Consider the following 49,407-nt stretch of genomic DNA (forward strand, 5'->3'; position numbering starts at 1 on the left):
TGGGGGGGGGCGCCGGGGGGCGCGCGGCGGGGCGGGGCGGGGGCGCCGGGGGCGGCGGGGGGGCCGCCGGGCGGGGGGCCCCGCACGACCAGGGTGACCGCCGCGCCGATCTCCGTCAGCCCGGTCGCGATGGCCTTGCCGATCCCGGAGTTCGCGCCGGTGACCAGGGCGGTGCGGCCGCGGAGCGCATCGGCGGGGATAGGCGGCCACGACCCGCGCCGGAGTCGGTGACCGAGGCGGCCGTAACCGAGTAGGACCGAGCGGTCCAGGAGGTCGTCGAACACGTGGTGTGCGCTCATGCCGTCGTCCCGCCTTTCGCTCGCGCCGCTGGACGCTCGCAGCCGATTCACACTGATGCATCGTTTTTGCATCGAATGGATGCTAGCATCGAAAGCCTGAAGCCGGGAACAACCGACCGGCCCACGTCCAACCGGCGGAGGAATCATGCACACCAGTCCATTGCGCGGCCGCCGATGGCTGCGCGCCGCGTCCGCGTCCGCGGTCCTGCTCGCCTGCTGGCCGCTCGCCGCCCGGGCGGCCGCCGCGCCTCCGGCGCCGGTGCCGACGCTGGAGGTGTCCCGGTACACCGGAACCTGGCTGCAGCTCGCGGCGATCCCGCAGCCGTTCAATCTCGCCTGCGCCCGCGACACCCAGGCCGACTACACCCCCACATCGGACGGGCTGACCGTGCGGAACTCCTGCACCACCTGGCTCGGCGCCCGCGACGAGATCACCGGCACCGCGCGCATCACCGATCCGGCCACCAACGCGCAACTGGGGGTGAGCTTCAGCGGCGAATCCGATCCGGCGACCAACTACATCGTCACCGCGCTGGATCCCGACTACCGCTGGTCGGTCGTCGTGAACCCGAGCCGCACAGCCGGGTTCGTGCTCTCCCGCACGCCCGCGCCCGACGCCGGGCAGTGGAGCGCCATCCGCGCGGGCATCGACGCGGCAGGCATGGATCCCTGCCTGTTCCTGACCTCGCCGGTGACTGGCGGGTTCGACAGAATCGAGCCGCTGTGCGCGCGCTGACCGGGGCGACCCGCCGCCGCGTCGCGGTGATCGGCAGCGGAGTGTCCGGCCTCACCGCGGCGTGGGTGCTGGCCCGTGACTGCGAAGTGGTGCTGTACGAGGCGGATTCGCGGCTCGGCGGCCATGCCCACACCCATCGGGTGCCCGCGCGCGCGGACGGCTCCGGCGATCACCTCGGCGTGGACTCGGGGTTCATCGTGCACAACGACCGCACCTACCCGACGCTGCTGCGGTTGTTCGGCGAACTGGGTGTGCGCACACAGGAATCCGATATGTCGATGTCGGTGCGCTGCGACGGCTGCGGCCTGGAGTACGCCGGAGCGAAGGGGCCGCGCGGACTGATCCCGGAACCCGCCGCCCTGCTGCGGCGGCCCTATCTGCGCATGCTCGGTGAGATCACCCGCTTCCACCGGCTGGCGCGGGCCGAATTGGCCGCCGGCGCGGAGGAACCGCGCACCCTGGGCGAGTTCCTCGCGGACTGCGCCTTCACGCCCTACTTCACGGCCCATTTCATGGTGCCGCTGGTGGCGGCGGTCTGGTCCTGTCCGCCACAGCTGGCCTTGCGCTATCCGGCGCGCTATCTGTTCACGTTCCTCGACCATCACGGCATGCTCACCGTGTTCGGATCGCCCACCTGGCGCACCGTCACCGGCGGCTCGGCGAGCTATGTGCGGGCCGTGGCCGCCCGCCTGGACGAGGTGCGCGCCGGGGTTCCGGTCCGCTCGGTGCACCGCGGCGCGCATACGGTCGGGGTGCGCGACGACGCCGACGAGGTGGAGTTCTTCGACGCAGCGGTCATCGCCACCCACCCGGAACAGGCACTGCGCCTGCTGGATTCGCCGACCATCGCCGAGTCGCACATCCTCGGCGGGCTGCCCTATACGGCCAATCGGGTGCTGCTGCACACCGATGATTCGGTGCTGCCCCGGCGGTCCGGTGCGCGCGCCTCCTGGAACTATCGGCTGCCGCACTGCGCCGCGACCCCGGAGCGAGTCCAGGTCAGCTACGACCTGACCCGGCTCCAACGCCTGCCCGACGGTCCGGGCGATCGCCGGTTCCTGGCGACCCTCGGCGACGACGGCCGGGTGGCGCCCGAGACCGTGCTCGCGACCATGGACTACGAACACCCCCAGTACACACCCGAATCCATGACCGCGCGTCGTCGGCTAGCCGAAATCGGGGACCACACCGTGGCTTTCGCCGGAGCGTACCACGGCTGGGGATTCCACGAGGACGGCGCGCTGTCCGGCCTGCGCGCCGCCGAACGGATCGGCGGCCGGTGGCACGCGAGCCCATCGACCTCGGCCGCCGCCGTGCGGGAATCGTCATGACCCGGGCGAGGCTGGTGCGCACCGTCATTCACCACACGCGACTGGAACCGGTGCGGCACACCTTCTCCTATCGCAGTTACAGCTGGCTGGTCGACCTGGACGAACTGCCCGCACTGTCGTGGCCGTGGCGTTGGTTCGCGAGCTTCCGTGCTCGCGACCACCTCGGCGACCCCGATGCGACCCTGCGCGCGAACGTGATCGACTACCTGGCCGCCGCCGGGATCGAACTGGGCGAGGGACGCATCCGCATGCTCGCCAACGCCCGAGTACTCGGATACGTCTTCAATCCCCTCACCGTCTACTGGTGTCACGACACGAACGGCACGCTGCGCTGGGTGATCGCCGAGGTCCACAACACCTACGGCCAGCGGCACCGCTACCTGGTGCCCGCGCAGCCGGAAGCGATGGTGGCCAAGGAGTTCTACGTCTCCCCGTTCACTCCGGCCGCCGGCCGGTACCGGCTGCGGGCTCCGGAACCCACGGATCGGGTCCGGGTGTCGATCACGCTGGAAGGAGCCGACGGCCGCGCCGTCTTCGCCGGGACCGTCAGCGGGCAGGTGGTTCCCGCGAACCGGCGCACCCTGGCCCGGGTGCTGGCAGCGCACCCGCTCGAAACGCTGCGGGTGAGCGCCCTCATCCGCTGGCAAGGCCTGCGGCTGTGGCGCCGGGGCCTGCCCATCACTCCCCGCCCGTCCGTTGTCTCCCGGGAGGTCCTGACATGAGACGATCCTCGTTCGCGCCGCCGCCCACCGTCTCCGGCGCGCACCGAATCGCACCGCCGCCGGTGCCGATCGGGGTGCGATCCGCGCTCGGCCGCTCGGTCGTCCTGGCCCTGTTCGAGCGTGCGGCGCAACGCCTTCGGCTGCGGATCGAGCTGCCCGGCGGCGAATGGTGGGGCGGCGCGCTCGACGATCCCGGTGCGCCCCGGCTGGTGCTCCACGATCCCGACGCCTTCGCCCGGCGGATCGCGGTCTCCGGTCTCATCGGGTTCGGCGAGGCGTACATGGCCGGCGAGTGGAGCGCGCCGGATCTGCCCGCGGTGCTGACCGTGCTGGCCGCCGACATCCGCGCCTTGGTACCCAGGCCGCTGCACGTGTTCCGGCCGCTGCTGCTCCCGCGGCACCCGCGGGCCACCAGGGCGACCGCTGAGGGCGCCCGCAGCAACGCGGCCCACCATTACGACCTGTCCAACGACTTCTTCGCGGCCTTCCTGGACGAGACCCTGACCTATTCGGCGGCGCTGTTCGAACGCCTGGAACCAGCACCGACCTGGGGCGATCTCGCCGCGGCGCAGCATCGCAAGATCGATCGGCTGCTGGACGACGCCGGGGTCGGGCCGGGCAGCACCGTGCTCGAAATCGGCACCGGCTGGGGCGAATTGGCGCTGCGGGCGGCACGCCGGGGCGCGACGGTCCGGTCGCTCACCCTGTCCTCCGAACAGCAGCGTCACGCCCGGCAGCGGATCGCGGCCGCCGGGCTGACCGATCGGGTATCGATCGAGCTGCTCGACTACCGTCGCGTCGACGGACGCTACGACGCCGTCGTCTCGGTGGAGATGATCGAAGCGGTCGGATACGACTACCTGCCCGGCTACCTGGCCACCCTCGAACGGGTACTCGCACCCGGCGGCCGCATCGCCCTGCAGGTCATCACCATGCCCCACGACCGTCTGCGGGCCGCGCGCCGAACGCACACCTGGATCCAGGAGTACATCTTCCCGGGCGGATTCCTGCCCTCGGAAACCCTGCTGGCCCAGCTTCTTTCGGCGCACACCGGGCTGCGGATCACGCATCGCCGCAGTCTGGGCCACCACTACGAACATACGCTGCGACTGTGGCTGGATCGATTCACCGCCACCGCCGACCACATCGCCGAGCTGGGATTCGACGAGGTCTTCCAGCGGATGTGGCGGTTGTACCTGGCCTACTCCGAGGCCGGATTCCGTTCGGACTACCTCGATGTCGTACACCTCGTGCTCTGCGAGCGGGACGGCGGCGCACGATGAATCCGGCCACTCCCACCCGGATCCTCGGCGCGGCGACGGCCGCCTACGGTCTCGCCGTCGCCCTGCGGCCCGAGATCCTGTTGCGGCCCACGGGTTTGGGCACCGGTCTCGAATCGGAGCCGAGAGCCGCGGCACGGCTGATCGCCCTGCGCGACCTGGCCTCGGGCCTGGCGATGGTGGTGACCTCCGATCCGCGGGCGCGGCGCACCGCGATCGCCGTGCGCGTCGCTTCGGACGCGGCCGACACCCTGGTGTTCGCCCATGCCCTGCGCGGACAGCCGGAACGAGTGAAAACGCTGGCGGTGACCAGCGGTTGGGGAGTGCTGTGTGCGGCCGGTGCGCTCCACGAATGGCGTCGTGGCCGTGGGCAGCGCCACCGGATCGCGGCGCACGATGCGGTGCGGACGTGACGTCCGGGCCGGGCGGGACGCAGCCGGGTGCGGTGGCCGAGTTCACCGTGGGCGCGGTCGCGCGGCGGGTGGGTGTTCCCGTGGCGACCCTGCGCAGCTGGAATCGGCGTTACGGCATCGGCCCGCAGCGGCATCGGCCCGGGGAGCACCGGTACTACACCTCGACGGACCTGGCGATGGTCACCCGCATGGTCGAGTTGGTGCGCGCCGGCGCGAGTCCCGGCAGTGCCGCGCGGGCCGCTCGGGCCGTCGCCGAACCCGCCCCACGACGCGGCGACGTCACGTCGGTGCTGGCCGCGGCGGAGAGCATGGAGGTGGCCCGGTTGCTGACGCTGCTGTCGGCCCACGTGGCCCATCACGGGGTGAACGACACCTGGAATCTGTTGTGCCGCCCCGCCTTCGCGGAGATCGTCGATCGTCAGCGCCGCGGCGAGGGCTATATCGAGGTCGAGCACCTGCTGTCCTGGGCGTCCACGACGAGCCTGCACCGTGCGGTTCCGGCGGTGGCGGACGCGGTGGGGGAGCCGCGAATCGTATTGGCCTGCACCGCCGGAGAACAGCATGTGCTGCCGCTCGAAGTCCTGCGCGCGGCCCTGGCCGAGCGCGGAACCGCGGCGCTCCTGCTCGGTGCGTCGGTTCCGCCGGAGGCACTCGAGCGCGCTCTGTCCCGGCGGGACCGCCCGGCCGCGGTGGTGCTGTGGTCGCAATCGCCGGGCACCGCGTCGCTCGAATCGCTCCGGGTGGCCGCCGCCGGGGCCGGGTCGGTGTTCGTCGCCGGGCCGGGCTGGGAACACACCGGCAGCGAGACCGGAGACGCGCGATTGCGCTCGTTGGAGGAGGCGCTCGATGCGCTTATTGCGCCGCGGACGCGCTGAGCAGTTCGACCGCTTCGGTGAGGTCGGCGAGCCGCCGGGCGGATTCGGGCAGGATGAGGGTGTCCCAGCCGGGACCGCCCACATAGACCCTCGCCTGGGCGTCGGCACAGGCGCGGATCGCGGAGGTGAGGGCCGTCGCCTCTTGTTGCGACCACAGCACCACCGTGGCGGGCGCCGGGACGCGGGCCAGCGTGTCGGCCAGGGCCGGGGTCGGGACATCCGGCCCGAGCATGCGCGCCCCCACCTCTCGTTCGGCGAGCGCCGCGCGCAGCACTTCCAATGGCAGGGAATGGGTTTCACCGCCGGTGCAGGCGAGGATCAGCGGCGCGGACATGCGGGCGGTGGCCGGCGGCACGGTCCGGTGCAGGGCCGCGATGATGCCCCACGACAGCAGATGTTCCACATCCACGCAGCCCTCGCCCGCGAGCTGGCGGCCGACGATGTTCGCGAAGGCGGGACGGCACAATCCATCCCAGGTGTCGATCACCCCGTACAGGCGCAGATGCTTCTCGAGCAGATCGCAGACCACATCGGTGTCGAGATCGAAGGCCGCCGATACCAGCGCGGCCGCATCACCGAAGGACAGGGCGGAACCGCGGGCGGTCGCCGCCGCGCCGGCCGGCGTGGATCCGGCGCGGATCAGATCGACCATCCGCGTCAGCAGCGCGATATCGCCTTCGGTGTAGAGCCGGTGGCGGCCGGGTCGATCCTGGGCGGGGCCGATGCCGTAGCGGCGATTCCAGCTGCGCAGGGTCGCGGTCGGGATGCCGAGCCGTTCGGCCGCCGCGCGAACCGAGAAACCGGTCTGTTCGGGGGCGGATATCGGGCGGTGCGACATGCCTTGATTGTGCCTGTTCATGATCGGAAGGAGTGATTACGGTGCGGTGTGTGGTGTTCGGAGCCACCGGTTATATCGGTGGCCGGCTGGTGCCGGAACTGCTCGCGGCCGGGCACAGCGTGCGCGTCCTCGCCCGTGACGTCGGCAAACTCGACGACGTACCCTGGCGGGATCGCGTGGACGTGGCACACGGCGACGTGACCCGCCCCGACGATGTAGGCAGCGCCCTGGCCGGGCAGGACGTCCTCTACTACCTGGTGCATTCCTTGGCGCGCACCGATTTCGAGCATGTCGATCGCGAAGCGGCCCGCACGGTCGCCACCGCGGCGGACCGCGCGGGACTGCGGCGGATCGTCTATCTGGGCGGCATCACGCCCGCCGATCAAGAGCTGTCACGCCATCTCGCGTCGCGCGCCGAGGTCGGCGAGATCCTGGTGCGGGCGGCGACGCCCACGGTGGTGCTGCGGGCCGCCGTCATCATCGGTTCGGGCTCCGCGAGTTTCGAGATGCTGCGCTATCTCACCGAACGCCTGCCGGTCATGGTGACCCCGCGCTGGGTACGCAACCGCATCCAGCCCATCGCGGTGCGCGACGTGCTCTACTACCTGGTCGCCGCCGCGGGTCTACCGGACGACGTGAACGACGCCTTCGACATCGGCGGCCCCGACGTGCTCACCTACCTCGGCATGATGCGCGGCTACGCCGCCGTCGCCGAGCTGCCCCGCCGACTGATCGTGCCGGTCCCGGTCCTCACACCGTGGCTGTCGGCGCAGTGGGTGAACCTGGTGACCCCGGTGCCCCGCGCGATCGCCGTGCCGCTGATGGAATCGCTGGTCAACGACGTGATCTGCGCCGACCACCGGATCGCCACGGTCATCGCCGACCCACCGGGCGGGCCGACACCGTATCGCCGCGCGGTGGCCCTCGCCTTGCAGCGGGTCCGCACTCTGGACGTGCCCACCCGCTGGTCGGACGCGAATCCGCCCCACGCCCCGGCCAATCCACTGCCCACCGACCCCGAATGGTCCGGCGGCTCGATGTATTGCGATGTGCGAGAACAGGAAACGTCCGCCACCCCGGAAGCGGTGTGGTCGGTGCTGGAGGCGATCGGCGGCGCCAACGGCTGGTACTCCTTCCCACCCGCCTGGGCGCTACGCGGCTGGATCGACCGCCTGATGGGCGGCGCCGGCCTACGCCGAGGCCGCCGCGATCCCCACCGGCTCCGCGAAGGCGACGCCCTGGATTGGTGGCGCGTCGAACGCCTCGAACGTGGCCACCGAATCCTGCTCCGCGCGGAAATGCGCGTCCCCGGCCGCGCCTGGCTCGAACTATCGGTCTCCCCGGCCCCCGCAGGCGGCGCGCACTACCACCAGCGCGCCCTGTTCGAACCCCACGGCCTCGCCGGCCACCTCTACTGGCACGCCATCGCCCCGTTCCACGCCCTGATCTTCGGCGGCATGGTCCGCAATATCACCGGCGCGGCACAGCGAACACGATGAGCACCCGATCACCGCACCGGCCGCCGTTTCCCGAGCGGAGGACTACTTCGGTGGGGAAAGGACGGAATTCGACAAGTGACCATGCCGACTAGGTCTGGGCGAGTGCACGATTGGGACATCCGAGTGGCGCGAGGTTTGGATTCGGGCACCTCGATGACCAGGCTGGATGGGTTCCGGTGGTCGTGGAGAAAGGTGTCGGACAGGGGAATCCGTGTCCTGCCTGAGCCATCCAAAGTAAAACATCAGTACGTCAACGGTAGGGCTACGAGCTGGAATCCGAGGGTTACCGGATTCGGATGTAGCTCTCGCACATCGGCCGAGGGTGGGGCGCCCGCGCCAGTGCGAATCCTTGCTCCGCTTTGCTTTCCGCGGCCCTGGATGGTGGACGGTCGATGAGGTCCGGCAGGCTCCGACGCCCAGCCGATGGGTCTTTGGGCCTGTGGGGATAGGCCTCGAGGACTCTGGTGACGGCAGTGCGCGCGGGGCGATGGTAGGAGGGTGGACCGGGGCCGCCGACCTCCGGGGTCCGCGCAGGCCTGCGCACGATGGATCACGACCCCGCCCGGACGTCGGTGACGCAGCCGTGCGAATGCATTCGCAATTGCGGATTTCACTGCGCGGGTCAGTCGGTGCCCGCCCACCCGTGTGGTCCGATGGCCGAGCCGGATCCACCCGGGCCCAGCGGTACGACAAGTAAGGGAACGGATCGAATGGACCACGAACACGGACACAGCACCGCTGTCCTGGATGTCAGCGGGGTGCAGTGGGCGAGCGAGCAGAACGTCGTGTCCGCGGTGCTGGGGCGCCGGCCCGGCGTGCTCGAGGTCGAAGCCAATCCGGTCGCGCAGACCGCGACCGTGGTCTATGACCCCGACCGGACGTCGGTGGCCGAGTTGAGTGACTGGATCCGTGACTGCGGCTACCACTGCGCGGGGCAATCGGTGCCCCATCACCTGTGCGATCCGATGCTCGAACCCGACGGCGCGACGCCGGTCGAACGCACCGCGCCCACCACCGCACCGGCGCTGCCCACCCGTCCCGCCGAGGCCGAGCAGCTGCCGACGCCGGCGCAGGCGATGGGGCACGGCGGGCACGAGGGCATGTCGATGGCGGCGATGGCCGCTGATATGCGCAACAGATTCCTGGTGGCGCTGGTGTTTTCGATCCCGATCATGCTGTGGTCCCCGATGGGGACACAGGTGTTCGGGCGGGAGCTGCCGGTGCCGTTCGGGTTGCGGCAGGACGTATTCGCGCTGCTGTTGAGCCTGCCGGTGATCTTCTACTCGTCGCGCATCTTCTTCGAGGGCGCGCTGCGGGCGCTACGGGCGCGCACGCTGGACATGATGGTGCTGGTCGCGGTCGCGATCGGGGCGGGCTGGGGGTACTCGCTGGTCATCACGCTGACCGGCGGCGGAGACGTGTTCTACGAGGCCGCGACGGTGCTGGCGTCATTCGTGCTGCTCGGGCACTGGTTCGAGATGCGGGCCCGCGGCGGTGCGAACGACGCCATCCGAACCCTGCTCGACCTGGCACCGCCGAAAGCCGTGGTGGTGCGCGAGGACGGCGAGGTCGAGATCCCGACAGCCGAGGTGGTGGTCGGGGATGTGCTGCTGGTGCGACCCGGTGTGAAGATCGCCGTCGACGGTGTCGTCATCGACGGTGACAGCGAAATCGACGAGTCGATGGTCACCGGCGAAAGCCTGCCCGTGCACAAGGCGGTCGGCTCGCCGGTGATCGGGGCGACCATCAACGCCAACGGCACCCTGCGCGTGCGGGCGACCAAGGTCGGCGCGGACACTGCGCTGGCGCAGATCGTGAAACTTGTTCAGCAGGCACAGAATTCGAAGGCGCCAGGGCAGAAGCTGGCCGACCGGGCGGCATTCTGGCTGGTGTTCGTCGCGTTGATCGGCGGCGGGCTGACGTTGGCGGCGTGGCTGGTGTTGTCGGATCGCCCGGTCAGCGCGGCGATTCTGTTCGCGATCACCGTCGTGGTGGTCACCTGCCCGGACGCGCTGGGTTTGGCGACCCCGACCGCGATCATGGTCGGCACCGGGCTCGGCGCGAAACGCGGTGTGCTGTTCAAGAACGCGATCGCACTCGAGACGTCGGCGCGCATCGAGGTGGTGGTGATGGACAAGACCGGCACCCTCACCAAGGGCGAACCCGAGGTCACCGACATCATCATCGCGCCCGGGCACACCGAATCCGAGGTACTGCACCTGGTGGCAGCGGTCGAACGCGAGTCCGAGCACCCGCTGGCCGCCGCGATCGTGCGCCACGCGGCATCGATCGGTGTGAACGACACGACCGCAACGCGATTCGAGAACGTGCCGGGGCACGGCACGATCGCCACCGTCTCCGGGCACAGGGTCGTGGTCGGCAACCGGCGTCTGCTCGACCGTGAGGCGATCGGTGTGGGTGAGCTCTCGGCCGACCGTGACCGGCTGGCCGCCACCGGGCACACCGCCGTGCTGGCCGCGGTCGACGGGACCGCGGTCGCGGTGATCGCGATCGCGGACGCGCCGCGGGAGACCTCGGCCGCCGCGGTCGCGGCGCTGCACGATCTCGGTGTCGAGGTGGTCATGCTGACCGGGGACAATCAGGCCACCGCCGAGCGCATCGCGGCGAACCTGGGGATCGATACCGTCATCGCCGAGGTCCTGCCCGGCGACAAAGCCGCGAAAATCGCTGCGCTGCAACACGATGGCCGCAGCGTCGCCATGGTCGGCGACGGCGTCAACGACGCGCCGGCGCTGGCGCAGGCCGATCTGGGTATCGCCATCGGCGCCGGCACCGACGTGGCGATCGAAACCGCCGATGTGGTGCTGATGCGGTCGGACCCCCTCGATGTGCCCACCGCGCTGCGGATCGGGCGCGGCACGGTGGGCAAGATGCGGCAGAACCTGGCCTGGGCGGTCGGATACAACGCCATCGCGCTGCCGATCGCCGCCGGTGTGTTCGAGCCCGCCTTCGGGCTCACCCTGCGCCCGGAGATCGCGGCACTGTCGATGTCGGGCTCGAGCCTCATCGTCGCTGTCAACGCGGTCTCACTCGAGCGGCTGTACCTGCCCGCACCGGCCGCCCAGCCGAATGCAGTCGACGAGAGTTGATGATCACGTGCGGTTCGTATTTCCAGCCGAGCAGGTAGATCGTGAGCGGGGTGCCGTACACCGGCGAACAAGTGCCGAGGGCCGTGCCGCGAGAACCCGAAGACATCGCGATTACCGACCGAAGTGCCTGCCGTCCCCGCGACCGCGTGCGCAAGGATCGGGATGAGCAACAATGGGTTCGTGCGCGATATGCGCTCCTCCCTGGAGAGACTCAGGACCGACTACGTCGGCGTAAAATGCGTGGTGCAGGTGCCGAGGCGGGGTATTTCGGTGCTCTTGTCGGCTCCATGGTCGATCACACGACTCCAGCCCCGACCGTACAGGGCCAGTAGGTCTTTCCGAACGGTTCGGGTCAACGGTTCGTGGGAGGAGGCTTCGGCGGTGAGTCAGGAAGGTTGCGGACGCGGCGCGCGTCATGGTGCCTCCAGTGGCGGCGGGGATATGCCGAACGCGACCGTGCCGGTCGGCAAAGGCCGCGATCGTCGAATCCGCCGGGCCCGGACTCCTCGCCTGGACGGACGCGATCAGTGATGAGCGTTGCTGGAGTGTGGTCGCGGGTGAAGCCAATCGGTAGGTCGCGGTCTGCTGGCTTGGTGTTGGCGATGCTTGCCGCAGCGCTGCTCATGGCGCCTTTGGTGCACTGCTCGATACCCGGCATCGCCGGCCGGTCCGATGGGCCCGCTTCCCACTCCCACACGACCTCAACCCAGATCACCGAGTTGGTGGCCTCGGCGGTGGATCGTCCCGCACATGCCATCATCGATGCCGGTGATCGCCCGGATGCGCCGCACGCCGTCCATTGCGTCATCACGCACGCGGTACCGGCAGCTGTCGCGAGTGGGGTGCCGTTGCTGCTGCTGTTGAGTGTGCTGGCCGTAGCCGTGGTCGTCGCGGCAGCGGTGTACCAGGCGGGTTCCGGGGGAGTTCGAGGTCCGCCTGTCGCGGGTGTGCCCATCGTCAGCGGCAGAGTTCTGCTGACGCATCTCTGTATCGCTCGACGCTGATCGGTCAGCGCCAGGCCGGCGAGTGATGTCCTTCTGCCGGCCGGTGTTCGCTGTCCGCACGTCTCTGCGCCCTTCGGGGTCTCGATACAGAAAGCGTCAGTCATGGACAACACTGTGTTCGGCATGCGTGCCGATGTTTCTCCGGCGCTGATGGCCGCGCCGGGCCCGGCCCTGCACCCGGACGCGCTGGTCGGCAACACCCCTGTGTTGCGGGTCGGTGCACCGCTGGCACCGGAGGGCAGAGGGTTCTGGGCCAAGCTCGAGGGATGCAACCCGGGCGGGATAAAGGACCGGCCCGCGCTGCACATGGTGCGGCGCGCGAGGCAACGCGGTGATCTGGCACCCGGTGCGCGGATCATCGAATCCACCAGCGGCACCTTGGGTTTGGGCCTTTCACTGGCCGGGTTGGTGTACGGGCATCCGGTCACCGTGGTGACCGATCCGAGTCTGGAGCCGGTCGTGGCGAGGATGCTCGCCGCGTACGGGACGCGGATCGACCTGGTGACCGAGGCGCATGCCAGCGGTGGTTGGCAGCAGGCCCGGAACGAGCGAGTCGTCGAGTTGCTCGACCGTGAGCCCGATGCGTGGTGCCCGGACCAGTACAACAACCCGGACAACGTCGATAGCTACGGATCGCTGGCGCTCGAGCTGATCGAACAGGTCGGGTGGATCGATGTGCTGGTGTGCGCGGTCGGCACCGGCGGTCATTCGGCCGGAGCGGCGAGGGTGCTGCGCCGGTTCAACCCGGACCTGAAGCTGATCGGGGTGGACACCGTGTCATCGACGATCTTCGGACAGCCCGCCGGTCCACGACTGATGCGAGGCCTCGGTTCGAGCATCTACCCACGCAATGTCGATTACGACGCCTTCGACGAAATCCATTGGGTCGCGCCATCGGAAGCGGTGTGGGCGTGCCGCACGCTGGCGGCCACTCATCACGCGAGCGGCGGCTGGAGCGTGGGCGCGGTCGCGCTGGTGGCGGGGTGGGCCGCCCGGATCCACGACCCGGACATCCGGATCGCGGCGGTGTTTCCCGACAGCCCGCAACGCTACTTCGACACCATTTACAACGACACCTATTGCGCGGAGTGGGGTTTGCTCTCCGCCGATCCGCCGACCGAACCGGACACGATCGACCACCCGGCCGAGAAGGTCGTCCGAACCTGGACCCGCTGCGCCACCGTCATCGATCCCGGAGATCTCGCCCGTGACAGGCGGCGGTCGTGGTGACGGTCGTCGCGAAGTTCCGTGGCTTCGATCTCCCCGCCCGGCTGCTGATGGTCAACCAGTTCGGCATCAACCTCGGCTTCTACATGCTGATGCCGTATCTGGCCGGATATCTGGCCGGGCCGCTGGGCTTGGCGGCGTGGGCGGTCGGGCTCGTCCTGGGTGTGCGGAACTTCTCCCAGCAAGGCATGTTCCTGCTGGGCGGCACGCTCGCCGACCGGCTCGGCTACAAACCGCTGATCGTCGGCGGATGCCTGCTGCGCACCGGCGGTTTCGCGCTCCTGGTGTTCGCGACAACTCTGCCGGGGTTGCTGATCGCCTCGGCCGCGACAGGTTTCGCCGGAGCGTTGTTCAACCCGGCGGTGCGGGCCTACCTCGCCGCCGACGCCGGCGAACGACGGGTCGAGGCGTTCGCGTTGTTCAACGTTTTCTACCAGGCGGGCATCCTGGCCGGGCCACTGGTGGGACTTGCCTTGATGGCGTGGGACTTTCGAATCACGGCGGGTTCGGCGGCGGCCGTGTTCGCGGCGTTGACCGTGGCGCAACTATTGGCGCTCCCGGCCCACCGCGCCGAGACGGCCACACCGAGGACGTCGGTGCTCCAGGACTGGCGCACGGTGGCCGCCAATCGTCGATTCGTGGCCTTCGCCGCCGCGATGATCGGCTCCTACGTGCTGTCGTTCCAGGTGTATCTGGCGCTGCCCCTGCAAGCCGGATATATCGACCGGGCACGGGCGCAGGCGATCACCTCGGCGGTGTTCGTGATCTCCGGTGTCGTCGCAGTGGCCGGTCAGCTGCGCATCACCTCATGGTTGCGAACCCGGTGGCCGACCGGGCGCTGCCTGGTCATCGGCATGAGTCTGCTGGCGGCATCGTTCCTGCCCCTGATGATCGTGCCCACACCGCGGCGGTTCGGCACGACCGTCGCGATCGCCGCACTGCTGGCGACGGCGGTGCTGCTGGCGATCGGAACCGCGGCGGTGTTCCCGTTCGAGATGGACACGGTCGTATCCCTGGCCGACGGGCGGCTGGTAGCCACCCATTACGGCTTTTACAGCACCGTGGTGGGCATCGGGATTCTCCTCGGCAACCTCGGCACCGGCGCGCTGGTGGGCGCCGCCCGCGCCGCCGGAGTCGACTGGGCGGTATGGGTCGGGCTCACCACGATCGGCGCGTTCGCCGCGCTGGCCCTGCACCGGCTCGACCGGTCCCAGCCCGGGCAGGCGGCCACCGCGGGCACCGATCATCCGAACACCGCGATCGGCCGTGAACCGCATCAGATCAAACCCCCGGCATCGCGGTAGATGCCATCGGACCCTCATTCCCGAGCGGAGGTGTACTTCGGTTGGGAAAGGACGGAATTCGACCGGTGACGACGGGGACTAGGTCTGGGCGAGTGCGCAATTGGGCCATTCGAGTAGTACGAGGTTTGGATTCGGGCACTTCAGTGACCAGGCTGGATGGGTTCCTGCGGCCGTGGACAAAGATGGCGGACAGCGGAATCCGTGTCCTGCCTGAGCCATCCAAACTGAAACATCACTACGTCAACGGTAGGGTTACGAGCTGGAATCCGAGGGTTGTCGGATTCGGATGTAGCTCTATTAGGAGATCGATGAAGTACACAAAGTTCGTGGCTACCGCATTCGTCGCCGCGGCCGCGACCGGCATTGCCGCGGGCACCGGATACGCCGTTCCGCTCGACCAGGCTCCGGTGGTGGAGCAGGCCGCGTCGCCGCTGCACGGCACCCAGCAGGGCGTCGGATACGACGTCGTGGTGAGCGATGCCAACGACATCGTCACCAAGGTGACCGGCGGGCAGTTCAGCCTGGACGCCACCGGGCAGACGGTTTTCCTGAAGAACCAGGCCGGGGACGTCGTCACCCAGGTGCCGCTGACCGGCACGCTGGCGGGCAAGCGGTACGGGCTGACCGCGGCCATCGACACCACCGGCACCGAGCTGACGCTGACCTCGGTGTCGGCGCCGCTGGCCACCGCCAAGGACATCGACTCGCAGGGTGACTTCTTCGGGCAGCTGCAGCACGCGGCGCTGGGCGGGATCATCGGCGGCATCCTGGGCGCGTTCCTGTTCGGGATCGGCGCGATCCCGGGCGCGATCATCGGGCTGCTGGTCGTCGGCGGGCAGCCGCTGATCGATTCCGGATCGGCCTACTTCAGCGGGCAGCCCTGAAAACGCTGATCCTCGGCGGCACCCGGGAAGCCCGGGAACTCGCCGACATCGCGTCCGGCGAGCGGGGATTCGAGATCGTGTCCTCGCTCGCCGGGCGGGTGCGCGCGCCCGTCCTGCCGGTCGGCGAGGTGCGAGTGGGCGGATTCGGGGGTGTCGAGGGGCTGCGGGAGTGGCTGTCCGGCAACGGCATCGAGGTCGTGGTGGACGCCACCCATCCGTTCGCGGGCGGGATCACCGCCAATGCCGCGGTCGCGGCGGCGTCGCTCGGACTGCCGGTGCTGCATGTGCGGCGGCCGGGCTGGATCGAGCGGTGCGGGGACCGGTGGGTGCGGGTGCCGGATCTGGAGTTGGCGGCGGAAGCCGCCGCGGCGCTGGGTAAACGAGTGTTTCTGACCATCGGCCGCCAGGGTGTGGCCGCCTTCGAGCACTCCGACGAGTGGTTCCTGATCCGGGCGATCGACCCGCCCGAGGGTGCGGTGCCCGCGCGGCACGAATTGCTGCTCGCCCGTGGGCCTTTCAGCGTCGAGGACGAGATCGCACTGCTCGTCGAACGGCGCATCGACGTCCTGGTGACCAAGGACAGCGGGGGCGCGCTCACCGAGGCCAAGCTGACCGCCGCCCGGGAACTGGGCCTGGCGGTCGTGATGATCGACCGGCCGCCGCTGCCCGAAGGTACGCGGCAGGTGGAAACCGTTGCGGCCGCGTGGGATTGGCTGTGCGCCCGGCGCGACGAAGCGTAGCGGGATCGGCCGGGCGCGGATCCGGTCAGGACAGGCGGCTGGTGCGGTCCAACAGCTCCGGCAGGCGGTCGAACCATTCCAGGACGGCACGCTCGTAGCGGATGCCGAAATCCAGTGTGGCCCGCTCGTAGGGCGACATCCGCTGCTCGTCGTGGCCGGACAGGTAGCCCGACAGCCGCTGTTCGTGGATGGTGCGGTTGGCGGCCACGATGCGTTCCAGGCGGGCGGCGTCCACGAACTCCCCGAACGACAGGGTCAGCAGCAGCGGCACCCGGATGGTCTCCGCGCCCGGATCGCGGGCGATCCACTCGGCGAAGGCCTCCCGGCCGGCCTCGGTGATCCGGTACGGCGTGCGGTCGCGGGCGCCCGACGCGCCCTTCTCGACCAGGCCGAGGCCGTGCATGGTGGCCAGCTCGCGGTACACCTGGCTCTGGGTGATGGTCCAGAAGTCGCCGATGCGGTCCTGGGCCAGCGCCACCAGATCCCACCCGGACATCTCGCCCTGGTGCAGGAATCCGAGTAGGGACGCGGCCGTCGAGTTGAGCGGGCGTCGAGCGTGATCTTCTGGCACCGGCACTCCTTCCGCAGCCTACGTTCTACATAGGAATATTACGGGGCCGGGCGTTCAGGCCTCGTAGCGACGCGACGTGAACACGCGCGGCCCGCCCGCCGCCTCGAACACCGTGGTCGTGGACGCGCCCACGATCAGCAGCGTGCGCATGTCCACGACGGCGGGATCCAGCTCGCCCAGCGTCACCACCCGCACCGACTCGGTCGGGCCGCCCACATCGCGGCCGACCACCACCGGCGTCTCCGGCTTACGGTGCTCGAGCACCAGATCCCGCATGGCCGCCACCTGCCAGGTGCGCTGCGACGATGCCGGGTTGTAGACCGCGAACGCCATATCCGCCGAGGCCACCGCCGAAATCCGTTGCGCCACCGTCTCCCACGGCTTGAGGCGATCCGAGAGCGAGATCATGGCGAAATCGTGGCCCAGCGGCGCGCCCAGCCGGCTCGCCACCGCGCTCGCGGCGGTCACGCCGGGCAGCACCCGCACCGGCACCTCGCGCCACTGCGGATCCGCCGACTCCTCGATCACCGCCGCGGCCATGGCGAACACGCCGGGATCCCCGGACGACACCACCACGACCTTCGCGCCCTGCTTGGCCATGTCCAAAGCCATTCCGGCGCGCTCGGATTCGACGCGATTGTCACTGGCGTGCCGCCGCTGACCCGGTCGGACCGGCACGCGGTTCACGTAGGTGGTGTAGCCGACGATGTCGGTCGCCTCGGCCAGTGCGCGCGACACCTCCGGCGTGGTCCAGGCCTCGTCGCCCGGCCCCAGCCCGATGACGACCACTTCGCCGACCGATGCGGGAACTGCTTCCGCGGGAGCCGTGCTCGACGCGCCGGTGGAAGCTGCTTCCGCCACAACTGATTCCGAGCCGTCCCGCGCGGCGGATTCGGTCAGGGTGAGGCGCGTCTGCGGGGTGGGGCCCGGAACCACCGCGATCGCGAAGTACGGGACGCTCGACTCGTCGACGTCGGCGGCGCGCAGCACGCGCTGCCGGTCGGAGCTGGCGCGCTCGACGTAGTAGGCGTCGTCGAGGCGGCCGGAGTCGGCGAGGGCGCGGCGCACACCGGGGTAGGTGCGGCCGAGCTTCATGATCGCGGCGGCGTCGGTCTCGCGCAGGCGGCGGGTCAGCTCCTCGGGCGGCAGCGTGCCCGGCAGCACGGTGAGGACCTGCTTCTCCTCCACCAGCGGGGTGCCCAGGGCCGCGGAGGCGGCGCTGACCGAGGTGACGCCGGGGATGATCTCGGTGTCGAACCGGTCGGCCAGGCGGCGGTGCATGTGCTGGAACGAGCTGTAGAACAGCGGGTCACCGGCGGCGAGCAGCGCGACGGTGCGGCCCGCCGCGAGGTGCTCGGCCAGGCGGGCGGCGGCGGACTCGTAGAACTCGTCGATCGCGCCCTGATAGCCGCCGGGGTGGTCGGTGGTCTCGGTGGTCACCGGGTAGATCAGGTGCTCCTCGAGCTGGCCTTCGCGCATGTAGGGGGCGGCGATGGCGCGCGAGATGCTGCGCCCGTGCCGGGCGCTGTGGAAGGCGATGACGTCGGCCTCGCCGATCACCCGGGCGGCCTTGACCGTCACCAGTTCCGGATCGCCGGGTCCGAGCCCGACACCCCAGAGCTTGCTCATTCTTGTTCGCTCGCAATCGCATTGAGGGCGGCGGCGGTGATGGCACTGCCGCCGCGCCGGCCCCGCACGGTCAGGAATTCGACGCCGCCGTATTCGACCAGCGCCTCCTTGGATTCCGCGGCCCCGATGAACCCGACCGGGATGCCGAGCACCGCGGCGGGGCGGGGCGCGCCCGCGTCGATCATGTCGAGCAGGTGGAACAGCGCGGTCGGCGCATTGCCGACGGCCACCACCGCGCCGTCGAGGCGGTCGCTCCAGAGTTCCAGGGCCGCAGCCGATCTGGTGTTGTCCATGCGCGCGGCCAGGTCCGGGACGCGCGGGTCGTCGAGCAGGCACAGCACGTCGTTGTCGGCGGGCAGCCGCGTGCGGGTGACACCGGACGCGACCATCTTGGCGTCGCACAGGATCGGCGCGCCGGACCGCAGCGCGGCCCGCGCCTTGGCCACCACATCGGTGCTGAATTCCACGTCGCCCGCCAGATCCACTTGCCCGCAGGCGTGGATCATGCGCACCACCACCTGTGACACGTCCGCCGGGAACCGGGCCAGATCGGCCTCGGCCCGGATGGTCGCGAACGAGCGCCGATAGATCTCGGCCCCGTCTTTGAGGTAGCTGGCACGCACGTCGGACATGCGCTCCACCATAGATTTCGCCGCCGGAGCGGCGCTGGGCGGGTAGTGCGCCCGGCCACAGTGGACGGTCCACAGTGCGCGCGGCCGGTGCTTTCCGGCTGGCCGGGTCAGGTGCGGGGGCGTTCGAGCAGGCGGGACATGACGATATTGCTGCGGGTGCGCCCGACGCGGGCGTTCTCACGGATGCGTTCGACGGTGGCCTCGATCTCGGCCATGTCGGTGGCCATCACGTGGACCAGTGCGTCGGCCTCGCCCGCGATAGTCCACACACCGACGACCTGGGGAATCGGTTCGAGACCGCGGCGCAGCTCGGCGGGGGAGATGTTGTCGCGGTAGAAGACCTCGACGTACGCCTCGGTGCGCCAGCCCAGGGCGGCCGGGTTCACCACGGCGGTGAAGCCGGTGATCTGGCCCGCGGCGACCAGCTTGTCGACGCGGCGTTTGACCGCGGGGGCGGACAGGCCGATGACCGCGCCGATGTCCTGGAACGAGGCGCGTGCGTTCTTCAGCAGGTGGGCCAGGATCCGGCGGTCGAGATCGTCCACGGTCACTCCCTTCGCGGGATGCGCGCACGTCCGGCGCAATGATGCACACGCATCGTTCAGACGCAATGAATCGCTGCTCGAGGCGTAATCAACGCAACGATTCGCTATTCCTGACACAACGGTACGCCACTTACCTTCGTGTCAGACCCGTCCGCGCCGCTTCCGAGGGAGTCCCGTTGACGTCCGTAGCCACGCTGCCCGCCCGCGATCCCGCCGCCCGCCGGCCCGTGCCCCGCCGCTACCTCATGTGCCGCCCCGACCACTTCGACGTCACCTATGCCATCAATCCGTGGATGGACACCGCCGACCCGGTGAACCGGACCCGCGCCCTGGCCCAGTGGGAGGCGCTGCGCGTCGCTTACGAGGGGCGCGGGCACCGCGTCGACGTCATCGAACCGGTCGCGGGGCTGCCGGACATGGTGTTCGCCGCCAATGGGGGACTGGCCATCGGGGAGCGGGCGCTCTCGGCCCGCTTCGCCAATCCCGAACGCGCGCAGGAAGGTCCGGCCTACCACGGCTGGATGGCCGCCCAATGCTTCACGAGCGTGGCCCGCGCCCGCGAAACCAACGAGGGCGAAGGCGATTTCGCCATCGCGCCCGACCGCATCCTCGCCGGGACCGGGTTCCGCAGCGCCCGCGGCGCGCACCAGGAGGTGGCGGAGTACTTCGGATTGCCGGTCGTCTCACTGGATCTGGTGGATCCGCGCTTCTACCACCTCGATACCGCGCTCATGGTCCTCGACGACACCATCGCCTACTACCCGGCCGCCTTCAGCGGAACCAGCGCGCGGCTGCTCGCGAGCCTGTACCCCGACGCGATCATCGCCACCGAGGCCGACGCGAATGTGCTGGGCCTCAACGGCGTCTGCGACGGCTACCACGTGTTCCTCAGCGACAGAGCCGTCGACCTGGCCGCGCAATTGCGGGCGCGCGGCTACGAACCGGTCGGGATCGACCTGTCGGAGCTGCTCAAGTCGGGCGGCAGCGTCAAGTGCTGCACCATGGAATGGCACTCGGTCAGAACGGCAGTCGCGTCCGAAACGGACTGACCTGCGGATCGCGCAGCGGATGGGCCAGGATCAGGAAGCGCAGCAGCATGATCGCGCCGCTGATCTGCAACGCCGCCAACGGGATCTCGCCGATGATCGCCGTGCCCAGCGACAGCCAGAAATCCCCGGCGTTCGCGGTGACGATGTCGAACCAGGCGTCCACCATCAGCAGGATGCCGGTGCCGAACGCCGGGAGCAGCAACACCACGCGCCGCTTCCAGCCCAGGTAGGCGGTGGTCGCCATCATCAGCACGAGCACGATGTCGAACCCGATCCAGGCCAGTGGCCAGTTGCGGGCGTGATACTCCGCCGGCAGCGAGAACCCCAGGTACACGATCCACGGGATCAGCCCCAGACAGCCGCCGACCATGAGCGCCAGCCGCACCCGCCGATGCAGCCGGACCAACTCCGGGCGAGGCAGCACCCGCTCTGGCGGCGGCTGCAATCGCCGGATCAGTTCGCGACGCTCCTCATCGGACATCGCCAGGATCTCCTGATCACTGAGCTTCGCGATGGTCATGGCCGCCTCCAGCATCCGATGGTCGTCGCAGCGCGGATAACCCCACTGTGCACCAGCAACCACGCCGCGTGCACCCCGCACCCGTCACCGACCGGTCGGGCCCGTCCGCGCGGCGGTCGGCGATGGAATCGAGTAGTCCGCCACCCAGTATTCCCGCCGATGCGCTACCCGTTCCCGGTGCCGGAGGCACGGGAAAGCGCTGAACCGTCGTCGGTGACTGGAATCAGGGCGTGCCGCTTCGCGACACACGGTGATGGTTCACTGCGAACTTTCAGACAATCTGTGTAACACTACAATTCGTGACTCTCGCGCCGAAGACGGCACTGTGGCAACGAATCACGCGAGCGGCTGTGGCCCGCTACCGTGGTTCAGCTGCCGCATTCAACTCCCGGCCTGCTCACGCGAATCTCTCTCCCGCGCAACACCGTGATCCGGTCGGGCGCGCGTGTCCTCCCGAGCCTTCCTCAGCCCACAGCGCTGGATATCGCGTGAAGGTGAGTGGTGCGTCGAACTTCTGACAGGTAATCGCCCGGCTCTCTAGTTCCGGACCCTCACGGTGCCCGCGTAATCACGCAGCAACACCGGGTACCGGCGCGTCCGAGTGCGGCGATGGCTTCTATGCCCTCGGCGGATCAGTTGCCGACGGGATCGATTTAATGAGTAGGAGAAGGATCATGCATAACGAGCAGACCCCCTTGGCCGGAGCTCTCCGCCACGGCAGCCTCGAATTCGACCGGCATTTGCAGAAGATCCTGAACAATCCGGCCTACTTCGTCACCGAGGCCCAGAGCCAGGAGCAACGCAGGCAGAACGCCTACGACCAGCTGCACAACCTGGTCGCGGAGGTCGGCAGCACCCGCGACATCGCCACCGACCTACCGCGACTGTTCGCCGTCTTCGACTGGTCGGCGGTGCTGGCGACGGATCTGATCCCGCTGATCTCCGGGCACTACAACCTGGCCTCGGGCAGCCTGTCCACCCTCACCGATTCCGATTCGGCCGCACCGTATCTGCAGGATCTCGACAACGGCTCGAGCGTCGGGGTCATGTTGCTGACCGAATACGGGTGCGGGTCCAACATCCAGTTCATGCAGACCCGCGCGACCTGGGACGGCGACGGGTTCGTCATCGACACCCCGAACCCGCGGGCCCGCAAGTTCATGCCCAGCGTCGGCATCCCCGTGGCACGCGTCTGCGTGGTCGGCGCGCGCTTCATCGACGCCGCCGGCGTCGATCACGGCGTGCACCTGTTCGCGGCACGACTACGCGGCCCCGACGGCGCCCCCGCACCCGGTGTGACCATCACCCAGCTCGACCATCAGCCGCTGGTCATCATGGACAACTCCGTCATCGCGTTCGACAAACTGAAGGTCGACCGCGGCGCCTGGCTGAGCAACGACCTCGCCACCATCGACGACCAGGGCGTGCTGACCTGGCGCGACGAGGACAGCCGCAAGCGGTCGTTCGCCTCGGCGATCAGTCAGCTCACGGTCGGTCGCCTCGCGCTCGCGTCCTGCCTCAACGCCACCGCCCGCGCCTCGCTCTACATCGCTCTGCGCTACGCCGCCAAACGGGTGGTGCCGCTGACCCCTTCGGACACCCCGTACATGGTCGAGCTGCCGCACGTGCGCGACACCCTGCTCACCGACCTGGCCGGCACCATCGCCCGGACGCTCTACGGCAACACGGTCAAGACCTCGCTGGCCAACGCCGACCTCACCAGCCGCGACACGGTCGTGGCGGTGATGCTGGCCAAGCACTACATCCAATTGCACGCCCTGGACACGGTGACCCACGCCAGAATTCGGATGGGCGCCCAGGGCATGTTCAGCGCCAATCGCGTGGCCGACTACCTCGGCGTCTGCCACGCGGCCATCACCGGCGAGGGCGATTGCCACGTCCTGGGCTCGGTGGCCGGTCGCGTCCTGGCCAAACACCTGGCCGGAAAGCCGGTACCCGAAGTCGTTCTGCACGATGTCACCGACCAAGCCGACCGCCTGAGCCTGTTCAGCGCTCGCACCTTGACGATCGTGGAGGAAACCCAGCAGTATCTGACGACGCCCGGACTCGAGGGGCGCCTGGCGGTCATTCCCGAGGCGCTCGCCCTCGCCGAGGCCTACTCGGCCGAGGAAGCCTTCCAGGTGCTCCACCGATTCGCCGATCACCCCGAGATCGCCGCCGTGCGTGACGTCTTCGCGCTGAACTACCTCGAGCAGCACGCCGTCTGGTACCTCACCCACGGATTGCTCGACCTCGCCGCGGTCGACACCATCAAACAGCGACTCCGCCTGGCCATCGACACCCTCGCCGAGCACCTCCCGGCCTTGCTGGACGCGTTCGGTTTCGACGATGAAATTCTGGCGGCGCCAGTGCTTTCCGACGATCTGCCCACCGCCTGGGAAACCCGCTGCCACGATCGGTGACGATCCTGACACGGACGCCGGCCGGGCTCACCCGCGAGCCTGGCCGGCGGCTCAGATCGAGCCGCGCGGCCGTAGCCGACCGGGTGGCACGCCGAATCGGTCGCGGCAGGCCTTGGTGAAGACCGACAAGGCGACGAATCCACTGTCGTAAGCGATATCCGCGATCGTACGACCGGCGTTCCGGCGGTCGGCCAGCCGTTTCGCGGCCCGTTCGACGCGGGTCGCGAGCAGGTAGCTGTGCGGTGACGTACCGAAATCGCGCATTGCCCGCTCGAGTTGGCGCCGGGTGATGCCGAGGTGCTCGGCCACCGCATCCACGGTGAGTCGCGGATCATCCGAACATCGTTGAATGTACAGACGCGCATCCCGGGAAATAGCCGCGAACTTCGTGTCCTCCGGGGCTCGGCGTTCGTCGAGGGCGCCGGCGAGCAGGCCCGTCCAATGCGTGCTGATTCGCAGGAACTGGCTGGGCGTCATGGAGTCGCCGTGGCGGGAGAGTTGTTCGGTCAGCGCGAGCACGGAACCCAGCAACGGGTCATGCGTATCGAGCGCCAGAAACGAGCGGCCGCCAGGGGCTTCGGGCAGCCGCAGCGCGTCGGCGGGGATATTGAGGATCCAACCCCGCACCTGGTCGGCATGCGAGAGCACCATGCGCCGTCCCCAATCGACCACACCCATCTGACCGGGTCGCAATGTCACCCGCGTGCCGTGCTGCTCGATGTCGAGGGGTCCGCTCCGGGCGATGAGCAGCCGAGCGCTGCGGTCACCATCGGCATCGATGTCGGCGGTGGTGCGCTCGTACGAAATCCCGGTCGATTCGAAGGCGACATTCTGGAAGTCGCCGAGCCGATAGCTCGCCAGACGTTGAACCCGCAGTGCGCCATGGAAGTTCGGCCAATCGGAGAATTCGACCCGCGCCCCGCCCTGGTTCGCCGACACCTGCTCACGCCAGTATCCAGGCCGGTCATGCTTGGACAACTCCGTTGTAGCGTCGCTCACCACGACGAGCTCGGACACCGGCGACCCCTTCTTCCGTCGCGAATCCGGAAGCGGGTCGTCGCGAATCCGGTGGAACAGAATCTATACGCGCACATAGTCTTTGGCCGAGCCTCCGGTCGATGGCGCAGTCGTCGACGACCGGGAACGCCGCTCGCGGTCGACGAGGCCCGCGGGCGGCGCGTTCGCTCGGCTGCTCGACGCAACCGCGCCCGAGCAGGGCTGACCCGCCCGGGGCTGGTCGGTGCCGGCGGTCTGCTGAAGGGGGGCAGACCTCGGACATCCACCAGCCCCGGGTCCAGTGGATCCGGAATGCGCCGCCGCGGGCAGCGCGAGGGACGCCAGAGGGCCGTGGGGCGGGTCGGCGGGGGAATCGAGTAGTCCGGTACCCGTGCCCGGGCGTCCGGTATCGGTGACCATTCGACAATGTCCGACAACATGTACGGCGGCGCGTCGGTGCAGGTGTACCCGAAAGACGCCACGTTGACCTACCCGCACGCGTGCGTGAGCGGCTTCCTCGACTACGTCGCGAAGTTCAACGGCGTCAACTTCCACGCCAAGGACGACGATGTCCGGGAATGGCGGTACGACCAGGAGTACGACAACTGGCAGGACAGCCTCGGCATGGACTCGGTGCGGGTCTTCTACCACTACGCGCACAGCACCACCATGAGCAATGGCGTGTACCTGACCTCGATGGGCCGCACCTGGGACAACACCATCTACGCCGAATCCGACCGGATGGGATTCGGCGACCAGCGCCTGCGCTACCTGTTCCTGCACGGCTGCGAATCGCTGCGCACCAACTTCGGACACAGCCCCTACCGCACCTGGCACACGCCGAACCGGGGCGCGCGGATGCTGTTCGGATTCGACAGTCTCACCTTCGACACCGATCAGCAGGGGACACGGTTCTTCAAGGAATGGAACGCCGGCAAATCGTTCAGTCAGGCCTGGCAGGACGCGGCGCTGTCGATCTTCCACAACAACCACCGGGTTTCGTCGGCGGCCTGCGGCGCCACCGACCGCGAGGCGCAGGACCGGCTCTGGAACGAGCGGCTGTTCTACGGCGGCGCGGTGCCCGACGATTGGTACTGGTGGCGCTGGGCGGGTCAGTTCCCCCTCGAAGTCGACCTGAGCATTCCCCTTCCGCGCCAACCGATGTCACTGCGCCTGGCCCGCCGAAACGCTGACGCCGACACGGTGTCCGCGCTGAGTGAACGGCACGGGTTGCGTGGCGTACTCGCCGAGCCCGCGTCCCCGGTCACCGAGGAGTCTTGTGCGCGAGCCGAATTCGAACCCCGGCTGGTCATGCATCCCGACGGCAGCTACCAGGCGTTCTATGCCGAGCCGGACCGCAGCGCCGACGGCCGCACGCCGGAGGAGATTCGCGACCTCGCCGACCGGGCGCTGCGAGACCTGGACCTCGGCCACGACCTCGCCCTGGCCGGAATGTCGGCCACCTTCCACGCGGGCGCGAGCCGCGACGGCGATACCGTCGCGGCCGCGGTGGCCGACTACACCCTGCACTACCGTCAGCTCTACGACGGCGTCCCCGCCGTCGCGGGCGGCGACGGCCAGCTCACCCTGACCCTCGACCCGACCGGCCGGCTCTGCTCGATCTCCGACACCACCGTCCCGATCCGGGGAGCCGAGCAGGCCCACCCGCCCACCACGGACGACACCGACGCCTGCACGGCCCTGACCGAGGCGACCGCCGCCCGCGCCGAATGCCTCGGCGGCCGTGCTCGTCTCGCCGTCGTCCCCGACTCCCGCGAGATCGGCTACCGCTACGACCGTGACGACGCGGCCCTGGTCGCCCGCCAGACGATCGAGATCACCGGCGGCCGTTTCCGGATCCGCGACATCGTCGAGGTCGGTGTCTGAGGGGTGCACCGAGCGCCGATCCCACCGGTTCGGCGGGATCGGCTAGCCGGCGGGGATGATGCGGTAGCCGTCGGTGGTGGCGATGACGTCGGTGACCGCGCCCTTCGGGCGGCCACAGCGGCGGTCGCAGCCGGACCAGTGCTGGCGGCCGGCGACCACGACGTCGGCGGCGTCGAGACCCTCGCGGGCGAATTCCGGTGCGTCCGTGGGGAGGACGCGGTCGGAGTCGACGGCCTCGGCGACGTCGGCGCGGACGTCGGTGAGGGACTTGGCGCAGCCGGGCATGCCGGCGCAGGCGCTGACCTGCAGCCACGGGGAGGCGGTGTCGAAGATCAGGCCCATGGGGGCCAAGACTCGGACCACCTGTTCGGCGGGCCATTCGTCGAGGTCGGCGAGGATCAGGCTGCGCCACGGGGTGACGATGATCGGGCATTCGACGGCCGCGAGGAATTCGGCGGTGCGGGCGGGGAGGGAGCCGAGGCGCACGCCCGCGCCGAGGGCCACCCGGCCGTCGGACTGGGTCATCCAGCCGATCGGAATGTCCTGGGGGCCGGGCGGTTCCAGGAGGTCGGAGGAGACGTCGAGGTCGGGGTGGGCGGTGCGGAGGCGGTCGATCAGCCGGGCCGCGCCGTCGGGGATCTCGTGCAGACGCCAGTGGCCGTCGCGCAGGTCGAGGAAGCCGTCGGCGGCGGCGAGCATGAGGTCGACCGCGGCGTCGGCGGGCAGGCGGAGGCCGGAGTCCTTGCCCGCCAACAGGAGTGCGTAGGTGTGCTCGTCGAGCGCGTGCACGCCGATGTCGCCGCCCAGGCCGTTGACATCGCCGCGGCCGTCGTCGAGGGTGAACAGGACCCGGCCGGGCAGGTCGGCGTAGCGCGGCTGTGCGCGCAGTCCTTCGTCGAGAGCGGGGACCAGGGGATGCACATCGGTCCCGCCGCCGACGCGTCCCGACAGCGGCGAAGCGATGATGTTGCGTACCCGCTCGTGGGTGGCGCTGGGCAGTAGTCCCGCCTCGGTGAGCCGTTCGGTGAGCGCGGCCGCGTCGTGGACCTGCCGGAACTGGATGTTCCCGCGCGAGGTGAGCTCGATGTTCCCGTCGCCGAGGTCGGCGGCCGCGGCCGCGAGGGCCTGGAGCTGGATGGGGGAGAGGAGTCCGCCGGGCACCCGGATACGGGCGAGGGGACCGTCGGCTGCTTCGTGCAGGCGCAGCACGCCCGGGCAGGAGTCGGGATCGGTTCGCGTCATGACGCCACCCAGCGTACGGAGGATGCCGAGACCGGGCACCGCCACCCGGGGTCGGGTTCGCCTCCACGTCTATCTACATTTGGAGATATTGCAATCTAACTATGTATTACCGATGTGGAGACCGAAAGCAAAGAAAAGACTCCGGGACGGGGGAGTCCCGGAGTCCGGTTGCCGGATCGGTCGATTCGCCGGGCGGTTCAGCCCGCGCGGCGCGGTTCGATGGCCGCCGGCGCCCCGCGGCGGCGGGCGAAGGCGGGCGTGGTTTCCCAGGTGTCGTTGAGCAGGCTGGGGACGTTGTGGTGGTCGGCGTGGTCGCGGTGCACGGTGGTGCTCATGACCGTGAGACCGAACAGGATGGTCGACGCGCAGATGACCCCGGCGACGATCGCCCACTGCGAATGACCGGAGCCGGCGGCCGTGAGAGCCATGGCCAGCGTTGCGAAGGCAACCAGTACGCAAAAGTATCCCGACCAGGCAGCAAAGCGGTTCCGCCTGACCCATCCTGGAGTGAGTGGCATACCGGCAGCGTACGCGCCGACCAGTCGGTTCCCCAGGGGTGTGAGCCAGGCTTGGCCGCACTGTGATCGGTGCCCGCACGCGGCGGCGCGGGCGCGATATCGGGCCCGCGACGGCGGCGCGATAGCATCGGCGAGCTCGTCGAACGGAAGAAAGCCGGTGCAATTCCGGTGCGGTCGCGCCGCTGTGACAGTCAGACCTTCCCGGCGAGCGCCGAACCGTGCTGGGCGCGTCACCCTAGGAAGGCCGAGACCCTTGATCCTGTTGCTGTCCACCTCCGACACCGATCTGCTGAGCGCGCGCGCCAGCGGCGCCGCCTACCGGCTGGCCAATCCGGCCCGGCTGCTGCCGGAGGATCTGCCGGTCCTGCTGAACGGTGTGTCGGTGGTGATCGTGCGCGTGCTGGGCGGTAAGCGGGCCTGGGAGGAGGGCCTCGAGACGGTGCGCGCCAGCGGAATTCCGGTGGTCGCCCTCGGTGGTGAGATCGCGCCCGACGCCGAGCTGATGGAGTGCTCGACCGTGCCGGGCGGTGTCGCGGCCGACGCCCACAACTACCTGGCCGCGGGCGGCCCGCGAAACCTGCTGCAGCTGCACAACTTCCTGTCCGACACGGTGCTGCTCACCGGCGAGGGGTTCGAGCCGCCGGTGGAGATGCCGAGCTGGGGCGAGCTGGAACGCCACGCCTGCCCGGTCCCGGACGACGCGCCGACCGTGGCCGTGGTCTACTACCGCGCCCAGCACCTGGCCGGGAACACCGCCTACATCGAGGCGCTGTGCACCGCCATCGAGGCCAAGGGCGCTCGCGCACTGCCCATCTACTGCGCCTCGCTGCGCACCGCGGAGCCGGAGCTGCTCGCCACGCTCGGCACCGCCGACGCGCTGGTGGTGACCGTGCTCGCGGCGGGCGGCACCAAACCCGCGACCGCCTCGGCCGGCGGCGATGACGAGGCGTGGGACGTGGGCGCGCTCGCGGACCTGGATGTGCCGATCCTGCAGGGCCTGTGCCTGACCAGCGGTCGCGAGCAGTGGGAGGCCAATGACGACGGCCTGTCGCCGCTGGACGTGGCCACCCAGGTGGCGGTGCCGGAGTTCGACGGCCGCATCATCACGGTCCCGTTCTCGTTCAAGGAGTTCGACGCGGACGGGCTGTCGTCGTATGTGCCCGACGCCGAGCGTTCGGCCCGGGTGGCGGGTATCGCGGTGCGCTACGCGCGGCTGCGCCACATTCCGGCCGAGCGCAAGAAGGTCGCGATCGTGCTGTCGGCGTACCCGACCAAGCACGCCCGCATCGGCAATGCCGTCGGCCTGGACACCCCGGCCAGCGCCATCCGGCTGCTCAGCGAGATGCGCGAGGCCGGTTACGACCTCGGCGCGCCCGGCGAGATCCCCGGCCTGGAGGCCGCCGACGGTGACGCCCTGATCCACGCGCTCATCGCGGCGGGCGGGCAGGACCCGGATTGGCTGAGCCAGGAACAGTTGGAGGGCAACCCGATTCGCATCGGCGCGGACCTCTACACCTGCTGGTTCGAGACCCTGCCCGAGGACCTGCGCGAGGCGGTCGTCGAGGCGTGGGGCCCGCCGCCGGGCGAGTTGTACGTGGACCGCTCCGCCGACCCGAAGGGCGAGATCGTCATCGCCGCCCTGCGTTTCGGCAATGTGGTGCTGATCGTGCAGCCGCCGCGCGGTTTCGGCGAGAACCCCGTCGCCATCTACCACGACCCGGATCTGCCGCCGAGCCACCACTATCTGGCCGCCTACCGCTGGCTGGCCGCCGCGGAGGGCTTCGCCGCCGACGCCGTGGTGCACCTGGGCAAGCACGGCAACCTGGAGTGGCTGCCCGGCAAGACGCTCGGCATGTCCGCCTCCTGTGGCACCGATGCCGCGCTCGGCGATCTGCCGCTGATCTACCCGTTCCTGGTCAACGACCCGGGCGAGGGCACGCAGGCCAAGCGCCGCGCCCATGCCACCCTGGTCGACCACCTGATCCCGCCCATGGCGCGCGCCGAGACCTACGGCGACATCTCGCGGCTCGAGCAGCTGCTCGACGAGCACGCCAATATCTCGGCGCTCGACCCGGCCAAGCTGCCGGCCATCCGCCAGCAGATCTGGACGCTCATGCGCGCGGCCAAGATGGACCACGACCTCGGGCTCACCGAACGCCCGGACGAAGAGATCTTCGACGACATGCTGCTGCATGTCGACGGCTGGCTGTGCGAGATCAAGGATGTGCAGATCCGCGACGGCCTGCACGTGCTCGGCCAGGCCCCGGCGGGGGAGGCCGAGGTGGACCTGGTGCTGGCCATGCTGCGCGCCCGCCAGCTGTGGGGCGGCGAGGTCAATGTGCCGGGTCTGCGAGAGGCGCTGGGGCTCAGCGAATCCGGTGACGAGAAGCGCGACCGGGTGGACGCCTTCGAGCAGCTGGCGCGCGAACTGGTCTCGGGCATGCAGGAAGTCGACTGGGACGCCGAGTCCATCGACGCGGTGACCGAGGGCGTGTTCGGCGGGGAGCTCGCCGCGGCCGCGGGCCTCACCGACGTCGCCGCGCGTCTGGACGAGACGCGCCGGGTGCTGGGCTTCGCCGCCGCCGAGGTGGTGCCGCGACTGCGGCAGACCGGTGTCGAGGTCGCTCGCATCCTGCACGCGCTGAATGGTGGTTTCATCCCGGCCGGACCGAGCGGTTCGCCGCTGCGCGGTCTGATCAACGTGCTGCCCACGGGCCGCAACTTCTACTCCGTCGACCCGAAGGCGGTGCCGTCGCGGCTGGCCTGGGAAACCGGTCAGGCCATGGCGGATTCGCTGCTGGCCCGCTACCTGGCCGACCACGGCGAGTACCCGCGGTCGGTGGGTTTGTCGGTGTGGGGCACTTCGGCCATGCGCACCTCCGGCGATGACATCGCCGAGGTGTTCGCGCTGCTGGGCGTGCGGCCGGTGTGGGATGAGGCCAGCCGCCGCGTCACCCGCCTGGAGGCCATCGAGCTCGAGGAGCTGGGCCGTCCGCGCATCGACGTGACCGTGCGGATCAGCGGCTTCTTCCGCGACGCCTTCCCGCACGTGCTGGCCCTGCTCGACGACGCGGTGCGCCTGGCCGCCGGACTCGACGAGCCCGCCGACCGGAACTACGTGCGCGCCCACGCCCAGGCCGACCTCGCCGAGCACGGCGACGAACGCCGCGCGACCACCCGCATTTTCGGCTCCAAGCCCGGCACCTACGGTGCGGGCCTGCTGCAGCTCATCGACTCCAAGAGCTGGCGCACCGACGACGACCTGGCCCGCGTGTACACCGCGTGGGGCGGCTTCGCCTACGGCCGCGACCTCGATGGCGCGCCCGCCGCCGACGACATGCGGACCGCCTACAAGCGAATCGCGGTGGCGGCCAAGAACACCGACACCCGCGAACACGACATCGCCGACTCCGACGACTACTTCCAGTACCACGGCGGCATGGTGGCCGCGGTGCGCGCGTTCACCGGCTCGAACCCCGAGGCCTACATCGGCGACAGCACCCGCCCGGACGCGGTGCGCACCCGCACCCTGTCGGAGGAGACCACCCGGGTGTTCCGGGCGCGCGTGGTGAACCCGCGCTGGATCGAGGCCATGCGCCGGCACGGCTACAAGGGCGCGTTCGAGATGGCCGCCACCGTCGACTACCTGTTCGGCTACGACGCCACCACTAACGTGGTCGCCGACTGGATGTACGAAAAGCTGGCCGAGTCCTACGTTTTCGACGAGACCAACCGCAAGTTCATGGAGCAGTCCAATCCGTGGGCGCTGCACGGGATCGCGGAACGTTTGCTGGAGGCGGCGGAGCGGAAGCTGTGGGAGCAGCCCGACACCGCCACTCTGGACCGGCTGCGGCAGGTCTACCTGGAGACCGAAGGCGAACTGGAGTAGGCGATTTCGCGTACCCGGACCGGGGTAGCCCGCAGGACAGCAGCGGACAACCCCGGTGCAGGGGGGTTCCCACCGCCGGTTCGTCAGAGGAGTATGAGAATCGGACCCGGCGTCGGGCTCGGGGAAGCGGCGGGGCCTCCGGTGATATGCGAGTCATAGTGCCGGACCGAATAATTCGAAGTGGGGAATCCCCGATTCACTGCGGTCCGTGTGTGTGCGTCCGAGTCGTAGATCACGGCGTCCGATGATGGTACGGACGTTCACTCGGTCATACGGTGAATCGGTCCCTCGACGTAGGGAACCATCATGAGAATCGCCAAGATCGCCGCTACCGCTCTGCTGTCCGTGGCCGCGCTGTGCGTGGCCACGGTGACCGCTCACGGCGAACCCGCTGTCGCGGCACCGGGAATCAGCGGTGCGGACCGGGGTGTCGACTACTCCATCTCGCTGGCCCAGGACCGCAGCGCGGTCACCACCACGCTGGCCTCGGGCCATTTCGAGCTCGCCGGCGGCGCGGTGAACATCATCGCGCCCTCGGGGGAGACCCTCGCGGCGCTGCCGCTGGTCTACCAGGCCGCCGACCGCACCGTCGCCGTCGTCCCCGAGGTGAACGCCGACGCGACCGAATTGACGGTGCGCCCGGCGAATCCGGCCGATGTCGCCGCACCCAACGGTGATGTGGTCGCGTTGCAGAACGTGGCCAATGCCGGATCGATCGTCGCCGGGGCGCTCATCGGCTGTGTGGTCGGGGCCGTAGTCGGTGTCTGGTTCTTCGTGGTCGGCGCCGTGATCGGTTGCGGTGTCGGCGGTTTGATCGGCGCGATCATCGCGAACGATCAGCCGTGATCGACCGATCCGGAAGCAGGTAGCGCGAAACCACGTCGCCGGACCGGTCGGTTCGGCGACGTGGCGTGAATGCGCTTATGCCGGAAGGATCTCGATGCCGATGGTGCCCGCATTGCCGCGGCGCAGCTTGCTTCCCGTGATGGTCAGCCAGCCCAGGATCCCGTACTTGCGCTTGATGAGATCCCGGACGCGGTCGCTGCCCGCATCGTCGAGCACGGTCGCGCGCCCCTTCACGATCTCGCCGTGCGTCTTGCCGCGCACATCGCAGGGTTGCAGCGTCACGTCGGGATTGCGCCGAATGCGCTTGACCTTCCAGCTGTCGGTGACCGTCCACACGTAGAGCCGGCCGCCGTCGAGCGCGGCCCACAGCGGCGTCGCCACCGCGGTGCCGTCCTTCTTGTAGGTGGTCAGGTTGACGTAGCTCGCGGTGCCCACAGGCCCGAACGGGTTGTCCACGCCCGCAGCCTATCCGGTCTGGCCGCCGGACGCTCCCAGGCGCACGAGGTCCCGGGACGCGGCGAAATCGGCGACCAGGTCGGCGAAGGCCGCCCCGTGGGTGAGCGGGAGATAGTGCCCCGAACGCGGCACTACCAGCAGCCGGGCGTCGGGGGCGGTGCGCAGGAAGCGCTGTTCGCCGATCCGGAAGTGGTCGTGGCCGCCGTTGACCAGGCACACCGGACCGGGAAACTCGCTCAGCGCGGCCAGGGGATCGAAGGTGATGAGGGCGGCCATCACATCGGGAATGGCCTCGGTCGCGATGCCGCCGCGCGCGATGTCGGCGGCGACCCGGGGTGGCAGCACCCGGTCGAAGACCTGCTCGCTGAAGGCTTTTCCGCCGTCGGCGCGGGCGGTCAGGGCGCGGTGCATGAGCAGGAACGGGGTCGCGAGGGCCCGGTTGGGAGTCACGCTCGCGCCCGCGACGACCAGTCCTGTCACCCGCTCCGGGTGGGCCGCGGTGGCCGCGATCGAGACCTGGCCGCCCAGCGAATGGCCCACGACCACCGCCTCGCCGCCGAGGTGATCGATCCCCGCGCGCACGGCCTCGATCGCGCCCGGCAGGGTGAATCGTTCGCCGCGGCGGCTGCCGTGTCCGGGCAGGTCGATGGCCAGCACCGGGTGCCGCGGGACGAGGTGCTCGCTGACCTGCCCCCAGCAGGCGGAACTCAATCGAATGCCGTGCACCAGCAGGATCGGTGTCGTTGTCATGGCGTCCTCCCGACTCGAATGCAACGCTACGTTGCGTTGCGATTTCATCATGGTTCGAATCGCAACGCAACGTTGTGTTGTATTTTGGTGGGGTGACGACACCGGAACGGCGAACCGCGGGCGCGCCGCGGCAGGCGGCGGCGATCTTCGCCGCGACCCTGGAACTGCTGGCGGACAAGGGATATGACGGCCTCACCATGGAGGCGGTGGCCGCGCGATCCGGGGTGAACAAGACCACGCTCTACCGGTGGTGGCCCGCCAAGGACGCGCTGCTGGCCGCGGCGCTCACCGACTCCGACCTGCTGAGCTTCCCGATGCCGGACACCGGCAGCCTGCGCGGCGACCTGCTTGACCTGGCCCGGGCCATCGCCGGACTGCTCACCGACCCCTCGACCGCGCCCGTGGCGACAGCGGTACTGGCCGCCGCGCCCCGGCGGCCGCAGCTCGCGGCGGTCGGGTCCGCGTTCTTCGCCGAACGTCTCGGCCGCGAACAGCCGGTGTTCGAGCGGGCGGTGGCGCGCGGCGAACTCGACCCCGGCTGCGATCCCGCGGCCATCATGGATCTGCTGGCCGGGGCCATCTGGTTCCGGCTGCTGCTGCGCGGACAGCCGCTGACACCCGAATATCTGTCCGGCGCGGTCGATCTCGTGGTGGACGGGCTGCCCAGGGCGGGCTGACCGGGCGCGACGTCGGGCCATAGGCGCGTGCTCGCCCGATCCGTACGTTGGGTTCCGACGACCCGAACAGCACGAGGAGGCGCACGATGGCGGCAGTTTCGGTTCCCATGCTCTGGGGTGGCGTGCTACCCGAGACGCTGGATTTCTACCGGGCACTGGGATACACCGTCACCTACGAGATGACCCGGCCCTACACCTACGGAATCGTCGAACGCGATGGCTTCCAGCTGCATTTCGGGCCCACACCGAAGGATCTGTCCGCGGAAGGAGCCCATGTGGGCTGTCTGGTGCTCGTGAACGAGGTCGAGCCGTGGCACGCGGAATTCAAGGCCGCGCTGCGTGCCCGCTACGGCAAGGTGCCCGGGCGCGGCGCCCCGCGCATCACCCGATTCCGCACCGGACAGACCCGATTCACGGTCGTGGACCCGGTCGGCAATACCGTCATCTACATCCAGCGCGACGAACCCGACCCCGAATACGGCGGCTCGACACAGCTCGACGGCCTGGCCCGGGTGCTGGACAACGCACGCATCTTCCGGGATTCGAAGAACGACGACGCCACCGCGGTCCGCGTCCTCGAAACCGGCCTGCGCCGCCACGCCGCCGCACCGCTGGTCGACCGGGCCCGGGCGCTGGCGATGCTCGCCGAAATCGCCGCTGTCGCAGGCGAAGCCGAGCGCGTGGACGAACTTCTGGCCGAGATCGAGGGACTGGGGCTCTCCGAGACCGATCGTGCGACGGTGGCCGGGGACCTGGACGCGATCACCGCCGCCGGGGAGTGATCAGGCGGGCCGGGCGCCGACGACCCGCGGGGCCACGGCCCGTAATCGGCGCCGATCTCGTCGCATGCGGGGAGTCGAGCATGCACAGCTGACGGTGGCTCGTGGCTGCCACGCAGTGCGCCTCGGGAACCGCCGCGCTGCCCTGCTCTTGCCCGGTAATCTGCGAGGGCAGAGTCCTGAGCACAGAACGGTCTCCCGGGGGATGTCTCTCCACGCGAGCCCAGTCGGTCTTGACCTCACGCTCACGTGCCGCAGGTTCCTACCGGCTTCCCCAGGGAGAAGGACCACATGAAGCGCCGTAAGGATCAACAGCAATGGGCATTTGGCGACGGTGAGGGCTACGCGGACTTTCTGCAGAAGGCGCTGACCGACACCGCTGACCGAGATGTCAGCGCCTACTTCGATGCCGAAAGCCCTTGGTATCATGTCGGAGTCGTCCATTACCTATTGAGGGCGACCATCGTGCTGCATCGACACGCCAAGACCAAGCATGTCAAAGAATGGCTGGTGTTCAGCCAGCAATGCCTCGACGTCGCGTGTGCGACCGGCCCCACACTAGCCGACTCCCAAGGCGCCGGGCTTCCACTGCCGAAATGGGCTGAAATCAGCCGCACCTCGATCACCTCCGCTCTACGGAACAATCACCCCAGCATCGACGATGTCCGCCTCGTAACGACCACGGAGGCCCGGCTTCACGCACGAAGTTTTCACTCACGCAACACAATCCAGGTATCAGCACTGATGCGCGAATACCTGCGAACATTCAATCTCTGCATCTGGAACACCCAGTTCGGCATCACCGAAAACCTGAGAAAGCTCAACATCGACATCGAACTCACCCGGTTCGTGCGTGTGTTCATCGAACACGTCATCACGTTGTACCGCAACGCGTCTCCGAGTTCGATGGCAGTAATTCGCGCTTACTCACCCGAGGCATTCCACTGGACACAGATCACCACTGGCATCCAACTGAACTTCATCCTCGCACACGAGTACGCCCACATCGTCCTGCACGGCAACACCGTAGGCCGCGACCCCCAACAAGAAGCCGACGCCGACGCCTTCGCCGCCACACTGCTACTGGGCGAACCGTTCCGCGGTGCCTTCGGCCCCACAGCCGGGGATATTTGGATGGCACTCGACTGGCTCTTCGGTTTTATCGAACTGGAACGCATCGCCGGTGCCGCACTCAACGACTACCCCATCGACTGGGAACAACTCAGCCTCGAACACCGTCGGAACGCTCTGCGGGCACTCATCGCACAAGCCGGCATCACCGGACACGACGGCAACCTCGCCGTCATCGGCTCCGCGCTTCTTCGCGACCTGAAAGCAGAACTGCGAACCAGTCACGAGCAAGGCAGCTTCCACGAGTACGTCACCGACTGGCTCGACGTATTCGGACTGGCGAGCAGACCCCACTTGCCCACCGCCGAATCCCTCAACAAGCGGAGAAAATTCCATGACAAATACGACTACGCACGGCGCCGATGACCGGCAGACCATCACACTCGAACTCGAGATCGACGGAACACCCGGACCGGAAACAGCTCTGTTCGAACACAAGCAGTGGACCGGAGAAGGCCGGTTCGACGCGATCACGATCACCCTCGACAACGAGGAAGGCGGCCACGGATTCGGCGTCTCCGACATTGTGACGATCGCCGTCTCCATCCCGGTCGGCGTCGCAACGACCTTGGTCACCGATGCGGTCCGCACAGCCGTCGGCCGAGTGATCCGCAGCGTCAAAGGACGCACCCGCGCCGGCGACGGCAGCCGTCAAGGCCTCGGTGACGTCATCGACTCCGACCGCAACGACCACCCACAGCACTAACCAGACCAGTTGCCCCAGTCACCGAAGATACAGGCGCGGTTCTGGGGCGCGGTCGGCACTCCCGGCGCTCGAAGTCACGACCTCGCCTGGTCGAGGCGAGATACGGAGGCTCGAAACAGCTCGAGGGCTTGGCCCGCGTGGTCGACAACGCGCATCTTCCGGGGTTCGAAGAACGGCGACGCCACCGCGGTCCGGGTGCTCGAAACCGGTCTGCGCCGCCACGCCGCCACCGCACCGCTGGTCGACCGAGCCCGGGCCTTGGCGATGCTCGCCGAAATCGCCACTGTCGCAGGCGAAGCCGAACGGGTGGCCGAGCTACTGGCCGAGATCGAGGGGTTCGGGCTCTCCGACGCCGATCGTGCGGCGGTCGAGGGAGACCTGGACGCGATAGCCGCCGCCGGGGAGTGATCAGGCGGGCCGGGCGCCGACTATGCGCAGGGCCACGGCCGCGTAGTCCGCGCCGATCTCGTCGGGTGTGCGGCGGTAGTCGCTGTGGTACCAGCGGGAGGTGTCCACGCACAGCGACATGAGCGCCAAGGTCGCGGCGTGGGTGTCGGCGACGTCGAACACGCCCTCGCCGACCCCGCGGGCCACCAGGTCGCGGACCAGGCGGTGGATGGCGAGTTGGAGGTCGGTGACCTCGGCGCGGTGCTCGGGGGTGAGGTCGGTGAGGTGGTGCAGGACCACCCGGACCGAGGCGGCGTGCTCGGCGTGCCAGACCGTCAGGTCGCGCACCACGGCGGCGAGCCGGTCGGCCACGGTGCCCGCACCGGCGGCGGCGGTGGTGGCCACCTGCTCGGTCAGCCGCATCGACGACAGCGAGATGCGGTAGAGGACTTCCTCTTTGGAGCCGAAGTGCACGTACAGTCCGGCCGGGCTCAGACCCGCGCGGGCGGCGATGTCGCGTGTGGTGGTGGCGTGGAAGCCGCGTTCGGCGAAGGCGTCGATGGCGGCCAGGAAGATGCGGCGCTGGCCTTCGGGAAAGCGGCGCTGGGTGAGCTCCTGATGCGCGACCGCGGCGGTGCCACGCGCATCACCTGCCGCTCGGTCGTCGATACCCATCGAACGAGTATCGCCCAGAGCGTGTTTCGACCGCTCACCGGCCGGGGGGACGACCGGGTGATCTCCCGGCGCCGGCGCCTGCCGGGCCGATCGCGAAGGCGCGATGCCGATCATTCGGGAAGTCCGTCGCGCCAGTACAGCTCCAGGGTTGAACCCGGCCGGGTCTGGACGGGCGGGGCTTCTGTTCGAGCCGACACACGCCACGGCGCTTGGCTCGTCGGGGGGGTCGGCGACCGTAAGCGGCGGCATGCCCGACCGATCGCGCTGGGCCTACGGGCAAATGGCGGCCGCCGGATACGCCACCGCCAGCGAGCACACCGGCAGCGCCGACCTGAGCGTCGACGCCGCGATCAAGGCGCAGACCCTCGACGCCGCCTGGCAGCTGCACTTCGACACCGAGATCGGCAGCCTGGAACCGGGCGAGTACGCGGATCTGGTGGTGCTGTCGGGCAATCCGCGCGCCGTGCCGCCGGAGTCGTTGCGCGCCTTGCGGGTCGAGGCCACCTACCTCATGGGTCGCCAGACCTTCGGCCGCTCGCCTGACCCGTCACCCGACGCGGGTCAGCACCTGCGGGCCCGACTCGGTGATGGCGATGGTGTGCTCGGAATGCGCGGTGCGCGAACCGTCGGCCGAGCGCAGGGTCCAGCCGTCGGGGTCGGTGACGATGCGGTCGGTGCCGCGCGCGAACCACGGCTCGATCGCGAAGGTCAGGCCCGGGCGCAATCGGAAACCGCGTCCGGCGCGCCCGGCATTGGGGACGTGCGGGTCCTCGTGCATGGTGCGGCCCAGGCCGTGACCGCCGAATTCGGTATTGATCCGGTAGCCGTGATCGCCGGCCACCGCCGCGATGGCCGCGGACAGGTCGCCGATGCTGTTGCCCGGTTCGGCGACCGCGATGGCCGCGTCCAGGGCCTGTTCGGTGGCGCGGATCAGCCGTTCGTCCTCGGGATCGGGGCTGCCCACGATGATCGTGACCGCCGAATCGGCGACCCAGCCGTCGATGCTCACCGCCAGATCCATGGTCAGCACGTCGCCGTCGCGCAGCGTGTAGTCGAACGGAAGTCCGTGCAGCACGGCGTCGTTCACCGACAGGCAGACGGTATTGCGGAACGGGCCGCGCCCGAAGCTGGGCGAGTAGTCCCAGTAGCAGGAGACCGCGCCGCGCTCCCGGATGCGTTCGCGGACCACCGCTTCCAGCTCCAGCAGATTGACCCCGATCCGGGCCCGCTCCCGCAGTTCGGCGAGCACACTGCCGACGAACTGTCCGGTCACGCGCATGCTGTCGATCTCGGCGGGGCTCTTGAGTTCCACCATGACTACCTCCATCAATCGGTATTTTAATACCGACCATAGCGGCTTGCGGTATTTAAATACCAACCGTAGGGTGACCGGTATGGTCCGACTGCCGCTCACGCCCGCCCAGCTCGAAGCCGGACGCCGCCTGGGCGCGGCCCTGCGCACCGCCCGCGACGGCCGCGACCCGGTGGAAGTGGCCGCGAGCGCCGGCATTTCGCCCGAGACCCTGCGCAAGATCGAATCGGGGCGCCTGCCCACGCCCGCGTTCGGGACCGTGGTGGCGTTGAGCCGCACCCTGGACATTCCCCTCGACGAGCTGGCCGAGATCTGGCATCCCGGCGACGCGGAGCAGCGCTCGGCCTCGTAACCGCTAGCCGGGGACCGTGACCGGCCGGTTCAGTCGCCGGTCAGCTCGACCGGCACCGCCAGCACATCCACCATCGCGCCATTGCGCAGCACCGTCACCGGCAGCGTGCGCCCGATGGCATCGGCGAACAACTGCCGCTGGATCCCCTGCGCGTCCCGGATCTCGGTGCGCGCGATGCTGAGCACCAGATCCCCGCGCCGCAGCCCGGCCCGTTCGGCGGGCCCGCCGCGCACCACCTCCACGATCCGCAGTCCCGCGTCCTGTCCGGTGCGGGCGGCGACCGCGGTCGGCAGGGGAGCGGGCACCCCGACCACGCCCAGATAGGCGCGCCGGACCCGGCCCTCGGTGAGCAGCGTGCTGATGATGCGGCGGGTGGTGACGTTGATCGGAATCGCCAGACCCAGCCCGATCCCGGCGACCGCGGTATTGATCCCCACCACCCGGCCCGCCGAATCCGACAGCGCGCCACCGGAATTGCCGGGATTGAGGGCGGCGTCGGTCTGGATCACGTCCTCGATGACCCGTGCGGTGCGCCGATTGCCGACCGGCACCGACCGGCCCAGCGCGCTCACCACGCCCGCCGTCACCGATCCGGCCAACCCCAGCGGAGAACCGACCGCCACCACCAGCTGCCCGACCACCAGGCTGTCGGCGTCCCCGAGCCGCACCGCGTCGGGCGCCCCGCCGCGGGCGCGCAGCACCGCCAGATCCGAGAGCGGATCCACCCCCACCACGTCGAAGGCCGATTCGAGGCCGTCGGCGAACACCACGGTCCCCTGGCTCGTCTCGCCGACCACGTGCGCGTTGGTGAGCAGGAATCCGTCGGCGGTGAACACCACCGCCGATCCGCCGCCGCGCCGGGTCTGCACGCTGGCCACGTGCGGGGTCACCGAGGCGGCGACCGCGATCACGGTGCGCGAGTAGGCGTCCATGGCCGCGGGGTCCGGATCGCCGAAGCCCGGCGGCGGCACGGGGTCGGGGTTCTCGTCCCAGGGCGAGAGGGCAGCTTCGTCGTCCACGACGACCACCATCCGATTACGTGATTACAGTGCGTAATCCCAGGATGCGCGCGCACGGGGCGCCGCGACAACCGGTTCGCCGACAGCGCAAACCGGACACGCGGATCAGCGCAGGCGGTACTTCAGGTGGGTGACGCGGGAGCCGGGCACGATCTCCGGATCCTCCAGCAGCACCGGCGCATTCGCCAGCTCACCCAGCAGCGGTACCCCGCTGCCCAGCAGCACCGGCACCAGATCGACCCAGACCTCGTCGAGCAGGCCCTCGTCGAGGCACTGCCGGGCCACATCGCCGCCGCTGACACCGACCATACGGTCCCCGGCGATGCCGCGCGCCACATCGATGGCCTCCTTCACCCCGCCGGTCACGAAGGTGAACGGCGCGTCGGGATGCTCGGCGATCCACTGCTCGGGCACGGTGTGGGTGACCACCACGATCGGTTTGTCCGCCGGATGCACCCCGCCCCAGCCGTCGGTGAGGGTGAACAGCCGCTTGCCGACCACGTACACCCCGACCCCGTCGAGCCAGGCCCGCAGGTACTCGGCGTCGGAGGCGGTCAGGGTGAACGGGATCTCGGGGTGGGTGCTGGCGATCGGCACATCGCCGCCCTGGTACCAGGCGAACAGGTGCTCGAAGCCGGTTTCGCCGGGGCCCGCGATGAATCCGTCGAGGGACATGCTCGCACCGGTGACTACCTTGCTCATGGCCGTACTCCTTCAGCAGGGGAACGAATCGGCGTGTTTCGCCGTCTCTGCCTGGAAAGTCGGCGCCGCCTCCCGGAAATCATCGTTGTCGCGCGACGAATTCTTCCGGGAAACGGACCGGTGCGACCGGATCAGGTCGCCTGGCTCACCGAGGACATGTGGAAATCGGGAATCCGCAACGGCGGCATGGCCGTCCGGGTGAACCAGTCCTTCCACTCGCGCGGCAGCGTGATCTCGGTGCGACCCGCCTCCGACACCCGCCGCAACAGGTCCAGGGGGCTCTCGTTGAAGCGGAAGTTGTTGACCGCCCCGGTCACCTCACCGTTCTCGACCAGGTAGACGCCGTCGCGGGTGAGGCCGGTGAGCAGCAGCGTGGCCGGATCCACCTCGCGGATGTACCACAGGCAGGTCAGCAGCAGACCGCGCTCGGTGCGCGCGATCATGTCGGCCAGGGTGGCGTCGCCGCCGCCGGTCAGGAGCAGGTTCTCGCCGGGCAGCGTGACGGGGGCGTCGAATTCGGCGGCGGTGGCGCGCGGATACACCAGCGACTCGATCACGCCCTCGCGCACCCAGTCGGTGCGCTGCGCGGTCAGGCCGTTGTCGAACACCGACAGCGACTCCGACGACGACGGCGTCGCCACGAACGGCCGGTACTCCAGACCCGCCGCGCTCGGATCCGAGGACAGGGTCAGCGGAATCCCGGTGAGCCGCTCCCCGATTCGGGTGCCGCCCGCGCGGGAGAAGGCGGTGTGGCCCTCGTGCGCGCCGCGGCCCTCCATGGACCAGGCCATGTAGATCATCAGATCCGCGACCGCCGAGGGCGGCAGCAGCGTCTCGTAGCGGCCCGCGGGCAGCTCGACGCGGCGCTGGGACCAGTCCAGCCGCCGCGACAGCTCGGCCAGCAGACCGGGGGTGTCGACATCGGCGAAATCGGTGGTGCCGGTGCCGACCCACGCGCTGGCCAGCTCCGCGCCCGCACCACGCTTGCCATTGATCTCCACCGAACCCGTCGGCTGCACCCAGCGCCGCCGCAACCCGGTGGAGGTGCCCAGCCAGGTGGAATGCATCTGGTGGTGGGCGAAACCGTACAGGCGGTCGGAGCCGTCGAAACCGGCTGCGAGATCGCTTGCCAGCGTGGTGAACACGCCGATGTCGGTGGTCGCCGGGTCACCGTCCCAGTCCAGCAGCCGGTCCAGGGTGTCGGCGTCGACGGCGTCGGGATCCAGCAGCGGCATGGCGTCGCGCGCCGGCTCGGCGTCGCGGGCGGCCTGTTCGCCGGCCCGCACCACGGCCTCGATCTCGGCGGGATCCACGCTGGTGGAACTCACACTGCCCACCCGCGCGACGGTCGGGCCCTCCCGGAACACCGAGACCACCGCCCACTCGCGCGCCACCGAGGAACCATTGGTGGTCATGGAGTTTCCGGCCCAGCGCAGCGACGCCTCGTGCGCGTCGGTGACGATCACCATGGTCTCGTCGGCGCGCGAGGCCCGCAGCACGCGTTCGACGACCTCGGGGGCGGGGAGCACACTCACCGTGTCGGTCCTTTCCTACTGTCCGGCTTCGGCGCGGGTATTGAGAATAGTGATGCCGCGCACCAGCACCGACGGGCAGCCGTGCGAGACCGCCGCCACCTGACCGGGTTGCGCCTTGCCGCAGTTGAACGCCCCGCCCAGCACCCAGGTCGAGGGCCCGCCGAGGGCCTCCATCGAACCCCAGAAGTCGGTGGTGGTGGCCTGGTAGGCGACATCGCGCACCTGCCCGGCCAGCTCGCCGTTGCGGATCCGGAAGAAGCGCTGACCGGTGAACTGGAAGTTGTAGCGCTGCATATCGATCGACCACGACTTGTCGCCGACGATGTAGAGGCCGTTCTCCACCCGGGAGATGAGCTCGGCGGTGCTGGTGTCGCGCTCGGGATCGGGTTGCAGTGACACATTGGCCATGCGCTGGATCGGCACATGGTGCGCGGAATCGGCGTAGGAGCAGCCGTTGGAGCGTTCCAGGCCCAGCTTGGGCGCGAACATCCGGTCGAGCTGGTAGCCGACCAGCACGCCGTCGCGCACCAGATCCCAGCGCTGCCCGGCCACGCCCTCGTCGTCCCAGCCGACCGTGGCCAGGCCGTGCTCCTGGGTGCGGTCACCGGTGACGTGCATGATCGGCGTGCCGTAGCGCAGCGTGCCGAGCTGGTCGGGGGTGGCGAACGAGGTTCCCGCGTAGGCCGATTCGTAGCCGATGGCGCGGTCGTACTCGGTGGCGTGGCCGATGGACTCGTGGATGGTGAGCCACAGATTGCTGGGGTCGATGACCAGATCGGTGGGGCCCGCCTCGACGGTGGGGGCCTTCACCTTCTCCGCCAGCCACTCCGGCATCCGCGCGAGTTCGCCCGCCCAGTCCCAGTGTCCGTCCGCGCCGGTCACGTACTCCCAGCCGCGCCCGGCCGGGGCGGCCAGGGTGCGCATGGTCTCGAACACGCCCGCCGCCGGATCGACGGTGATGGCCTCGAACTGCGGGTGCAGCCGCACCCGCTGCTGGGTGATGCGCGAGCCGAAGGTGTCGGCGTAGAAGGTCTGCTCCTTGACCTGCAGCACCGCCGCTGTCACGTGATCCACGCCGCCGGCGGAACTCAGGCGCTCCGAATAGTCCAGCAGCAGCGCCACTTTCTCCGGCGTCGGCACCTCGAAGGGGTCCACGTCGTAGGCGGAGACGTATTCGGCGTCGTCGTAGCGCGGCTCCGGAGCCAGTTCCACGCGTTCGCGATTGAGCGCGCGCAGGGTTCGCGCCACCGTCACCGCGCGCTGCGCCACCTGGGCGGCGGTCTCGGCGGTGAGATCGGCGTGCGAGGCGAACCCCCAGGTGCCGTCGACGATCACGCGCACCGCGAACCCGAGATCGGTACTGTCGGACACCGATTCGACGCGGCCGTCGCGCAACCTGATGGATTGCTGCACGAGTCGATGCACCCGCAGGTCCGCGTACTCCGCCCCGGCCGCGCGGGCCGCGCTCAACGCGGCGTCGGCGAGCGCGGACAGCGGCAGCGCGCGGAACTGGCCGTCGATGACCTTGGTAGCGATGCTCACCCGCACCACGCTAGAGGGCGACACGCCGGGGGTTCAAGAAACCACGCAGCCCGAACGAAATTCACCCCGCGCAAACCTGCATACGCTGCAACGATGCGTGAAGTGCGAAGGAGCACACCGGGAAACGGCACGCTCAACGGCCTGACATTCCGCGGATCGCCGATCGGATGCCGTACTGTCTGCCCGCGTGCCGCCATCCGCACTCCGCGATCGCAAACGGGAACGCACCCGCCGAGCCCTGCTCGAAGCCGCCGTAGAACAGTTCGAGAGCCGAGGATACGAGGCGGCCACCGTCGCCGACATCGCGGCCGCCGCCGAAGTCGGCACCCGGACGTTCTTCAACTACTTCGCCAGCAAAGAGGAACTATTGTTCCCCGAGCCGGACGAACGTGTGCAGGCCGCCGTGCGCGCCATCGCCACCCGCCGCCCCGGTGAACGCCCCGTCGAGGTGCTGCTGCGCGCGCTGCGCGCCGCCGGTGACAATCCCGGCGACCATCTCGGCGACGACCTGGCCGCCCGCATCGCCGTCCTCCGCGCCCAGGTGTCGCGCACCGTGCCCGCCGTGTCGGGCCGGGCCGCCTACGCCCAGCTCGCGTCCCAGCAGGAGATCGCGCGTCAGCTGCGCGCCGCGTTCCCCGAGGAACTCGACGACGTCGGCGCGGCCGCCCTGGTCGGCGCGGTCGTCGGCGCGGTGTCGGGGGCGCTGACCGTGCTGTTCCAGCGGCCCGGCCTCGAGGACGGCGAAGCGCTGCAACGCAAGATCCAGGAGACCACCTCGAAGGTGCTGGCGCCGTGGCTGTCCCAGCCCGCCCCGGAGCTGCCCGCCGACCACCTACCGGTGATCGCCGACGTTCCACTACGCCCGGAGCCCGAAGCCTTTCGCCCCCTGAGCTCGGTGCACCGGCTCGCTCGGGTCTGAATCCGGTCAGCCGAACTGCTGCCAGCCCAGGCGGATCACCATGGCGGTGACCACCACCAGCAGAACGACCCGGACGAAACCGGCGCCCTTGGCCAGGGCCATGCGGGACCCGGCGATCGAACCGGCCACGTTCGCCACCGCCATGGACAGGCCCAGCGCCCACAGCACGTGACCCGTGCTGGCCAGGAACAGCAGCGAACCCAGGTTGGATCCGCAGTTGACGACCTTCGCCATGGCCGCGGCCCGCACGAACTCGGTGCCGAGCAGGGTGGCGAAGGTGATGATCAGGAACGTGCCGGTGCCCGGCCCGAGAATGCCGTCGTAGAGGCCGATCAGGCCCGCGGCCAGCGCCACCACCAGGATGGTCTTGCGGCGGGTCGGGGGATGGGTGGCCATGGTCACCCCGATCGAGGGGCGCAGTGTCACGAACACCGCCACCCCGATCAGCACCACCATGACGATCGGGATGAAGTACTCGCGGTCGATGAGGGCCACCGCCGCCGAACCGCACGCGGCCGCCACGGCCGCGATGAGCGCCCCCGGGATCAGCACCTTCCAGCGCATCGGCACCTTGCGGGCGAAGGTGAACACCGCCGCACTGGTGCCCGAGAACGCCGCGATCTTGTTGGTGCCCAGCGCCGTCTGCGGGGCCAGGCCGGGCAGCACCACGAACAGCGTCGGCAGCACGATCAGCCCGCCGCCGCCGACCACGGCGTCGACCCAGCCTGCCGCTGTCGCCGCGGTCAACAGGATCGCCCAGTCCGCAATGCTCACTCCGCGACCCAACCAGACGCCGCCACCTCGATTCAAACCGTCGGGTCTGTCAGGGAGTCGACAGCGAACCGGCCCGTAGGGTGGACGGGTGCGCCGATTCAGTCTCTGGCTGCGCGGAAAACCGCTGATCACCGATTCGGCGGTCGCGCTGCTGTTGTTCGTCATCGATGTGCTCGCCCTGAGCAACAGCCAGTACAAACCCACCTATCTCGTGCTCAGCGTGCTGCTGCCGCTGCCGATCGTGTTCCGCCGCACCCACACCCGCGCCGCCGCGGCCGCCATGGTGGTGCTGTCCATGACCGCGTCGCTGGTGCACTGGAGCGTCAGCGACCACGCCGTGCACCCGGCGCTGCTGGGCCTGGGCATCATGCTCTACACCCTCGTCGCGTACGTCGGCCGCCGCCAAGGACTCGTCTACCTGGCGATCCTGCTCATCGACGGAGTCGTCGCCGCGGCCGCCATCGGCAAACCCCAGGGCACCGACATCCTGTTCAACGCCCTCTACTACGCGCTGTGCTGGACCCTGGCCGAATTCGTCGGCGCCCGCCACGCCTACGACGCCGAGGTCGCCGCCCGCCTGGCCGTCGCCGACTACGACCGCGAACGCCGCGCCCACGACGCCGTCGCCGTCGAACGCACCCGCATCGCCCGCGAACTGCACGACGTGGTCGCGCACGCGGTCAGCGTCATCATCGTGCAGGCCGACGGCGCCCGCTACGCCCTGCGCCACGACCCCGCCACCGCCGAGCAAGCACTCACCACCATCGCCGGCACCGGCCGCGAAGCCCTGCGCGAACTGCGCCGCACCGTCGAGCTGCTGCGCACCGAGCATGCGCCCGAACAACTTCCGCAACACGGCACCGCGGGCATCGCCAAGGTCGCCGACATGATGCGCAGCGCCGGCCTGGACGTCTCCCTCGAACTGCGCGGCGAAATCGACGCCGTCACCCCCGAGGTCAGCCTCGGCATCCACCGCATCGTGCAGGAATCACTCACCAACACCCTGCGCCACGCCGGACCCGACCCGCGCGCCGAAGTCCGCGTCACCCGCCGCGACACCGACGTGCTGCTCGAGGTCACCGACACCGGCGGCACCCCGCTCACCGCACCCGCCGACAGCGGCTGCCCCGCCGGATCCACCACCGCCCTGCCCGTGCTCGCCAGCCGCATCCCCGGCAGCGGCTTGGGCCTGGTCGGCATGCGCGAACGCATCGCCGTGCTGGGCGGCACCCTCACCACGGGCCGGAATCCGCACGGCGGCTGGACCGTCCGCGCCACCATCCCCCTCGACCGCGACGACATCCAGGACTGAGCCGCCCACCTGCACCGACCGCGGTGGGCCGCCGCCCGGCCATCCGTCCGCATCCCGCCGCCGGATAGGTTGGGGGCGTGCCGATCACCGTGCTCGTCGTCGATGACCAGGAACTCATGCGCGCCGGATTGCGAATGGTGCTCGGCGCGCACCCCGACATCGACGTGGTGGGGGAGGCCGACAACGGCGCCACCGCCATCGCCCGCGCCACCGAACTCGTGCCCGACGTGGTGCTCATGGATGTCCGCATGCCCGTCACCGACGGCGTCACCGCCACCGCCCGCATCATCGAATCCGGCTGCGGCAGCCGCGTTCTCGTCATGACCACCTTCGACCTCGACGAACACGCCCTCGGCGCGCTGCGCGCGGGAGCCAGCGGCTTCCTGCTCAAGGACACCCCGCCCGACGACCTCATCTCCGCCATCCGCAGCGTCGCCGCCGGCGACGCCGTCGTCTCGCCGAAGGTCACCAAACGCCTGCTCGACCGCCTCATCGCCGAGGACCCGGCCGCCGGGCGCGACCCCGGCGTCCTCGACCTCCTCACCGCCCGCGAACGCGAGGTCCTCGAACACATCGCCGCGGGCCGCTCCAACGCCGAGATCGCGGGCGCCCTCTACCTCTCCGAGGCCACCGTCAAGACCCACGTCGGCCGCGTCCTCACCAAACTAGGCCTCCGCGACCGGGTCCAGGCCGTCGTCCTGGCCTACGAGACCGGCCTGGTCCGGCCCGGCGGCGCCTGACCGCTGTGACCAGGACCGCACCCGGGAGAAAAATCGGGCCCTCGCGCGTTGTCACGGGTAGACCGATCGAAAGGATCGCCTGATGCCCGCCCTGTTGTTCCTCGCCTGGTTCGCCGCCGAGATCGCCACCCTGATCGGGGTCGGCCACCTCATCGGCGTCTTCCCCACGATTCTGCTGCTGCTGGCCGGATCGGCCGTGGGTCTGGTGCTCGTGCGCTCGCAGGGCCGCCGCGTGTTCGAGGGATTCCGCCGCGCCGCGCGCGGTGAACTCGAACCCAGCACCGCCGTCGCCGACGGCGCGCTGGTCGGCGTGGGCGCGGTCCTGATGTTCGTGCCGGGCCTGCTCACCACCGCGCTCGGCCTGCTGGCACTGCTGCCGTTCACCCGATTCCTGCTCCGCCCGATCGTGGCCGCCTTCGCGGCGCGCCGGCTGAACCGGGTCGCCACCGCCGTCGGACCGTACGGGTACCGCAATGTGGTGATCGATCCCGACGGCGAGGTCATCGACGCGACCGTGGTCACCGAGTACTACGACGACGGTCAGGGCAATGGATACAAGATGATCGATCCCCGCTGAGCGGGAACCCACACGTCGATCCCCACCTCTCGCGGGGCCGATCACCTACCCGG

The 49,407-nt window shown here is 69.6% G+C and carries 46 protein-coding genes and 2 pseudogenes; 29 read left to right on the plus strand and 19 right to left on the minus strand.

Features of this window, described 5'->3' with window-relative positions; genetic code table 11:
- Positions 1 to 299, minus strand: a pseudogene (locus tag ACFV4K_RS11880) (hypothetical protein); the annotation flags it as partial.
- Between the two features lie 145 nt (positions 300 to 444).
- On the opposite strand from ACFV4K_RS11880, the gene ACFV4K_RS11885 reads away from it, so the two are divergent.
- The 6 genes from ACFV4K_RS11885 to ACFV4K_RS11910 are packed head-to-tail and all read left to right on the plus strand — an operon-like array spanning position 445 to position 5,656.
- Positions 445 to 1,035, plus strand: a complete 591-nt coding sequence (locus tag ACFV4K_RS11885) for a lipocalin family protein (RefSeq protein ID WP_379274211.1) — start codon at positions 445 to 447, stop codon at positions 1,033 to 1,035.
- Positions 1,023 to 2,366, plus strand: coding sequence for an NAD(P)/FAD-dependent oxidoreductase (locus ACFV4K_RS11890; RefSeq protein WP_379274213.1), 1,344 nt, complete (start codon positions 1,023 to 1,025; stop codon positions 2,364 to 2,366). The genes ACFV4K_RS11885 and ACFV4K_RS11890 overlap by 13 nt, the downstream gene beginning before the upstream one ends.
- Complete coding sequence (locus ACFV4K_RS11895; RefSeq protein ID WP_379274215.1) at positions 2,363 to 3,088, plus strand: DUF1365 domain-containing protein; 726 nt, start codon at positions 2,363 to 2,365, stop codon at positions 3,086 to 3,088. Before ACFV4K_RS11890 ends, ACFV4K_RS11895 begins: the two co-directional genes overlap by 4 nt.
- The gene (locus tag ACFV4K_RS11900; protein ID WP_379274216.1) at positions 3,085 to 4,371 is read left to right on the plus strand and encodes a class I SAM-dependent methyltransferase; all 1,287 of its coding nucleotides are present in this window, start codon (positions 3,085 to 3,087) and stop codon (positions 4,369 to 4,371) included. Before ACFV4K_RS11895 ends, ACFV4K_RS11900 begins: the two co-directional genes overlap by 4 nt.
- Complete coding sequence (locus tag ACFV4K_RS11905; RefSeq protein WP_379274217.1) at positions 4,368 to 4,781, plus strand: hypothetical protein; 414 nt, start codon at positions 4,368 to 4,370, stop codon at positions 4,779 to 4,781. Before ACFV4K_RS11900 ends, ACFV4K_RS11905 begins: the two co-directional genes overlap by 4 nt.
- Positions 4,778 to 5,656 carry a MerR family transcriptional regulator gene (locus ACFV4K_RS11910; protein WP_379274218.1) on the plus strand — a complete coding sequence of 293 codons (879 nt, stop codon included), beginning with the start codon at positions 4,778 to 4,780 and terminating at the stop codon, positions 5,654 to 5,656. The genes ACFV4K_RS11905 and ACFV4K_RS11910 overlap by 4 nt, the downstream gene beginning before the upstream one ends.
- Here ACFV4K_RS11910 and ACFV4K_RS11915 read toward each other — a convergent pair.
- A complete protein-coding gene (locus tag ACFV4K_RS11915) occupies positions 5,634 to 6,494 on the minus strand; it encodes a MerR family transcriptional regulator (RefSeq protein ID WP_379274220.1) in 861 nt (286 codons plus the stop codon). The two genes, ACFV4K_RS11910 and ACFV4K_RS11915, sit on opposite strands and share 23 nt — an antisense overlap.
- Positions 6,495 to 6,544: 50 nt before the next feature.
- On the opposite strand from ACFV4K_RS11915, the gene ACFV4K_RS11920 reads away from it, so the two are divergent.
- The 7 genes from ACFV4K_RS11920 to ACFV4K_RS11950 all read left to right on the plus strand — a co-directional run bounded on the left by ACFV4K_RS11920 (position 6,545) and on the right by ACFV4K_RS11950 (position 16,262).
- Positions 6,545 to 7,993, plus strand: a complete 1,449-nt coding sequence (locus ACFV4K_RS11920; protein WP_379274222.1) for an SDR family oxidoreductase — start codon at positions 6,545 to 6,547, stop codon at positions 7,991 to 7,993.
- Positions 7,994 to 8,703: 710 nt separating this feature from the next.
- Positions 8,704 to 11,103, plus strand: a complete 2,400-nt coding sequence (locus tag ACFV4K_RS11925; protein WP_379274224.1) for a heavy metal translocating P-type ATPase — start codon at positions 8,704 to 8,706, stop codon at positions 11,101 to 11,103.
- A 602-nt stretch (positions 11,104 to 11,705) separates the two neighbouring features.
- Positions 11,706 to 12,107, plus strand: coding sequence for a hypothetical protein (locus ACFV4K_RS11930; protein ID WP_379274226.1), 402 nt, complete (start codon positions 11,706 to 11,708; stop codon positions 12,105 to 12,107).
- A gap of 123 nt (positions 12,108 to 12,230) precedes the next feature.
- Complete coding sequence (locus ACFV4K_RS11935; protein WP_379274279.1) at positions 12,231 to 13,337, plus strand: PLP-dependent cysteine synthase family protein; 1,107 nt, start codon at positions 12,231 to 12,233, stop codon at positions 13,335 to 13,337.
- Positions 13,334 to 14,638, plus strand: a complete 1,305-nt coding sequence (locus ACFV4K_RS11940; protein WP_379274280.1) for an MFS transporter — start codon at positions 13,334 to 13,336, stop codon at positions 14,636 to 14,638. Before ACFV4K_RS11935 ends, ACFV4K_RS11940 begins: the two co-directional genes overlap by 4 nt.
- Before the next feature lie 308 nt (positions 14,639 to 14,946).
- A complete protein-coding gene (locus ACFV4K_RS11945) occupies positions 14,947 to 15,522 on the plus strand; it encodes a hypothetical protein (protein WP_379274228.1) in 576 nt (191 codons plus the stop codon).
- A complete protein-coding gene (locus tag ACFV4K_RS11950; RefSeq protein WP_379274282.1) occupies positions 15,519 to 16,262 on the plus strand; it encodes a cobalt-precorrin-6A reductase in 744 nt (247 codons plus the stop codon). Before ACFV4K_RS11945 ends, ACFV4K_RS11950 begins: the two co-directional genes overlap by 4 nt.
- 25 nt (positions 16,263 to 16,287) lie before the next feature.
- Here the strand turns inward: ACFV4K_RS11950 and ACFV4K_RS11955 are convergent, their stop codons facing one another.
- The 4 genes from ACFV4K_RS11955 to ACFV4K_RS11970 all read right to left on the minus strand — a co-directional run bounded on the left by ACFV4K_RS11955 (position 16,288) and on the right by ACFV4K_RS11970 (position 19,639).
- On the minus strand, positions 16,288 to 16,833 hold the full coding sequence (locus ACFV4K_RS11955) for a PadR family transcriptional regulator (RefSeq protein ID WP_379274230.1): 546 nt from the start codon (positions 16,831 to 16,833) through the stop codon (positions 16,288 to 16,290).
- Between the two features lie 54 nt (positions 16,834 to 16,887).
- On the minus strand, positions 16,888 to 18,462 hold the full coding sequence (gene cobJ / locus ACFV4K_RS11960; RefSeq protein WP_379274232.1) for a precorrin-3B C(17)-methyltransferase: 1,575 nt from the start codon (positions 18,460 to 18,462) through the stop codon (positions 16,888 to 16,890).
- A complete protein-coding gene (locus tag ACFV4K_RS11965; protein ID WP_379274234.1) occupies positions 18,459 to 19,094 on the minus strand; it encodes a precorrin-8X methylmutase in 636 nt (211 codons plus the stop codon). The genes cobJ and ACFV4K_RS11965 overlap by 4 nt, the downstream gene beginning before the upstream one ends.
- A 107-nt stretch (positions 19,095 to 19,201) precedes the next feature.
- A complete protein-coding gene (locus ACFV4K_RS11970; protein ID WP_379274236.1) occupies positions 19,202 to 19,639 on the minus strand; it encodes an Lrp/AsnC family transcriptional regulator in 438 nt (145 codons plus the stop codon).
- Between the two features lie 176 nt (positions 19,640 to 19,815).
- On the opposite strand from ACFV4K_RS11970, the gene ddaH reads away from it, so the two are divergent.
- A complete protein-coding gene (ddaH, locus tag ACFV4K_RS11975; protein ID WP_379274238.1) occupies positions 19,816 to 20,688 on the plus strand; it encodes a dimethylargininase in 873 nt (290 codons plus the stop codon).
- On the opposite strand, the gene ACFV4K_RS11980 is transcribed toward ddaH, so the two are convergent.
- Entirely contained in the window at positions 20,657 to 21,271 is a 615-nt protein-coding gene (locus ACFV4K_RS11980) for a hypothetical protein (protein ID WP_379274240.1), read from the minus strand. The genes ddaH and ACFV4K_RS11980 overlap by 32 nt on opposite strands.
- Before the next feature lie 611 nt (positions 21,272 to 21,882).
- On the opposite strand from ACFV4K_RS11980, the gene ACFV4K_RS11985 reads away from it, so the two are divergent.
- Positions 21,883 to 23,631: an acyl-CoA dehydrogenase gene (locus ACFV4K_RS11985; protein ID WP_379274242.1), complete on the plus strand. Its 1,749-nt coding sequence runs from the start codon at positions 21,883 to 21,885 to the stop codon at positions 23,629 to 23,631.
- A 51-nt stretch (positions 23,632 to 23,682) separates the two neighbouring features.
- Here ACFV4K_RS11985 and ACFV4K_RS11990 read toward each other — a convergent pair whose 3' ends face one another.
- Positions 23,683 to 24,648: an AraC family transcriptional regulator gene (locus tag ACFV4K_RS11990; protein WP_379274244.1), complete on the minus strand. Its 966-nt coding sequence runs from the start codon at positions 24,646 to 24,648 to the stop codon at positions 23,683 to 23,685.
- A 405-nt stretch (positions 24,649 to 25,053) separates the two neighbouring features.
- On the opposite strand from ACFV4K_RS11990, the gene ACFV4K_RS11995 reads away from it, so the two are divergent.
- Positions 25,054 to 26,514: a DUF6345 domain-containing protein gene (locus ACFV4K_RS11995; protein ID WP_379274246.1), complete on the plus strand. Its 1,461-nt coding sequence runs from the start codon at positions 25,054 to 25,056 to the stop codon at positions 26,512 to 26,514.
- Between the two features lie 42 nt (positions 26,515 to 26,556).
- Here the strand turns inward: ACFV4K_RS11995 and cobG are convergent, their stop codons facing one another.
- Together cobG and ACFV4K_RS12005 are read right to left on the minus strand one after the other, a co-directional pair.
- A complete protein-coding gene (gene cobG / locus ACFV4K_RS12000; RefSeq protein ID WP_379274247.1) occupies positions 26,557 to 27,756 on the minus strand; it encodes a precorrin-3B synthase in 1,200 nt (399 codons plus the stop codon).
- A gap of 197 nt (positions 27,757 to 27,953) precedes the next feature.
- On the minus strand, positions 27,954 to 28,184 hold the full coding sequence (locus tag ACFV4K_RS12005) for a hypothetical protein (RefSeq protein WP_379274249.1): 231 nt from the start codon (positions 28,182 to 28,184) through the stop codon (positions 27,954 to 27,956).
- A 343-nt stretch (positions 28,185 to 28,527) separates the two neighbouring features.
- Between ACFV4K_RS12005 and cobN the strand changes: the two genes are divergently transcribed.
- Both cobN and ACFV4K_RS12015 read left to right on the plus strand, forming a co-directional pair.
- Positions 28,528 to 32,163: a cobaltochelatase subunit CobN gene (gene cobN / locus ACFV4K_RS12010; protein ID WP_379274251.1), complete on the plus strand. Its 3,636-nt coding sequence runs from the start codon at positions 28,528 to 28,530 to the stop codon at positions 32,161 to 32,163.
- 306 nt (positions 32,164 to 32,469) lie between these two features.
- Positions 32,470 to 33,009, plus strand: coding sequence for a hypothetical protein (locus tag ACFV4K_RS12015; protein ID WP_379274252.1), 540 nt, complete (start codon positions 32,470 to 32,472; stop codon positions 33,007 to 33,009).
- Between the two features lie 75 nt (positions 33,010 to 33,084).
- Here ACFV4K_RS12015 and ACFV4K_RS12020 read toward each other — a convergent pair whose 3' ends face one another.
- Together ACFV4K_RS12020 and ACFV4K_RS12025 are read right to left on the minus strand one after the other, a co-directional pair.
- A complete protein-coding gene (locus ACFV4K_RS12020) occupies positions 33,085 to 33,465 on the minus strand; it encodes a PPOX class F420-dependent oxidoreductase (RefSeq protein WP_357085732.1) in 381 nt (126 codons plus the stop codon).
- A gap of 9 nt (positions 33,466 to 33,474) precedes the next feature.
- Positions 33,475 to 34,215 carry an alpha/beta fold hydrolase gene (locus ACFV4K_RS12025; protein WP_379274254.1) on the minus strand — a complete coding sequence of 247 codons (741 nt, stop codon included), beginning with the start codon at positions 34,213 to 34,215 and terminating at the stop codon, positions 33,475 to 33,477.
- A 92-nt stretch (positions 34,216 to 34,307) separates the two neighbouring features.
- On the opposite strand from ACFV4K_RS12025, the gene ACFV4K_RS12030 reads away from it, so the two are divergent.
- The 5 genes from ACFV4K_RS12030 to ACFV4K_RS12050 all read left to right on the plus strand — a co-directional run bounded on the left by ACFV4K_RS12030 (position 34,308) and on the right by ACFV4K_RS12050 (position 37,916).
- Positions 34,308 to 34,892 (plus strand): TetR/AcrR family transcriptional regulator, encoded by a 585-nt coding sequence (locus tag ACFV4K_RS12030; RefSeq protein WP_379274256.1) that lies wholly within the window; start codon positions 34,308 to 34,310, stop codon positions 34,890 to 34,892.
- A gap of 86 nt (positions 34,893 to 34,978) precedes the next feature.
- Positions 34,979 to 35,674: a glyoxalase gene (locus ACFV4K_RS12035; protein ID WP_379274257.1), complete on the plus strand. Its 696-nt coding sequence runs from the start codon at positions 34,979 to 34,981 to the stop codon at positions 35,672 to 35,674.
- Positions 35,675 to 35,962: 288 nt separating this feature from the next.
- A complete protein-coding gene (locus ACFV4K_RS12040; RefSeq protein ID WP_379274259.1) occupies positions 35,963 to 37,168 on the plus strand; it encodes a hypothetical protein in 1,206 nt (401 codons plus the stop codon).
- Positions 37,137 to 37,508, plus strand: coding sequence for a hypothetical protein (locus ACFV4K_RS12045; RefSeq protein WP_379274261.1), 372 nt, complete (start codon positions 37,137 to 37,139; stop codon positions 37,506 to 37,508). Before ACFV4K_RS12040 ends, ACFV4K_RS12045 begins: the two co-directional genes overlap by 32 nt.
- Before the next feature lie 195 nt (positions 37,509 to 37,703).
- On the plus strand, positions 37,704 to 37,916 hold the full coding sequence (locus ACFV4K_RS12050; protein WP_379274263.1) for a hypothetical protein: 213 nt from the start codon (positions 37,704 to 37,706) through the stop codon (positions 37,914 to 37,916).
- Here ACFV4K_RS12050 and ACFV4K_RS12055 read toward each other — a convergent pair whose 3' ends face one another.
- Positions 37,917 to 38,570, minus strand: a complete 654-nt coding sequence (locus tag ACFV4K_RS12055) for a TetR/AcrR family transcriptional regulator (RefSeq protein WP_379274265.1) — start codon at positions 38,568 to 38,570, stop codon at positions 37,917 to 37,919.
- A gap of 331 nt (positions 38,571 to 38,901) precedes the next feature.
- Here ACFV4K_RS12055 and ACFV4K_RS12060 point away from each other — a divergent pair.
- Positions 38,902 to 39,099: pseudogene (locus ACFV4K_RS12060) on the plus strand (amidohydrolase family protein); the annotation flags it as partial.
- Positions 39,100 to 39,117: 18 nt separating this feature from the next.
- Here the strand turns inward: ACFV4K_RS12060 and map are convergent.
- Positions 39,118 to 39,885 carry a type I methionyl aminopeptidase gene (gene map, locus ACFV4K_RS12065; protein ID WP_379274267.1) on the minus strand — a complete coding sequence of 256 codons (768 nt, stop codon included), beginning with the start codon at positions 39,883 to 39,885 and terminating at the stop codon, positions 39,118 to 39,120.
- Positions 39,886 to 39,964: 79 nt separating this feature from the next.
- On the opposite strand from map, the gene ACFV4K_RS12070 reads away from it, so the two are divergent.
- Positions 39,965 to 40,234: a helix-turn-helix transcriptional regulator gene (locus tag ACFV4K_RS12070; protein WP_357276106.1), complete on the plus strand. Its 270-nt coding sequence runs from the start codon at positions 39,965 to 39,967 to the stop codon at positions 40,232 to 40,234.
- 29 nt (positions 40,235 to 40,263) lie between these two features.
- Here ACFV4K_RS12070 and ACFV4K_RS12075 read toward each other — a convergent pair whose 3' ends face one another.
- From ACFV4K_RS12075 to ACFV4K_RS12090, 4 genes are all read right to left on the minus strand, one after another.
- On the minus strand, positions 40,264 to 41,166 hold the full coding sequence (locus ACFV4K_RS12075) for a S1C family serine protease (RefSeq protein ID WP_379274284.1): 903 nt from the start codon (positions 41,164 to 41,166) through the stop codon (positions 40,264 to 40,266).
- A gap of 192 nt (positions 41,167 to 41,358) precedes the next feature.
- Positions 41,359 to 41,955 carry a dihydrofolate reductase family protein gene (locus ACFV4K_RS12080; protein ID WP_379274269.1) on the minus strand — a complete coding sequence of 199 codons (597 nt, stop codon included), beginning with the start codon at positions 41,953 to 41,955 and terminating at the stop codon, positions 41,359 to 41,361.
- Positions 41,956 to 42,086: 131 nt separating this feature from the next.
- On the minus strand, positions 42,087 to 43,484 hold the full coding sequence (locus ACFV4K_RS12085; RefSeq protein ID WP_379274286.1) for a metallopeptidase TldD-related protein: 1,398 nt from the start codon (positions 43,482 to 43,484) through the stop codon (positions 42,087 to 42,089).
- 21 nt (positions 43,485 to 43,505) lie between these two features.
- Entirely contained in the window at positions 43,506 to 45,032 is a 1,527-nt protein-coding gene (locus tag ACFV4K_RS12090; RefSeq protein WP_379274270.1) for a TldD/PmbA family protein, read from the minus strand.
- A 187-nt stretch (positions 45,033 to 45,219) separates the two neighbouring features.
- Between ACFV4K_RS12090 and ACFV4K_RS12095 the strand changes: the two genes are divergently transcribed.
- Entirely contained in the window at positions 45,220 to 45,951 is a 732-nt protein-coding gene (locus tag ACFV4K_RS12095; RefSeq protein ID WP_357085752.1) for a TetR family transcriptional regulator, read from the plus strand.
- Between the two features lie 6 nt (positions 45,952 to 45,957).
- Here the strand turns inward: ACFV4K_RS12095 and ACFV4K_RS12100 are convergent, their stop codons facing one another.
- Complete coding sequence (locus ACFV4K_RS12100; protein ID WP_379274273.1) at positions 45,958 to 46,725, minus strand: TSUP family transporter; 768 nt, start codon at positions 46,723 to 46,725, stop codon at positions 45,958 to 45,960.
- A gap of 88 nt (positions 46,726 to 46,813) precedes the next feature.
- Here ACFV4K_RS12100 and ACFV4K_RS12105 point away from each other — a divergent pair, with 88 nt between their 5' ends.
- The 3 genes from ACFV4K_RS12105 to ACFV4K_RS12115 all read left to right on the plus strand — a co-directional run bounded on the left by ACFV4K_RS12105 (position 46,814) and on the right by ACFV4K_RS12115 (position 49,354).
- Entirely contained in the window at positions 46,814 to 48,037 is a 1,224-nt protein-coding gene (locus ACFV4K_RS12105) for a sensor histidine kinase (RefSeq protein WP_379274275.1), read from the plus strand.
- 77 nt (positions 48,038 to 48,114) lie between these two features.
- Positions 48,115 to 48,777 (plus strand): response regulator, encoded by a 663-nt coding sequence (locus ACFV4K_RS12110; RefSeq protein ID WP_379274277.1) that lies wholly within the window; start codon positions 48,115 to 48,117, stop codon positions 48,775 to 48,777.
- 82 nt (positions 48,778 to 48,859) lie between these two features.
- Positions 48,860 to 49,354, plus strand: a complete 495-nt coding sequence (locus ACFV4K_RS12115; protein ID WP_357085757.1) for an FxsA family protein — start codon at positions 48,860 to 48,862, stop codon at positions 49,352 to 49,354.
- The last annotated feature ends 53 nt before the right edge of the window (positions 49,355 to 49,407 follow it).

It is taken from the genome of Nocardia sp. NPDC059764 (assembly GCF_042732555.1).
Classification (GTDB): domain Bacteria; phylum Actinomycetota; class Actinomycetes; order Mycobacteriales; family Mycobacteriaceae; genus Nocardia.

Bases quoted from the DNA above. Each gene is read 5' to 3' on its own strand.
- ACFV4K_RS11885 (WP_379274211.1), top strand. From the start codon at position 445: ATGCACACCAGTCCATTGCGCGGCCGCCGATGGCTGCGCGCCGCGTCC.
- ACFV4K_RS11895 (WP_379274215.1), top strand. From the start codon at position 2,363: ATGACCCGGGCGAGGCTGGTGCGCACCGTCATTCACCACACGCGACTG.
- ACFV4K_RS11900 (WP_379274216.1), top strand. From the start codon at position 3,085: ATGAGACGATCCTCGTTCGCGCCGCCGCCCACCGTCTCCGGCGCGCAC.
- ACFV4K_RS11905 (WP_379274217.1), top strand. From the start codon at position 4,368: ATGAATCCGGCCACTCCCACCCGGATCCTCGGCGCGGCGACGGCCGCC.
- ACFV4K_RS11915 (WP_379274220.1), bottom strand. From the start codon at position 6,494: ATGTCGCACCGCCCGATATCCGCCCCCGAACAGACCGGTTTCTCGGTT.
- ACFV4K_RS11925 (WP_379274224.1), top strand. From the start codon at position 8,704: ATGGACCACGAACACGGACACAGCACCGCTGTCCTGGATGTCAGCGGG.
- ACFV4K_RS11930 (WP_379274226.1), top strand. From the start codon at position 11,706: ATGCTTGCCGCAGCGCTGCTCATGGCGCCTTTGGTGCACTGCTCGATA.
- ACFV4K_RS11935 (WP_379274279.1), top strand. From the start codon at position 12,231: ATGCGTGCCGATGTTTCTCCGGCGCTGATGGCCGCGCCGGGCCCGGCC.
- ACFV4K_RS11945 (WP_379274228.1), top strand. From the start codon at position 14,947: ATGAAGTACACAAAGTTCGTGGCTACCGCATTCGTCGCCGCGGCCGCG.
- cobJ (WP_379274232.1), bottom strand. From the start codon at position 18,462: ATGAGCAAGCTCTGGGGTGTCGGGCTCGGACCCGGCGATCCGGAACTG.
- ACFV4K_RS11965 (WP_379274234.1), bottom strand. From the start codon at position 19,094: ATGTCCGACGTGCGTGCCAGCTACCTCAAAGACGGGGCCGAGATCTAT.
- ACFV4K_RS11985 (WP_379274242.1), top strand. From the start codon at position 21,883: ATGCATAACGAGCAGACCCCCTTGGCCGGAGCTCTCCGCCACGGCAGC.
- ACFV4K_RS11995 (WP_379274246.1), top strand. From the start codon at position 25,054: ATGTCCGACAACATGTACGGCGGCGCGTCGGTGCAGGTGTACCCGAAA.
- cobG (WP_379274247.1), bottom strand. From the start codon at position 27,756: ATGACGCGAACCGATCCCGACTCCTGCCCGGGCGTGCTGCGCCTGCAC.
- ACFV4K_RS12005 (WP_379274249.1), bottom strand. From the start codon at position 28,184: ATGGCTCTCACGGCCGCCGGCTCCGGTCATTCGCAGTGGGCGATCGTC.
- ACFV4K_RS12015 (WP_379274252.1), top strand. From the start codon at position 32,470: ATGAGAATCGCCAAGATCGCCGCTACCGCTCTGCTGTCCGTGGCCGCG.
- ACFV4K_RS12025 (WP_379274254.1), bottom strand. From the start codon at position 34,215: ATGACAACGACACCGATCCTGCTGGTGCACGGCATTCGATTGAGTTCC.
- ACFV4K_RS12035 (WP_379274257.1), top strand. From the start codon at position 34,979: ATGGCGGCAGTTTCGGTTCCCATGCTCTGGGGTGGCGTGCTACCCGAG.
- ACFV4K_RS12040 (WP_379274259.1), top strand. From the start codon at position 35,963: ATGAAGCGCCGTAAGGATCAACAGCAATGGGCATTTGGCGACGGTGAG.
- ACFV4K_RS12045 (WP_379274261.1), top strand. From the start codon at position 37,137: ATGACAAATACGACTACGCACGGCGCCGATGACCGGCAGACCATCACA.
- ACFV4K_RS12055 (WP_379274265.1), bottom strand. From the start codon at position 38,570: ATGGGTATCGACGACCGAGCGGCAGGTGATGCGCGTGGCACCGCCGCG.
- map (WP_379274267.1), bottom strand. From the start codon at position 39,885: ATGGTGGAACTCAAGAGCCCCGCCGAGATCGACAGCATGCGCGTGACC.
- ACFV4K_RS12070 (WP_357276106.1), top strand. From the start codon at position 39,965: ATGGTCCGACTGCCGCTCACGCCCGCCCAGCTCGAAGCCGGACGCCGC.
- ACFV4K_RS12075 (WP_379274284.1), bottom strand. From the start codon at position 41,166: ATGGACGCCTACTCGCGCACCGTGATCGCGGTCGCCGCCTCGGTGACC.
- ACFV4K_RS12080 (WP_379274269.1), bottom strand. From the start codon at position 41,955: ATGAGCAAGGTAGTCACCGGTGCGAGCATGTCCCTCGACGGATTCATC.
- ACFV4K_RS12115 (WP_357085757.1), top strand. From the start codon at position 48,860: ATGCCCGCCCTGTTGTTCCTCGCCTGGTTCGCCGCCGAGATCGCCACC.